This is a genomic window from Thermosporothrix sp. COM3, from assembly GCF_059696735.1.
Genome location: NZ_AP019376.1, coordinates 4844043 through 4901713, shown reverse-complemented (window position 1 = coordinate 4901713; position 57671 = coordinate 4844043). Strand labels below are relative to the sequence as shown.

Sequence of the window (57671 nt, the reverse complement as noted above, 5' to 3'; positions counted from 1 at the left end):
TGTCTGGTTGTGTTCCGGTTAAGATTCTCCTCTCTCCGGTTAAGAAGCCTGAAAGCAGGGGGATAAGAAGATCCCCCGGTTTCACGGCTCGATGGTGATGGGAGCCGTAAAGGTGTAACCAACGCCCGGAACCGTCATAATAAACTGGGGGCTGTTGGGTGCGGGTTCAACCTTCTGGCGTAAATGTCGGATATGGGTTTTCACCAGGCCGGAATCTCCGGCATCGTCATAGCCCCAGATCCGCTCGATAATCATATCGGTGGTGAGTACCTGCCCTGTATGACTGATTAACAGGTGAAGTAAGCGGCTTTCGGTCGGTGTCAGGCGGATTTTCACCCCATCTCGTGTGACCTCATGCCGCATCGCGTCCAGGGTAAAAGGGCCGACCGTGATGGTGGATGATCCCGTTACCCCACGTACCGTATTGGCCCGCCGCATCAGCGCCTTGATCCTGGCAAGCAACTGGCGGGGGCTGAACGGCTTTCGTAAATAGTCATCGGCCCCGAGTTCCAGACCGCGAACTTCATCGTCTTCTCTATCATGAGCTGTCAGGATGAGGACCATGGAGTTTGTTTCCATCCTCATCTGACGGCAAACTTCAAAACCATCGAGTTTGGGCATCTGGATATCCAGGATTACGAGGTCAGGGAGCGTTTCACGCCAGCGCTTGATGGCCTGTTCTCCGTCGAACGCCCGCACCACGTCGTATCCATGCCCCTTGAGCCAGTAACTCAACATATCTACCATGTCGCGGTCATCATCCGCTACCATGATTTTCACGTATGAGCTCCTCCTACATTACAGTCCTACATTACAAAGCAAGGATGTACTGATGTAGTCCTTACAAAAAATGCGGATAATTCCTGATATTCTCTGCTAACCCTAACGGGATAAAGGGATACCGGTAACATAATGATACAATTTGGTCCAGAAATATTCACGATAAATAGGCTATATTTCCCGTTTTTGTTCTTGCAGGAGAGGGGGAGATTGCAATGCAGGTTGAGTGGCGGAGCGAGATGGACCCCGCCACTTCCAAACTACTCTATGACCGGGCGAGCGCGTACCAGCAGGAAGAGCAGTGAGAGGAACACGCAGGCAACGCCAGCGACGCTGAGGGTGAGCGGTGCGCCAAAGAGCTGCGCCATCCAGCCTGCGCAGAGATTGCCGAATGGCGCCAGGCCCGAGGTAATCAGGATCCACAGGCTGAGCACACGCGCTCGCATTTCCTGCGGCACCATTGTCTGAATGGTGGTGTTGGTCATGGTCGATGATATGACGGTGCAGGTGCCAAGCAGCACAAGCAGTGCCAGCGATAGTGACAGGTTTTGTGAGAGCGCAAACACCAGGCTGGTGACGCCTCCGATGCTGGACACGATGATCAGCACCCGCAGCCCGTTACGCATGCGCGAGGTCAGCGAAACAAGCGTGATTGAACCAAGCAATGCACCAATACCGGTTGCTGAATTGAGGAGGCCCAGACCGTTCGCTCCACTGTGAAAGATTGAGTCCGCGAATACCGGAAGTAGTGTGCTGAACGGGTAAACAAGGAATGCCACTACGAATTGCACGCCAAGCAGGGCCATCAGGGATGGGCGGGAGCGCACATACTGCAATCCCTCGCCCAGGCTCTGGAACAGGCTTTGTCCTTTGGGGCGCTGGATGTTCTGCTCACTTCTGGGACGAATCAGGAGTAAAGGAATGATAATAGCCAGGTAACTGAGACTGTTTAAAAAGTAAGAGCCAGCCACACCGACAGCGCCGACCAGAATGCCACCGATGGCGGGACCGATCACACGGGAAAGATTGAACTGCATCGATTGAAGCGCGATACCCTGGCGCAGCATGCTTGGCGGCGTAATATCCGAGGTGAAAGCCTGCCATGCAGGAAAGCTGACCGTGCTGACCAATCCAATCAGAAAGGCAACTGTGATAATATGCCAGACCGTAATCAAATGTAAGAATGAGACAATACTGAGAAAAAGAGTAAGCAGCATATAGGTTGCTTGCGTGCAGATCAGGATATGCCGGCGTTTGAAGCGATCCGCGATCACCCCGCCAATCGGAGAAAGAACCAGGTTGGGTACGGTGGAGGCGAAGGCGACCAAACCGAGGAGAAATGGGGAGTTTGTCAATCGCAACACCTGCCAGCCTTCACCGATGCTTTGAACCCAGAAACCAATGCTGGAAATGAACGCGCCCCCCCAGAAAGTGGCAAAATGGGCGTCGGTCAAGGGACGTAATGAGGACGGAAGTACCGGTCCTTTTGAGCGCTTTGTAATACTGTTGAGTCCATTTGGCGCTTGTATACGTGTTGGAGGAGAAGCCATGAGAACCTCACTAAGAACTAAAACAGGGAACCTACGAAGACAGCATGAAGGAATAAAGTCAGTTATTACTCTAGTTGGTTCTCGGGCATATGACAATGTACAAATCCTCCTGTAAAAAAGGAAGTGTAATGTGTACAATTACCAGCCAGGCGAGAGAAGGCTGTAAAGAATCACCCACTTTTCCTACCTTTTTGTCTTGAATGAAACAAGATGATATGATGCCTGCAAAGTTGTCTTCTGTCAGAACCGCAAGTGCATTCTGACAATGGCAAGGCATGACCAGCGTTTTGCTGCTGCTTCTTGCGCCGTGAAAAGAAGGTTGCTGTCATCTGAGCGCTTGAGCATCAGGAAAGGCTTTGGTGATGTAATGGGAGAACGGGTTCGAGCATGAATCCTGTGATAAAGAGATGCAAATACCGTCTGCTCTAGATTGTCATATACGACAGACATCCTCAAATAATCCCGCAAAAAGAAGCCGCAGACAGGCGGTGGGAATAGAGACTGCACAAAATCCCGGTGGCTGGTTCGTTCTACATACATTGTCTTCTTGTGGACGATGTAGGTTCTATGTGTAAGGCAGGAATAGGGTGTGAGGGAGGATGGAGACAAGTATTGTAGGATTCCCCATCTGGTTTTATGGCGGTTTTTTTGGTGGTTTTGCCTGCTGTACACTGGCTATTCTGGGAACCTCGTTACATACTGTCTTGCGGAAACGAGGAACTCTCAGGCAGTTGGTCGGTGTTATCGGCGTATGCCTTGTTGTCGGTGGCCTGCTTGTACCGGCAAAGGTCTGGTTTGATATGTGCTTTGAAGATGGTGGTGTGGTTTCTCAGACCGAAAAAGGGGTCGTGCTAGTCTACATGCTTGTGATGGGCTGGTTGGTGCCGCTTGGTGGCGCGCTGGCCTATTGTCTCTGGACTGCCCCTCGCGCACCGCGCAAAGAAGAGCGTTTATCACAGCCATCTGAGGCAACTGGCAAGTATTTTCCCCCACGGAAACAGCCTGGTGTCCCTGTCCCTTTTGTGTATGGCGAGGAGATTCCCTGGGGTTGGCTGGAGTACCGTAGCGGTAACTTTCAGGGACAGCGCCTTGCACTGAAACGGGCAATTATGACTATCGGGCGTGATGAGGATAATGATATCTGGCTGGATGATGAGCTTGCCTCACGCCATCATGCCGAAATTGCCTGGGTTCAGGGAACCGTCTATCTCACCGATTGCGAAAGCCTCAATGGGGTGCTGCTGAATGGACGACGGGTGCGCGGCTATGCTCAACTAGAATCAAATGATGTGCTGGAAGTTGGTGAGCATCGTTTCACTTTCTCGCTTGCTGAACAGAAGGACATGCCGTTGCTGGACGTTGATCCATTGGCCCATCATCGCTGGCTCTCCTCTGATGATCTGGCAATGGATGATGATAGAACCAGCGAGAAAAGCCGAGTGCTTCCGCCTACAAGGCCGCTCGGACAGAATGAGAAGCTGGCAAGCGGTGTCACTGAGGAATGGAAAGAGACGGCTGAGCTACAGCAGGCCGCGCCTTTGCCGCTGACTGAGACCGCTTGCGCGGTGATGGTGATTCAAGAGGGCAGTATGGCGGGCAGCAGCTTTCTGATTGATCGCTCGTTGATTACACTCGGGCGAGGCATTGAGAGCGATATTGTGATTAATGATAGCTCTATTTCGAGACGGCATCTTCAGTTCTTGCGACAGGCCGACGGAGACTATGTACAGGATATTGGCAGTCGCAATGGCACAAAGGTGAACGATGAGCCGTTGATGATGCCGCGCCGTTTGCAGGAAGGCGATATTGTCATTATTGGTAACCTGAAGATGGCCTATCTTTCCGCTTCTGCTGCTCGAACGTCATCGCTACGCCAGATCATTACGCCGCGCCCGTTTGCGGCACCCATCAGCGGCATTGGTCCTTCTCCTATCAAGTTGCCTAGCAGACAGAAATAGGGCAAGTCTACCATTGGATCTCGGTGTGCTGAAGGGGATGCATGGCCAGAATGGGCCGTCCGTGTCCGGGATAGAGATAGCGCACCGGGAGCTCACGAAGCACCTGAAACGTTTCGTAGAGGCGCTGGCGATTGGCCCCGACATGCAACAGCGGACCATGACCTTCAACAGTTGAGATGGTATCACCGCAGAGCAGCTCAAGCGTGAAGGGATTGTACAGGCAGATGCTTTCGGGGGTATGCCCCGGGCTGGCAATAACGCGCCAGTCCGGATGCTCGGGAAGCCCACTCACATCGTCAAGCCAGAGCTCAACCCAGTGCAGATGGGCGCTATAGCTTGGAGGAAGTAGATCAACGTGGGGTGCGGCATGACTGAGCAGCTTTTCTGCCATATGGCTGAAGTACGGGAAAATGCTTCCTCGCTCTTCTTGTGCCAGCGTGCGGATGATGGCTGAGGCTGCTACCGGAGCCTGGCAATAACGCCGTAACAGAGACAGTCCGGCAAGGTGAGGCTCGTGCAGATGCGTGAGCACGATCAGGTCAATATCGGAGACCGACCGCTTGAGAAAACGCTGTATATAGGTCAATAGCAGGCGTACAGAGGTATCTGAGCCAGGATCAACAACGATCAATTTTCCATCATCAAGCAGGAATGTATTGGCAACAGAATAACGGTCGGTGATCGTGTGAACCTGACGGGGGCGACGTTCCGTTTCTTCAGTTTCTACTGGATGAACCGTTGCGGTAGCCATTATGCTCTTCTTCTCCGGCTGAATCTGATGTAGGCACCTCTCATGTATCGATCGTGCATCTATATAGTAGCATTTTCGGTCAAGAAGGGGAAAGCAAGGGGTCCGGATGCGAAAACGCGGTTCAGCAGTATAGCGCGAATGGGGGAGATGCAGGAGGGAAACAGAAAGAGCGAGTGCGGATCAGTAAGTAGCCATTCTTGCGTTTTTTGGGATGCTCAGAGACAAATGAGATGTGCTATACTTAGCGTACAGTATGTTCTATTCCATCCTCATTATGGAGGTTTTTTTTAAGAATGACTTCTACCCCTTCAGGTCAATGGCCTGCGTATACGTATATCGTGCCACAGATCTACACTCGGGCGAAAGTGCGCCTCATCGGGTTGGGGAGTTACGCGCCTAAAGGCATTATCACAAATGATTTTTTTGCTTACATTTCAACCCAGTTAGGTGATCCCCGCAAAGCGGCAGACCTGGAGCGAGTGACCGGGCTCAAGACCCGACATGTACGTGTCAGCACGCTGGATCTGTGTAAAAGGATGGCTGGCGAAGATGCACCCGGTTTGATCTATCCGTCAGATGGTTCCCAGGACGAGACTCTGACCGATATGGCTGTGATCGCGGCTCAACGTGCTCTGGCAAGCGCGGGCTTGCAGGCAAGCGATATCGATACGGTTATTGGTGCTTCCTCCTCGGATAATGATGCCTTCCCCACCATTGCTGGTCTGGTACAGCACCGCCTGGGCATTCCCACGATCAGAGCTACAATGCTGCGAGGCGCCTGTGCCTGTCAGACAGAAGCATTTCAGATGTGCTGTGAAGTGCTGAAGGCCGGTTCTGCAAAGCGCGTCCTGCTCATTACCTCAGAAGGACTGCTGCCGAATATCATGCATGTCCTGGATTGGAAGACAAGCTCCCTCTTTGGTGAAGGCGCGGCTGCTTATATTTTGGAAGCGGTGGAAGCGGGCGAGACGGAAAATTATGAGACGTTTGCTATCAATGGCTCCGATGCCGGACAAGCGAGCTCCCTTTACTACCAGACACCGTTGCGTAAAGATAGTATTGAGATGGCCGAAGTTGACCTGAAGATTCAGCAACTCTTTAAGGAAGGGCGCGGAAAAGAACTCAGCGTTCTACTCTCTCAGTATCATGTCGGCTATACCAAGATGAACGGTAAAGAGGTGTTCCGCGAGGCCCCACGCGCGATGGCCGAAAGCACCGATGCGCTGTTGCGTCATTCCGGTCTGTCCTATGATGACATCAGCCATATTGTGCCGCATCAGGCCAACTCACGCATGACGCGCCGCCTGGGTGAGCTGTTGATCAATGACTATGGCTGGCCGCAAAATACTATGGAGAAGCTGGCCCATAACTTCAGCTACTACGGCAACCTGTCCAATGCCAGCATTGGCACTGCCCTTGTCGAGCTCTTAAAGGCTGAGAAACTGAAGCCCGGACAGTGGCTCGCGCTACCGGCGGTTGGTGGCGGGATGAACTATGGCTGCTGGCTTTTACAGTATCACGGGTTGAAGAATGTGGATGCGGCGATAGAGACCGAGTAGGGAAAACGTCAAGAAAAAAGGGTGGTTTGTTTTGTAGAACCACCCGTTGTTTTTTTGGAGCGTCCAGAAAGGCTTAGAAAAGACCTTTCTCATAGACAAAGAAGAGGTTATCGTTTTCCTCGAAGCTGGCTCCAGTGTAGCCCACGCCAGAGAATGCGTCGCGCATAAAGACCTGATCGGGCAGGTAGACACGCACGCGATCCATCTCCTGTGTAATGGCATGATGAAGCAGCTCATAAGCCAGTAAGCTGACCGGCTCAATTGAGGTGCCATCGATGTAGCCAAGCGAGATATGTGTACCATAGTAGTTGTTGGGAGGACAAACGTCAAAAATGGCAAGGCCGTCCAGCTTCTCCCAGCGCCTGGTGAGATAGATCTGTTGCTCTTTGATTTTCTCTTCAAGGAATACAGCTGTGATCGGGATAGCGCGGAACCGGTGGAAATAGAGTCCGGCCATGATTGGAAAGACATTGGAGGCATTGAGGAACGAGATAATGTCATCCAGATCCTCTATCGTTGCCGGGCGGGGCCGGTCTTTGGCCGAGATCTTCTGTAGCTTGTCCAGTGCCGGAACGGTGCTGAAAGGCAGGAAGCCTGCTACCTTGCGAAAACCACCGGCTTCGGCCAGCTCCAGAGAGCGCTGATTCTCATGCGAGATTGCCATGCGAATATATTGAGCTCCTCGGCGCATGGCCTCCAGCAGCGCGGCCTCATTCATGCGTCGGGCCAGGCCCTGACGTCTATAGGTTGGATCAACGCGCAGGCCCTCAAGCCAGGCATCGGTAGGGGTGAGCATCTCCATATGGAGAATACCTGCCGGGCGGTCGTCAACTGTGACGACGACAAGCTGTCCCGCCGGATTGTTCAACCATTCATCCCAGACTTCTTCAATATAGTCACCGTCTTCCCATGTATGGGCACAGAAGGCCAGGACGATATCTCGGTCCTCGGGCCGTGCGGGTCGAGTCTCGATTTGAGGCATGCAAGAATACTCCTTCATAAAAGTATAAAATAGAAAATTTCTGATTTTGCCATATGGCAGATTGGCACCCGTGAGATGGGGAACTGCCCTTTCTCTTCCATCACATGCTGGCAGGGCAGGAGGAATAGAGGCTACCACAGCAAATTGTACAATGCTTGCTTGCTGAAGCGCTACTGTAAGAATATCTTCTTATTTGTCCTTGTTATACAACAAATGGGAGGATGCTATTTATGCCTCCGTTGACGGAGCCTGTAAGAGGAAGCCGGCCTGTCTCTCTTTCAAATGGAGCACGGAACAAAGAAAAGATCTCCCCCAAATTGGGGGGAAGAAGGGTTGACAGGAGCCTGACCTGATAGTAATATAATGACTGGTAAGTCACAGAATAGAACTGGTAGTCATATAGTGAGCATAAGGTCAGAAAACTACCCGGGAGGGCAGCCAGCCTCGGCTGAAGAAGAAAATATGCAGACGATGCAGTCGCATTGTTCATTACGAGAGAAACAGAGACAGGAGAGAGAGCAGCTTATTCTGAAAGCGGCAGAAGAGATACTGCTTGAGAAGGGGTACTATGAGACCTCAATGGATGAGATTGCCGCACGGGTGGGAATAGCGAAGGGGACTATTTACCACCATTTCCCGAGCAAAGAAGAACTGGTTGCGGCTCTGATTACCTGGAATATCGAGGCTGCTTTGCGTGAGGTAGAGGCTGTTGTTGCTGCCGACCTGACCCCAAGCGAGAAGCTTGATCGGCTTATCGAGCATGTGTTTACTGGCATCTATAGTAAGCGAGCTCGGCTTTTGTCATCGATTTACAATGGAATCGATATCAAGCGAGTTTTCCAGGAAAAAGAGCACGGTATAAAAGAGAAAATGGATACATTATGCCGATATACCGTTGAGATTCTGGAAGAGGGGAAACGGGTTGGTGAGTTCGAGACATCGATCTCTACGCAGGCGATGATGTATGCATTTTTCTCGCTCTTTTCTATACGCCGCTATGACGCTATTTTGCTTGGCGGAAAGGAAGTGCCGCATCGCGAGCTCTTTCGCCAGCTTCGACACATCTTTTTACAGGGCATTACAAGAAAACAAGAATCAAGTGACAAAGAATAAGTAGGAATGTGGTTGTTTTGTTTGAAACAGTAGAGAAGGTGGAACAAATTCTATGAAAGAGGTTACGGGGCAGACAGTGGATATGGACAGCGGCCGCCCCGAATTTACCAATCGGGAGAAGCTGCTGACCATGTTTGGTGTTCTCCTGGTAATGTTGCTGGCATCGCTGGACCAGACCATTGTTTCAACCGCGATGCCGCGTATTATCGGTGAACTGAATGGTATTGATCGCTATACCTGGGTTTCAACTGCGTATTTGCTGGCTTCGACCGTCATGATTCCGATCTACGGTAAGTTATCGGACATGTTCGGTCGTAAATTGATCTTCTTGATTGGAGTCATCTTATTCCTGGCCGGTTCGGCAATGTGTGGCGCTGCGCAGGATATGAACCAGCTTATCGCTTTCCGCGCGTTCCAGGGCCTGGGCGCAGCCGCGTTGATGCCTATCGCGATGGCTGTGGTTGGAGACCTGTTTACTCCGCGTGAGCGCGGTAAGTGGCAGGGCGTGACCGGCTCAATCTTTGGTCTCTCATCAGTGCTCGGTCCTACCGTGGGGGGATGGATTACCGAGAACGTTTCCTGGCGCTGGGTCTTCTATGTGAACCTGCCGGTTGGCGTGATCGCGTTGTTAGTGCTGATCTTCCTGATGCCTGCGCTGCACACGCGCGGTAAAGACGCACGCGTTGACTACATCGGTTGTTTGTTCCTGGTCGCCGCGACTGTCCCTATGATGCTTGGTCTGAGCTGGGGTGGCTCTGAGTATCCCTGGCTTTCCTGGCAGGTGCTTGGCCTGATCATCTTTGGCCTGGTCTTCTTTGTCGTGTTCTTCTCCTATGAAGCGTTCCTGGCACGACGTGAGAAGCAGCCGATTATCGATCCTGGTCTATTCAAGAACAACATCTTCAGCATCTCCGTTGTGATCACGATGCTGATGAACATGGGTCTGTTTGGTTGTATCTTCTTCCTGCCGCTGTATGCTCAGGGCGTGCTCGGCATCTCTGCAACCAACAGTGGCCTGATCCTGTCGCCGATGATGATTTCGATGATTATCACCAGCGTCTTTTCGGGCTTCCTGGTCTCGAAGATCGGTAAATATAAGATCATCGCTATCAGTGGTATGATTGTGGCCCTGGGTGGCGCGTTGCTTCTGTTGCGGTTGGATATCAATTCGGTCTGGAACGATCTGCTCATTGCCATGATCGTGATGGGCCTGGGTCTGGGCTTCGGTATGTCGCTCTACACGCTGATCGTACAGAACTCGGTTCCGTACAAGAAGATGGGTCAGGCGACATCGGCGTTGACCTTCTTCCGTCAGATCGGTAGCACGATTGCCCTTTCAGCAATGGGTTCGATCATGAACACCGGCTATGTCGATGATTTTCACAATGCGCTGCCAGCCAAGTTACGCCAGTTGCTTGAGTCCATTCCTTTGCCAACCGATCACTCGAAGACGCTGTTGAGCGCATTTGATAATCCAAATGTATTGACGTCGCCTGATATGCAGGAAAAGATGAAGACCGGCTTTATCGCTGTTGGTAAGGCAATGCATGTCGATGGCTTGCAGATGTACAATCAGGTGATGGAGGCGGTCAAAGTCGGCCTGACACAGGGTATTCACAACGTCTTTATCCTGGGTACGATGCTGATGGCGCTGGCGCTCGTGGTGGTCTTCTTCCTGAAGGAAATCCCGTTGCGCGGTAAAAGCAAGCCCGCCGAGGCAGCGGAGGACGCCGCCAATGCGGTGAGCCCGGTCGCAATTCACTAACGCAGATAGTTCTCTTTTTACGTTACGTACTGCTTCTGGCTATTGAGGGATGCCGCCCATACACTGTATGGGCGGCTTCTTTTTGTCAGGGATGGGACTTGACGGGCACTTCCAGGGGCCTGGCCTGAAGCTGTTCAAGCTGCTGCTTGAGGTTGTTGAATTCCTGGAGTGCTTTTTCGTACTTTTCAGCGGCTCGGGCCAGTTGTGCCTGACGATGTTCCAGCTTCTGCCGGCTTTTGTTGACTTCCTGGCGGAGCTCTTCAAGCTGTAGCATCATTCTGGCTTCTTGCCGGGCCTGCTCTTTGTTCTGATTCAGGGTCGTGTTCTGCTCGGTATGTGTCATGGTTGTCTTTCATCCTGTCTGCTAAGTTGATGGATTCTGAATGAACATGCTCCTGCTAACAAAGCATACTCTGTTTGCTCGCACGTGAGCAAGCTGAAGCAGTACATTGTTTGCTTCCTTGAGATGTGGTAGACTCGACCGCAGAGGCGTACAAAGACCACTCGCTCAGTATTTTGTGCTCTTTTCTAAAGCATATATGGGGAAATAAAGAGATGATTACAGATTTAAATGATCGTTCGGATTATCAACTCTGTTTCGCCTGTGGGAAGCGCAATCCCTATGGATTACAGATGGAATTTCGGCGCGAGGGCGACACCGTGGTTTCCGATTTCCGCCCGCAGGCCGAGCATCAGGGCTTTCCGGGTGTGATTCATGGTGGCATTATTGCAACCGTGCTCGATGAAGCACTGAACCGTACCTCTATGTTAACGGATAGTCCCGCCTGGTCAATGACAGGCAGGTTGGAGATCCGCTACCGCAAATATGTGCCATATGGGCCCTTACTACGGGTGCGTGCGGAACTGGGGAAACAGAAGGGACGCCTGATGCAAGCATCGGGAAAAATCACTCTGGCCGAAGATGAGAGTGTGGTGCTTGCGGAAGCACAGGGAACCTTTATGGCGCTGTCCTCCGAGATGCTCGATTCCGTAATGAAGGAGTACCCTTTGATGCGGAGCTGGCTGGAAAGGGATGAAGAGGCGGAATAAGCAGGTCTGCAAAAAAGAACGGGACAGAGGATTGCTCTGCCCCGTTTCTTACTTTATTCGGTCTGCTGGTGTTCCATTTCTGGCGGCTGTGGACGCTCCGGCGGCGGAGGTGGTGCAACCGTCGTCGCGATCTGTGGCACCCTGGGTCGTTTCTGTGTCGACGCGAGTGGTGCACCGGTCTCCTCACAGATGGCATGCAGAACTTTTGCATCGATCGTCTCTTGCTTTCGCAGCTCTTCCGCGATGCGGTCAAGCGTTGGGCGATATTGCTGCATGATCTGGTAGGTGCGCTCATAGCATTCACTCACGATCCGTGAGATCTCTTCATCAATGATTTGAGCCGTTTCCTCACTGTAGTCGGTCGGGTTGCCAACATCGCCACCCATGAACGGGCTTTGACGCTCGCTGAAGGAAACGGTTCCCAGGCGCTCGCTCATACCCCAGCGTGTGACCATCTGGCGTGCAATCATAGTAACGCGTTGCAGGTCGTTCTCGGCTCCGGTCGTGATACGATGAAAGACGGCCTGTTCAGCGGCGCGGCCACCCAGAGCGTACACGATTTGCGCAAGCAGGTACTCTTTTGGATAGTTATAGCGATCATCAAACGGCGTTGCCATCGTGACACCAAGCGCCTGACCACGCGGGACAATCGTCACTTTGGTGATCGGGTCTGCACCTTCGGTAACCAATGCAGCAAGCGCGTGACCGCCTTCATGATAGGCGGTGACTTGCAGGTCTTCATCGCTCAGGACAAGCGGGCGTTCGGCTCCGAGCAGAATTTTATCCAGCGCGTCTTCAAAACAGCGCTGCGTCACAAGATCCTGGTTACGGCGTGCGGCCAGCAAAGCAGCCTCGTTGACCAGATTGGCCAGATCAGCGCCAACCATGCCGGTCGTGCTGCGCGCAATTGCCTGCAAATCAACATCAGAGGCCAGTGGCACATTGCGTGTATGGATCTTCAGAATAGACATGCGACCGTTCCAGTCAGGACGATCAACAGTGACGCGGCGGTCAAAGCGGCCCGGGCGCAGGAGTGCCTGATCCAGTCCCTCGGGGCGGTTGGTCGCGGCGAGTACAACCACTGCCTGACGGGAATCGAAACCGTCCATCTCTACCAGCAACTGGTTCAAGGTCTGCTCACGCTCATCGTTGGTATTGATGCTGGAACCACGCTGGCGACCAACGGCGTCAATTTCGTCGATGAAGATGATGCTCGGTGAAGCTTTCTTGGCCTGATCGAACAGGTCACGCACGCGACTGGCACCAACACCGACCAGCACTTCAACAAACTCAGAGCCGCTCATGGAGAAGAAGGGCACGCCTGCTTCACCAGCAACAGCACGAGCCAGCAGCGTTTTACCAGTTCCCGGAGGGCCTACCAGCAACACACCACGAGGAATCTTGCCGCCCAGACGCTGGAACTTCTGCGGCGTCTTGAGGAACTCAACGACTTCTTGTAGCTCGTATTTGGCCTCGTCAACGCCTGCGATATCCGCAAAGGTGGTGCTTGGCCGATCCTCAAGAATCAGCTTGGCACGACTTTTGCCGAAATTAAAGATCCCCTGTTGACCCTGAGAGACACGGCGGCTCAGGTAGATAGAGACACCAATCAGGAAAATGAGCGGCACAACGGTAATCAGCAGGTTAATCAAGAGCGAGTTATCTGGTGGAGGCTCATACGTGAATGTTGTAACGTTATTCTTGCGGAGCAAATCCGGCAACTGTGGATCCCGTATCGGGAGCTGATACGTTTTAAACTCTTTATGATTCTTGTATGAGTTCCTGAAGGTACCGGTGATCTCACTGTCCCCCTGAAAGGTGACAGACTCAACGTTCTTCTGCTCCACCTGTTGGAGAAACTCGCTGTAATCCATTTCAAAGCGAGGCGAATTCGCGTTTCTCCCGAGGGTGTTAAAGTAGTTAAAGAGAAAAAGCGCCAGCATAGCCAGAACTAACACCAGTAACCACGTGTTAAAGCGGTTGCTCGGGGGTGGATTGGAGTTCTGCCCGTTCGGGCGGCCTGAGGGGCCGGGGCGCATTGGTTGTCTATCGTTACTATTTTGTAGCCAGAGATTGTTGTCCGGCTTGTTGTCCATGAGAATTACCTGCTTTCTGGGCCTCCAACGATTACCCTTTGATAATCTACTGAAAAAGGATAAACGGGCCATCTTATGGCATTGTTTATTATATCGTACTGCGATTGGAAATGCACGTACAAATAGATCAGCGTATACATATTGTGGTCTCTCTTTTCTAAAACGGATATTTTGTCTCCGGCTTGAGTTCTGATAGGGTCAGGAGGCACGGAGAGAGAGACCGGAGGGATAAATCTACCTTCTTCTATACGTTATACGTTGGTGATATGCTTCAGGTATTACATTTTGTCGGGCGACGAGAAATTTGCTGAAGCGGCGCGAGAGGCAGGAAAGGCCGAGCCCGGATGTGCGGAACGGTGCAGCGCTCGCTTCTGCTCGACCTTTTCCCTGTTGCCCTACTCAAACGGACGGGCGTGAAGCTGAAGAATCAATTGATGCGAGGAGCCGGGCTGAATGTTCAGACGTTCTTGCTTCAAATTCAGACTGTTCTCTCCAGCAACAACCGGCTCAAAACAGATAAACTCGTGATCGGGCGCTGTGACCGGTTCGGACCAGATCTGGAGATGTGCCAGTGAGTAGGAGCCATTGACCGGAAGCTCGCGGATGCTGAGGAAGCCCCCTTTTGGGATTTGAACGTTGAGCTCATGGTTGGTAAAAGGATAGAGCCTGTCGGGTGGGTTCGTATCCCACTGGAACTGATCGATTGCGAAGCCTTCGGGGCCATCAGTAATCACCTGGGCTTTTTCTGCCTGCCCGACGGCAAAGTAGGGATGGAAGCCGGGCGCAATCGGCATGACCTCGCTCGAATGATTCTCCATTGTCAGCGTATAGGTCAGTGTGTTCTCGCTGACCTCAATATGAGTGAGAAACCTGAAGTCGTAGGGATATTGTGCGTGGGTGGTCTCGTTGCTATCCAATTGCAGCGTGATGCTGCGGGGAGTCTGGGCTGTAACGCTCCAGGGAAGCAAGCGACCAAAGCCGTGCATGGGGAGCGAAGTTCCCTTATCCTCAAAGAGCCCATCTTTCAACCGAGAGAAATTGGGAATCATCAGCGGCATGCCCCAACGGCGCACGTTGCCGGTCCCTATCGCCCGATAGAGGACCGGCCAGTTACCCACTTGAAAGTGAGAGACGAGATTAATTTCCGGGAGAATCCCGATTGTGGTATCGCCGCATGTCAGGACGCGCTCCTGTTGCATCGGGAAATCCGTTGGCTTTTCCATTGTTGTGTCTATCTAGCCTCCTTTAGTGATGATTTCTTGCAATGGAGTTTCTCTCGTCTGCATTGTCTTTCATGGAGTGAGAAGATTGCAAGCCCTCCTCGCCTCTGGCCTTACTCGCCTGCACACAGAGGAGGCCGAGTAGATAAGCGCCGCATGCTAACCAGAGTGCCGTATGCATTCCTGCCAGAAATGCCCCTTTTTCTGCGACCCCGACCAGCATGCCTAGCAGGGCGACGCCAAGCACGGAGCCGACCTGCCGGCTGGCGTTTAAGACCGCAGCCGCGATGCCAGAACGCTCTTCAGGAGCAGCCGCGATACAGGCCGTGGTCATGGCAGGCATGGTAAAGGATGTGCCGAAGCCGATCGCCAGCATCGGCAGACAAAGCAACCAGTAAGGTGTATGTGCCTGAGCAATACTCAGCGCCAAAAAGCCCAGAGCTGCACAGAGGAGCCCGAGGAACATGGGGAGGTGTGGCCCGTATCTCCCGGTTACACGTCCCGCCAGAGACGAGCCGATCAGCGCCATACCTACCTGTGGCAGAACTGCCAGCCCTGTGTGAAAAGCGTCCAGTTGCTGGACCTGCGCAAAGTAAAGATTGAGGACAAAGAGCTCTCCATAAAAGGAGAAGTTGAGCAGAAGGCCCAGGAGCGTGGTGAACGAAAAGGCCGGACGCTGAAAGAGGGCAAGCGGAAGCATGGGCCGACTGACGCGCTTCTCGATCAGGAGAAAGAGCAGCGTCGCCAGAACCGCCGCAGCCAATGAGCCAACGATGAGCGGATTGAGCCAGCCAAGATGACGCCCCTCGATCAATAGAAACGTCAACAGACCAAGTGCCAGGCAGCCAGTTACCTGCGCCCCGGGATCGAAGCTCTGCTGCCTGTTCGCTCGGCCTGGTGGAAGAACACGAAGCGTTAGCAAGAGCCCGAGGAGCCCAATCGGTACGTTGACCAGAAAGATACCGCGCCAGCTCAACATCTGTACAAGGAAGCCTCCGAGAACTGGACCCGTTGCCGCTGCAATCCCGGCGATAGCTCCCCAGGCTCCAATAGCGCGAGCACGGCTTTCGGGCGTTGTGAAGATCTGGTTCAGCAGCGCCAGCGAGGAGGGGAGCAGCAAGGCCGCCCCGACCCCCTGAAGCACCCGGGCTGCTTGAAGCATCCAGAGCGACGGTGCAAGGCCGCAGAGCGTTGAGGCCAGCGTGAAGAGCAGCAAGCCCGCACTGAATATACGTCTGTTTCCGAAGCGGTCTCCGAGCAGTCCGGCGCTCAGCAGCAGGCTTGCCAGGATCAGACTATAGCCGTCAACCAGCCAGGTGCGGGCCAGCGGGTCCGCATGCAGTTGCAGGCGCATATTTTCCAGCGCGACATTGACAATTGTCGTATCGAGGATCACCATAAAGTAGCCGGTGCAGACCGCGATCAGAGGCGCGATTCCGGCCACGCGCGTTTTTTGCAAGCCAGTCATCTTGTTCTTTTCCTCCTTTTCACACTATCACAGTATAAAGACAAAATAGTTCGGTGAGACGTGAACTATTTCGCGGGTATAATGTGGGGAAATAGAAAAGACGTTCTCAAAAGGAGAGGGAGACCATGCAAGGTGATATCAATATTGCATCATTTGCTGAATTGCTGGCTGATCCAACGCGTGTGTCCATCCTGTTGCTGCTTTCGGATGGAAGAGCTTTTACCGCCGGGGAACTGGCTCGCAAGTCCAAAGTTGCGCCTTCAACCATCAGTGGGCATCTTAGGCGGTTGGTTGATGAGGGGGTATTACGTATGGAAAAGCAGGGGCGAAATCGTTTCTTTACCCTGCGTGACCCATCCATTACACATGTGCTGGAAACGCTGGCGCTTTACGCTCCAACACAAGCGATTCGGACCTTGAGCGAGTCGGAGCAGGCCAGTGCGGTACGTCAGGCGCGTATGTGTTACAACCATCTGGCCGGGGAACTGGGAGTGCGGATTACGGAGGCAATGGAGCGGCGTGGGCTTGTGGAAGCACTGGAAGAAGGCTATATTGTCACGGCAGCGGGAGAAGAGTGGCTTGACTCCCTGCGCGTTGATCGAAGCAAGCTGAAAAAGCGGGAGCCTATCTTTGTTCCCTGGCATATCGATTGGAGTGAGCGCAGACACCATCTGGCTGGAGCGCTGGCGGCCGCCCTTGCCCGGCGTCTTTTTGAGCTGAAGTGGATGTTCCGCCTGCCAGATAGCCGAGCGGTGCGCCTGACCGACGCAGGGAAGCAGGGACTCGGCGAAATGCTGGGCCTGGAAGTGCACTGAGGCGGGAAGCGTTCGGGGCAGTGTGAAGGAGCAGAGGGAAGCGGCGATATCACGGAGTTCTTCTATGTCGGCAGGAGAAAAGGCGCGTTCTTTGACATTTTGTTTGGTTTAAGCTAGAATTCAAGAAACTCCTGGACTTTGGGGCTACACAATCCAGGCTGGTATCAACGAGGAGGCGTAGCCGCCACAGCAAGTGTTTACCTGTACCGATGTCCACGGAACATGCATATTGAGCATATTCATAAAAATGTATGTGGTGGCATGAGGTGTCAGTACACACCTGCTCCACAACAACAACGGGGCTCAATGACTATGGAGGAGAGAAAGGAAAGAGAAGCGTCGGAGGCATTGAAAGGAAGAGATCGCTCGAATGGGCTGAGAAGAGAGGAAAGGAAGACTGTGCCAGCACATATCGCGATTAAGGGGACGCGTAGTGGCTTGCTCCTGACGCTGGAACCGGAAATGCCGTTTAGTGACTTATTGAATGCACTGGCTGAACGGCTTGCTGAGGCTCCTGCCTTTTTTCGGGGAGCCTCTTTAACGGTTGATACCAGTCGTCGTGCGCTTCGCGTGAGTGAGCGAATCCAGTTGGAGAGGCTGCTTGCGCACTATCAGATGTCGGTAGCCGCAATCGACAGGGTGGATGTGCAGAGAGAGGCCAAAACGGTTCAATTGCCGCCCGAACACTTTGCACCGATGAGTCCCCCGCCAGCTCCTCCCCCGACACCACGGGTGACGGTGACACGGGAGCTGCAACCGGCAGCTATGCCAGCTTCGGTTACAAAAGACCCGCGCACTTCAGCAGATACGCTCTTTATCAGAAGGACGGTTCGTTCGGGCCAGGCAATCAAACATGCGAGTAATATCGTTATCCTCGGTGATGTGAATCCAGGTGCAGAGATCGTGGCGGGAGGCGATATCATTGTCTGGGGGATGCTGCGCGGCATGGTTCACGCGGGTTATCCCAACAACGAGAGCGCCGTTGTGTGTTCGCTGTACCTATCACCGGTGCAATTACGTATAGCTCATTTGCTCTCGCGTCCACCCGAGGGCTTTGAGGCCCAGACCAGTCCCGAAGTGGCGATGATCCGTGAGGGCCAGATTGTGGTTGAGACCTGGGTGAGTGGTCGTCCTCCACGCAAGTAGCGTGAATATACCACTCCGCCTTGAAAAACAGAAGGGCAGAGCTGCGCCGCATCTTTCCGCGTGAATGCGCAACAAACGGCGTTGTTTTGGTCTGTGTCGTTTTCTATTTCAGGACGGTTCGTGGTATACTATGTAGCGATTGAGCGAGATCACAACGCTCGTCAGCAGAGAACAGAACTGAAGACAGGGGAGTAAGGTCATGGACAGCAGGATTATCACGATCACATCAGGCAAAGGTGGCGTCGGCAAGACAACCACAACGGCGAATCTGGGAACGGCATTGGCATTGCAAGGAAAGAAGGTTGCGGTTGTTGATGCTGATATTGGACTTCGCAACCTCGATGCCGTGTTAGGGCTGGAAAACCGCATTGTCTATGACCTTGTAGATGTAGTAGAGGGGCAATGTCGGTTGAGACAAGCTTTGATTAAGGATAAACGTCTCCCGGACCTCTATCTTCTCCCTGCTGCTCAAACACGTGATAAAAATGCCGTCAACAGCGTTCAGATGGAACAGCTCTGCCAGCAGTTGCGTCAGGAGTTCGATTTTGTGGTGATCGATTCTCCAGCAGGCATTGAGCAGGGGTTCCGCAATGCCATTGTCGGGGCGGATGAGATTATTATTGTGGCAAATCCCGAAATGGCTTCTGTCCGTGATGCAGATAGAATCATTGGTTTGGTTGAGGCTGCGGGCAAGCCAGAACCTCGACTGGTGCTCAATCGGTTGCGCCCCGAGATGGTCAAACGGGGCGATATGATGGATGTGGCAGACGTACTGGAAGTATTGGGCATTGATCTGTTAGGAATTATTCCTGAGGATGAGGCTATCATTGTTGCTACCAATAAGGGTGAGCCAGCAGTCTATGATAAGCGCTCGCGGGCTGGACGGTCCTTTGTGAATGCTGCCTTACGCCTGCTAGGTGAAGAAATTCCTCTTGAGGATGTCGTCTCAGAAGCTCCGTCACTTCTGGAAAAACTACGACGCTTGGTAGGGTTTGGGCCTGCGCCTGCGGATAGGCGGTTGCGCTCTCAATCATCCTAAAGGGGGCAAGTTATGGGTGTTTTTGAATTTATGGTCGGGAAAAAAAAACCGACACCGGGTGAGGTGGCGAAGGAGCGCTTAAAAGTCGTACTGGTTCATGATCGGCTCAAGGTCAGCCCCGAAACACTCAATTTGATTAAAAAAGAGCTGATCGGCGTGCTTTCTCGTCGCCTGGAGGTTGATGAGAAACTGGTCCAGATCAATCTGACGCGCGAAGCGGGCTATGATAAGCTACAGGCAGATATTCCGATTAAGCGCCAGCGCGTGACGTTTGATTGGGACCCGCCCGCTTATACTCCCTCTGAAGAGGTCTTGCGGGGCCGCATTAATATCGAGGACGATGAGGGAACCCACGATTAAGCAGGAAGACAGCACCCTTCTGGTCTGCTGTCATTTTGTTTTCTGATTCCAGCGAAATCCATCCTTTGCAGGCGCGACGGATGGATTTTTTGTTGTCCACGAAAAGCGTGCACAGCATTCATTCTGTAATATCAGAAAATACTGGTGCACATTAAAGAGATTGACTTCTATCTTTTCTATCGTGTTTTAAATAGAGATATTATCTCATAATGATATCGTTATAGCTAAATAATCTACAGAAAAGGTTAAGAAGTCTGCTCGTACGTATATCTATTCTTAACTGATTCTTCATGTATTCATAACCTGAAAGAGAAAAGACGATGTTACAATACTATTGACGGAGCTTCCAGACGATATGGAGGCGAGTTTGACAAATCACGATATCTGGACATTCAAGCATCAGGCTCTTTTGTCGGTGCTGTGTGAAGGTGGAAAGGAGGGAGAGACGACAACAAGAGAGATGGCCCGGTGTTAATGAAGTGCCGGTGTGGAGATATGGTGGTGTGGTTGTGGTGGTTATTGTATCCTCGTGGTGGTTGTGGTGAAAAGATCATTCCACTGAAAAAGGCTTTGGCTTTCTGGCGTTCGGTTTGTGTGGGGTGGAGTATGCAGGTGTTGAGACGCTGGAAAGGGGAAAAGCAGTGCGATCCCTCAAGGGTGGTTGTGTGGGAGTAGTGAGGAAAAAGTATGAGGGGGGAATGATTGAGTGTAGAGGCGAGAAAAAGGATACAATACATGTGAGGAAGAGATGTTCCCTGGGGATACATTGTTATCCGACAGCGTGAAACATGCTCGACTACACCGGCGTCTGAAATTGCCGGATGCACTCCGGCACTTCATTGACATGGCCGGGTAATCTGCCTGAAAAGATATGTGGTGAGTAGTGTGAGTAGGGTAGAACGGAGACATAAAGAGAGAAGATGGCATCAGCATTCGTCTCTATTCATACCGCAATCCGCCTGTGGTATCAGTAGAGCCGTCTGGCCACCTGAAGTACGGCGCAGTGTTCCGATCAGTCGGAGCGCCATTAAACGCCGAAAAAAAGGACAGAGCCATGAAGCGGGCGCGACGGGGCATGGGGTGCGCTTGCGCCGCTCACGGTTCTGGCGCTCTTTCTTACTCCTTTTTTATTGCTTGGTTATTGTGGCTGTGATTGTGACCGGTGTGTTGCTGACAATATTTGTGCTCAGTCCCTGGGTGATGTTGTTACTGCTTGCTATCGCGTGGGCTATGACAGCGGCGGTAACGGTCTGGCTTTTGTTTTTGGAGATTCGTGCCTCGCTTCGCTATAAAAAGCTGAAAAAGGCAAAGCTGCGCGAGCAAGAGCAACCGCATGACCAACAGCAGACACAAACACAGGATCGTTCCGCGCCCGAAACCCCGGTTCCTGCCATTCCCTCAACCCCTCTGGTACGTGTGCTGGAAACAATCGATCTCTCCTCGACCAATGTAGAGCATTTCCTTGAGCATGACCCCTCACAGGAAGCCGAGAACTCTTTACCTGTTACTCAGACTGATGATACGGAAGAGAACGATGATTCAGGTGAAGTAGTCGAAGAGAAAAAGAACGGGGAGGAAAAGGGAGAGAATCGTGAGAAGAAGATATGACCTTCGGGTAAATTCATTGACCCTCTTTCTTCTGGCTAGGTATGATACCTGTTGGTATAGTGGGAGTATTCTGTCAGTTTCTGGAACATGCTGAACGCATTGGTGCATCACAAGCGGGATGTTCCGGGCTGCGAGATACAGAATGCAGGCGGTTCGGTTGTGAGCCGCTGAAAACCAGGGAGACAGGTGTTGTTACTTAGCCAGCGAGAGATGTGGCCTGCCGGGAGAATATGACCGCGCCCGCGAACAAGCAGATGTGCAAGGAAACAGGTAGGGAGCACCTGCCCCATCTCTGGCTGAAGGAGGGGTGCTGTGAGTGATCAGCAAATACAGAAGGTGAAAGTCAAGCGTCTGGTTCATGTTGGACTCTGGGTTGCGGACGTTCCCGCACAGGCGCGTTTCTATCACCAGATACTTGGCCTGAATTTGCGCCTTGATACCGCCGATACGAATGATGGGCTGGATGATAACGAGAGCAGCCTTTTTCTTACGTTAGATGAGACCACGCATTGTCTGGGCCTCTTTGAGGATACTCGCCCGGTGATCCAGAAGGGACGTAAGCCTGTACAGTATAGTCCACTGCATCACCTGGCCTTTGGTGTTGATACTGATGCCGAACTGGCCGCTCTGGCCGCTCGGCTGCAAATGGCCGGAGTAGAGCTTTCTTTTGAACCTCGCGATGGTGATCCCGATCAGGGAGATACGCTCTGGTTCCATGATCCTGATGGAAACCGGGTCGAGATTCTGGTGACCGCGAACGAGCTGTTGACACCTCCACATGCGACCCGCAAGGCGCACCTGTTGCGGCGTCCTCTGGCGTTACAGCATGTGGCTTTGCAGACGGAGCGCCTTGAAGAGATGGTTGAGTTCTATACAGAAGCGCTCGGCTTCGATATCTCGGATTGGCTGCTGCGTGAGTGTGCGTGGTTGCGCTGTGACAGTAATCACCACTCGCTGGTACTGCTTCAGGGCAAGACTGGCATCGATCACGTCGGATATGCTATTGCGAATGGGACGGAGCTTTTGCACTGGGCTGATCATCTCAGTCAGCAGCAGGTGCCCATTCTCTGGGGGCCGGGTCGACATGGTGCCGGAGAAGACCTCTTCGTGCGTTTTGCTGATGTTGAGGGTATTCAGGTGGAGCTCTCGGCCGAATTGCAGCAATATCATGACCGTGATGTGACAATTCCGCCGCGCCTGTGGCATACGCGTTCAGCAGCCTGGAATCTCTGGGGCATATTACCGCCCTGGATGCGCGAAGAAACACCAGTATAAAGCAGGAAAGCAGAAAGGGAAACAGCGCCTTTCTGCTCTCTTTTTTTGCGGGTGTTATTTCCCGGCTTCGACAATGCGATTGCGCAGGGTACCAATTTGCTCAACTTCGGATTCAACAACATCGCCGGGCTTCAGGAATTCAGGAGGCTTGCGCGAGAAGCCAACGCCGCTCGGGGTGCCGGTCGCAATGATGTCTCCGGGCTCAAGCGTCATACCCTTTGAGAGGATTGCGATTGATCGGGCAATTGAGAAGATCATCATGCCTGTATTGCCGTCTTGCTTGGTCACACCGTTGACGCGCAAACGAATGCCAAGGTTCTGAGGATCGGGAATTTCGTCGGCGGTTACAATACAGGGACCCATCGGGCAGGTTCCGTCCAGACTCTTGCCTTTGAAGAACTGCTTGTGGTTTGATTGAAGATCGCGAGCTGTCATGTCGTTCAAAACGGTGTAGCCGAAGACATAGGAAAGCGCCTCTTCTTCTGAAATATTCTTGCCACGTTTGCCTATAATGACGCCTAGCTCAACCTCCCAATCCAGTTCGGTGGAGACGCTCGGGTCAATCTCGACGGTGCCAAACGGGCTGTTGACGCTGGTTGTTGCCTTAGTAAAGAATACCGGGATCTGAGGGATCTCCCCTTTATGCTCGCGGACGCCCGCCGTCTCCTTTGCGTGCTCGCTATAGTTGACGGCAAGGCATATCACGTTTTTACGTGGGCGGGGAATCGGGGCTGCCAGCTCGACTTCTGAGAGAGCGTGAACTGCGCCAATATCGGTGTATGTCTTGACCTCAGAGAAGCGGCGCTTTCCGGCCTTCTCTAGAAGGGCATCCAGTGCGGGGCGATAGTGCTCATAGTTGTCAATGAGATCGAGCATCTGGTCAGGGACGTCCTGCTTGAGAGCGCGACCCGCCAGGTCAACGTCAAGTACCTCATCATCACGGAGCAACCCCAGGTGAGGAGTTGGTAACTGCGAGGTGGAGAATGTGACGAAACGCATGGGTTCACTCCTTAACATTCAAGATAGAAGTACCTCATTGTACAACAAAGCAGGCAGTGTATGGCGCGAGCCAGCGTTAGATTTGCAGTGCCGTGCGCATGACATCCAGCGGGGCAGGCCGGTTGAACCAGAGCTCGAACGAGAGCGCTCCCTGATGGAGCAGCATCGGCAGACCATTTGCCGCGCGAAGCCCCATAGTACGCGCCTGAAGCAGCAGGTGGGTTTGAATCGGGTTATAGATCATATCGAAGACAAAGGTATCTGCTTCAAAGCGAGAAAGTACCTCTATTGGTAATGGGCTGACATCTCCATGCATGCCAACGGATGTCGCGTTGATGATGATTGATGACGAGTGAGAGATCAGGAACGCTGGATCATTCAGGCTAAACACCGGCCCATCATACACCTTCTGGATGTCCGCAGCGAGGTGCTGAGCGCGTTCCAGGCTGCGATTGAGGATAATAAGGCGCTGGACGCCGGCTCCTGCCAGCGCGAAGGCTGCCGCCCGGGCCGCTCCCCCTGCTCCAAGCAAAACCGCAGTATAGCCTGTCAATGCAATGGAGCCATCGGTGCTCTGCTCACCGATTCCATTTTCATAGAGGGCCATGAGCAGGCCATAGGCATCAGTATTGTAGCCATGCAGATAGTCGTCACGATGCACAATGGTGTTCACTGCGCCGATACGTTCCGCCAGTGGGTCTACCTTGTCAAGCAACGGAAGCACGGCTTCCTTATGCGGGATGGTAACGTTCGCTCCAATACAGTGCTTTTGACAGAGCGAGCGAATGCGATCAATCAATTGCTCGGCTGGAGTGCGCCAGAGGTCATAGCGGGCGGGGATTCCCAGAGCATCCAGTGCGGCTTGCTGGAAGCGAGGCGAGTAGGAATGTGCGACGGGGTCGCCAATTAAGCCCACGCGTAGATATGGTGTCACGCGGGATGGTACGTTGTTATTATACGTAGATAGCTGACTGGTTGGCATAGACATGCTCTCAAATAGCCATAGTAATAGGCCCTGGAGTAATTCTCCTGGTTGCAAGCCGTTTGTTTGACGTTTTGCCCACCTCTGAACCGAAGCGAGCGCCTCTCTTCAGTATAACAGAGAGAAAGGGAGAAAAGAACCATTCTCTTATCATGATACCATAAAGCCTCGGCTTTTTTGGTGACAAGGTGTGGTGCGTGCATATGGTACTATATAGAGTGAAACGCATCTGGATGACCTTGCGTTGTCAGGTGCTCTTGCTGTATTGCTCTGAAAAAAAGACGGGAGAAGGAATGGTATGGCGATACAACCGCGGCTGGCTGCAACGGTGATGTTGTTGCGCGATGGAGCGCCCGGGCGTGAGGGAATAGAGGTCTATATGGTGCGGCGAGTGGTGCAGAGCGAGTTTATGCCCGATATCTATGTGTTCCCTGGTGGGTCTGCCTCCGCAGACGATCGAGCGCTTGAGCAACAGGCGCCGCTCACGGTAGAGCTAGAGGGCGCTGACCCGGAGGGACGCACTGCCCTGGGAAGTGGGGTCAGGGCCGCGGCTATCCGTGAGCTTTTTGAGGAAGGAAACGTCCTTCTGGCATATCGTGGCACCGATGTGCTGGCGATTCCACAGGAAGATGTTGAGCGCTTTGCGAGCTATCGGCAGCAATTAAACGAGCGTGCCGTCAGCTTGCGTACTATTCTTGAGCAGGAAGGGTTGCAGCCCGCCTTCGATCAGCTTGCCTATTTCGCGCACTGGATTACCCCGGAACAGCTTCCACGGCGCTTCGACACTCATTTCTTTCTTGCAGCAGCTCCGGCACAGCAGGAAGCGCTCTATGATCGTCTGGAAACCAGCGAGGGTCTCTGGATTGAACCGGTGGTCGCGTTGGAACGCTTTGAGGCGGGAACCTTCCCGATTGCCTTCCCGACCTTCCATCAGCTTCGGGATCTCTCGGCATTTCGCACTGTGCGGGAGGCCGTGGAGGCGACCAGGACGCGCTATGTGCCAACACATCAACCATGCTGGCTGGAACAAGAAGGCGGGCCGTTTGTCTATTTACCAGAAACGCCGGATTTCCTCTGGAAGCTCTAAGAGAGGACAAACAACCTATGGAACTGTATACAGTGCTGCTTGCACCGAATGCTTCGATGATGACAGGACCGGGAACTAATACGCTTGTTCTGGGAGAGCCTGCAAGTGGCGCCCTGGTGATTGATCCTGCCGACGCCAACCCTCAGCACCTCGATGCGATTCAGCAAGCGGCTGAGGAGCGTGGCGGCGTCGCTCGGATTCTGTTGACGCATAGTCATCCCGACCATATCGGGGGGGCGGTTGAGCTGCGCGAGCGAACCGGAGCCGCTCTTTATGGCTTTCGTCGTGAGACGATGCCCTTTCTCGACCATGAAATTGCTGACGGGACGACCTTCTCCACTGGAAGCGATACGCTCCGGGCGCTCTATACACCGGGTCATTGTGCCGATCATCTCTGTTTCTATCTCGAAAAGGGGCGCGTGCTCTTTGCTGGAGACGTAGTGGCGGGTGTTGGCACCGTCGTGATTGAAGATCTTTTTGAATATATGGAGACGTTGCATCGCCTGCAAGCGCTGGATATGAACGAGATGGTGCCGTCTCATGGGCCGGTGATTCAGAACGCACAGGCAAAGCTTGCGGAATATATTGCCCATCGTATGGAACGTGAACAGCAGATTATCGCCGCGCTTGATCAGGGGGAGGCGACGGTAATGGAACTGGTTCGGCGAGTCTATACGGACGTTCGCGAGAGCCTGTACCCGGTCGCGGCGTTCTCTGTCTCGGCCCACCTGAAAAAGCTTGAGCGGGAGCAGCGTGCGATCTGCCAGGACGATCGCTGGCGGTTAAAGGGGAGGGAATAGCAGTGCCTCCCCTTTGTTATAGGTGTTACCGCCTGAGCAACAGGCCAAGCACACTGAGCGTTGCCAGCCCGAAGCAGAACCAGCCCGCAAGGCCCTGGTGTAAGGAATGCAGATAGATCCCTGAGCCAAGCGAAGAGCCAAAGACAAGGAGCCAGGTGAGAGCGCTCGAAGCGCTGCCTTCGCTGATTGTTATCTGCCCGTTACGTCGCTTGCGCTTACCGTTACCGGTAAAGTTGTTGACCTTTACTTCGACCTGCCCGGACTCGATCTGGCTGATAAGACGTTCCAGTGAGCCCGGAAGTGTGAGCAGGAGCTTTCCCGTGTTGAGCACTTCACGGAAGAGATCCTGTGATGCTTGCGCGATGCCTTTGCTATCCCATTGCAGGAACTTGCGCGCATAGGGAAGAGCGACATCAAAGAAGTTGAATTCTGGAGCCAGCCCGGTTGCAACACCAACCAGTGTCCCGACTGCCCGGCCGCTGAACGCGAACTGGGCCGGGATCTGAAATGGTTGCCCGTAGAGCAGGCTTTCAAGATCGCTGGCAAGTTGGCTGAAATCGATATTGCTGACCTCACCGAGCGTCATACCGTAATACTGATCGAGCAGAATGGTGATGCCGCGCTCAAGCGTTGTCAGATTGGCTCCCTTGCCGATAAAGCCCAGTTTGAAGAGCGCCTCAACGATATCGTGAGCGTTGCGCATGACCAGAGCAATGAAGAGATCCCGCAAAGTCTTCTTCATATAGCTGGTCAGAGTGCCAACCATGCCAAAGTCAACGAGGGCGATGACCGGATCATCGACCGGTGAGCCTTTTTTGACAAAGATATTGCCGGGATGCGGATCAGCATGAAAGAAGCCGACTTCAAAGAATTGATAGAAATAGGCTCGTACTGTCCGGTTCGCGACCTCCAGCCGATCGAAGCCCGCTGCTTCTAGCGCGGCGTAATCGTTTAATTTGATGCCATCGATCCACTCGATCACAAGCACATGATGGGACACATACTCGTCGTACACGCGCGGAATAGAGATGGTGGGATCGTCTTTGAACATCTCCTGAAAGCGCTTGATATTGGCGGCTTCCGTCACATAGTCGATCTCCTCAAAGACGGTCCGACGGAACTCGCGAAAGAGTCCAACCAGATCGACAAAATCTGGATTCACAAAGCGGTTGACCACCCAGATCACAAAGCGTATCGTGCTGAGATCCATGCTGACAAGCTGATGTATATGAGGGCGCTGGATCTTCACGGCTACCGTTTCCCCGGTTGAGGCGAGCACGGCTTTATGGACTTGTCCGAGCGAGGCGGCCGCGGTACATTTTCGTTCCAGCACACTGAAAATCTCTTCGACAGGCTTGCCAAGCTCTGTTTCAAGGACGGCAACCACATGCTCGAACGGGGCCGGGGGCACCTCGTCCTGAAGGTCGGCAAGCACTTTCAGGGCATCCTCGGGGAGCATATCGGCGCGTGAACTGAGGAACTGCCCGAGCTTAATCATCAGAACCCCCAGTTGGATAGCCGTATCGCGGAAGGCCTCCAGCACCTTGATGAGTACTTCGCTATTTGGTTTCGCATCATAATCGCCACGCTCTCTTGCTCGAATCACGCGCTGGCGCTCCCGATAAATGACCCATATCGTCCAGAGGAGCAGACGCGAAACCCGATAGAAACGCACGATCTGAGCAAACCTGTTGATGTGCGGTGTTTTTGCCCGCATACAGACGCCTTTCGTTCCCTGTTACAATGACTCCGTTTCTCTAATAGTAGTACGGCCACGCAAGGGATCGGTTCAAGGACCCGCTTCTCTGGCTATGTCCCTTGCCGGAAGGGGAGGTGCTGGCGCGGAGCCAGTCAGCGACGCTCGTTTACACATGCTATAATAAAGCACATAGAGAGAATGGAGGGACTTGATAGAAGGGCTCACGGGGAGAACGCTCAGAAGGGGGCTTGTGCTTCATGTTCTATGCCTGGTAGCGAGAAGGGGTGAGGGAGAGGGTATTCCCCGGTCTACAGCGTCAATGTGGAAAACTAGAAACAGAGGTGATTTATTTTGGCTCATTGTTGTAATCGTGTGCATTCTCTTGGGGATGGGTACAGCCTGTTTGCCTGGCAGGAGCCTGTTGGAACAGGACCCGCCCCGACTGCCCGTTCGTTTGCTCTGCCTGGTGCCGAGGTGCAATTCCCGCCTGATCGTCCAGCCGACGTGAAGCACGTCAAACTTGATATCAGTCTGGATTTCGATCAGGAGACGGTCAGTGGTACCGCCTATACCACCTTTTCCGCTCTCTTTGAAGAGGTAACCAGCGTCACGTTTGATGCGATTGAGCTTCATATTGATGAAGTCACACTTGTTGGTGGCGGAAAACTGGCGTACAGCGTCGGAGAAAAGCAACTTGTTGTCACGCTGGATCGCGTCTATCAGCATGGTGAAGAGTTTACTGTTGCGATTTCCTACCATGCCCGCCCCCGTATCGGATTGAATTTTGTCAAACCTGCTCCCGAAGAACCCGGGCGCTTTACCCATTGTTATAGTTTCCATCAGCCCCAGTACGCCGCTTACTGGTTCCCCTGTCATAACTGCCCCAACGATCGTGCGACCACCGAGATTCTGGTCACGGCTCCGGCCCAGTATATTGCCATCGCGAACGGCAACCTGCTGGAAGTCAAAGACAATGGCGCAACAAAGACACATCATTGGCTGCATTCCGTGCCTCATGCGTCCTACCTGCTCTCGCTGGTTGTTGGTGACTTCGCTGTCGTCGAAGATACCTTCCAGGGCATGCCTGTGACCTATTATGTGCGTAAAGATCGCGTTGAGGATGCCCGCCTGCTGATGGGCAAGACGCCAGAGATGATCCGCTTTTTCTCCGAGTTTATCGGCGTCGATTACCCCTATGATAACTACAAGCAGACAGTCGTGGAGTTGTATACCGGCGCAATGGAGCATACAACCACTACTACGCATTCTTTCTCGTTGCTGCTGGATCAGCGTGCCGCGCTTGATATGCAGCCGGGCTATGAGGCGGTGGTTGCTCATGAGCTGGCGCACCAGTGGTTTGGTGATCTGGTCACCTGCCGTGACTGGTCGAATACCTGGCTGAATGAGGGCTTTGCCAGCTATTTTGATCAGCTCTGGGGTGAGCATGATCTTGGCAAGGATTATTTCAAATACTCCATGCACCAGGAAATGAAGTCCTACCAGAACGAGGACAAGCACTATCGCCGCCCGATTGTCTACAATGTCTGGAGCAATGAAGGATGGGAGATGTTCGATGCCCACACCTATAAAAAGGGTGAGTGGGTCCTGCACATGCTCCGGCATCAGCTTGGCGAAAAGGCGTTCCGTCGTGCGATTAACTACTATCTTCAGCGCAACCGCACCCGCGAGGTCGTGACGGCCGATCTTCAGCGTGCGCTTGAGGAATCGACCGGGCGCAGTCTGGAGCAGTTCTTCCAGCAGTGGGTGTATCATGGTGGCTACCCTGAGTTCGAGGTACAGTATAACTGGGATCGGGCGCAGAAACTGGCGAAGGTTGTGGTCAAGCAGACACAGAAGATCGACGATCTGACCCCCTGCTTCGCGGTGCCGGTTGAGCTGGCCTTTACTATCCCTGCCTCTGATGAGGCGGCAAAAGACCCCAACACCACCGATACAAGGACGCTCACGTTGCGCGTTGTCGTAGGCGAAGGTGGTCAGACCGAGCAGGCCTTCTTCTTCCCGCTTGAGCGTGAGCCGCTGATGGTGCGCTTCGATCCTGATGGCTGGGTTCTTAAGACTTTGCAGTTCCGCCTCCCAACGAACATGCTGTGCTATCAGCTTGCGCATGATCCTGATGTGCTTGGTCGCATTGAGGCTATCGAGGCGCTGGCAGAGCGCAGCGAGCCCGAGGCGTTGAAGGCGCTGGAAACCGCTCTATTGCAAGACTCGTTCTATGGCGTGCGAGCGGAGGCGGCCGCCGCTATTGGCAAGCAAGGCACCGATCAGGCACAGGATATTCTGATTCGCGCCTTGCAGGAGCTTGACCCGCATCAGCAGCCACAGGCCCGCGCCGCCATTGCGACGGCTCTGGGCGAATTTCAGGCTCCGGTGCGCAAAGAGCAGGCAGAGCGCTCTGCACAGGTCTTGAAGGCGCTGCTGGAGAAGGGCGATCCTAGCTATCGAGTTGAGTCCAGTGTGGCGGCGGCGCTCGGTAAGACACGCGTTGAGGGCAGCGTTGACGCGCTCTACTCGGTGCTTGATCGCTCTTCCTGGCTCTATATCGTGCATAGCGGCATCTTTACCGGTATGGGTGCCTCCGGTGATGAACGTGTTGTCGACACCCTGTGCCAGTACCTCGGCGACAAAACAAACTATGTCACGCTGCGTCGCTATGCTGCGGCAGGACTGGGCACTGTGGGTAGCAATAAGCTCCTCTACAGCGAGGAGGTGCGACAACGGGCGGTCACGGCACTCTGTCAGGCTGTTGAGCATGATAGTTGGGCTCCGACCCGGACAACGGCTGCCAGGGCCCTGCTTGCTTTCGGCGAGAAGCGGGCTATTCCTGTGCTTGAGCGGGCCGCTGAAAAAGATCTGGACGAGAGCGTCAAACGGGTTTCGCTTTCTGTGGCCGTTGCGCTCAAGTCGGCTGATGGAAGCGAAGAGCAACTTAAGCAGCTGCGCAAAGACCTTGAGGAGATCCGCGAGGAGAATCGTAAGTTGCGTGAGCGGCTTTCGGCTCTGGATGCCCGTCTCTCCTAGTTTTCGAGATAAAACAAAAGCTGTCCCTGCTGCGACTGGCGGGGACAGCTTCTTTTTTGGGGGTTATGCCACTGTACTGATCTTGAGACGACGAATATAGTTGTACAGCGCTACCCCATAGTAGAGAGCGAAACAGGCCGCATAGATCAGGCTGGCAATCAGTAGCGTTGTCCAGGTGATCCGGGCTGCAAAATCGGTTGCCAGGAAGAGGTGTAGCATATCCAGTGTCGCTACACTGCTATGCACAATGGCGATCAGAACCGGGATAAAGAAGAGGACCAGGAACTCAATGCCGATAATCCGTATACCCTCTCGTTTCTGCATACCGATTCGTGAGAGCGCATGGAACTGCCGTCGATCCTCCTCCTGCTGCGTGAACAGCTTAAAGTAGAGCGAACTTCCCGCAGCGATCAGGAAGAGACCGCTGACAATACAACCCGCAACAAGAATGATGTTGATTAATCCGTTCATTAGCGGCAGAGATTCATCGCTGTCAAGCCAGTACGTGCTTTCTTTCTCTGCTGCTTTTTTCGCAATGAGCCCATACAGATCAAGAGTATCTGGTACCTGCTGTAAATGGTAGCTCTGAATGCGGTACTGCTGTTGGATGGTACTGATCTTTTGAAGCTTCTGAAAGAGGTCGGTATTGACCACGAGAATGCTTGTAGGTATCGTTTCCCCATTGAAACCCGGGTTATTGAGCACGCGGTGCTCTCCCCGCTCAAAATGAAGTATGTGCTTCTGTGACCCGAATTGAAGCGTGAGAGTCTCCCCCTCTGTGGTGATGCCTCTGTTCCCTGTTGTGATCGCAAAAGGTACTGCATCCAGCAAATAGGCCTGATCCGGGGTGAGGGACGCAGGGATCTGCCCGGTGTTGTCCAGTCCCGAGGTATAACGGAACGCCATGTCACGGAGCTGCTGATAGGCGTCCTGGGAGACGATCTGTGCCTCTTCCCCGTTCACAGTGCCGGTCAGAAATAGTGTGACCTTCTGGTCCGTCACGGTGAGCCCTTCTTTTTTGAGGGTCTCCACAATCTGGTCAGGCGTGAGACGGAGCGGGTGTTCCATACTCTCCTTGATTTGCAAGCTGAAAGGATACGACTGTTCCAGGCTGATCCGTACAGACTGAAGGAAACCATAGACAGCGCCCATCGCAGACAGAACGGATGCATTCAAAATGGTGACAATTGCCAGGATACGGGCATAGTCGCGCAGGCGATGCGAGAGCCGCGAGACTATCAGCAGCTTGACGCCGCTTAGCGCCCGACGACGCAGGATGCCCAGCAGCCCGACCAGCAGTTCACTGTACAGAAAGAAGGTTCCTACAATTGCCAGGATGACAATCGGGAAGGCATTGTACAGAAACTGTACGCTAAAGGCGATGGCCATAATATAGGCACCTGCCAGACAGGCAAGGCCCAGAAGTACCTTGACCAGCGAGATTTTCGGCGGTATCTGGCGAACTCGCGCTCCCAGAAGCAAAATCCGTGGCGTGCGCCGCTGAACCCGCCAGGATGTGATTGCCGCTTCCAGCAGGAAGACAATGCCAAAAAAGATCACGGTGATTGTGAGCGGGATTGGCGAGAAAGCGAACGAAAGCGTGTTTGGTAAGCCCACTACCAGACCGATAAGCGCGAAAAAGAGTGGCGAAAGGATCAGCCCCGCAAGCGAGCCGAGCAGAATCGCGGCAATACCGATACAGATACTCTCAAGAAACACCATACGCCCGATTTGACCCGGTGTCATACCAAGCGTCATAAGCAGGCCAAATTCTTTGTTTCGTTCACGAATCAGCGTCGCGTGAAAGTAGAAAATGAAGAAGGCCGCAAACCAGGCGACGATAAAGACGCAGAGCCCGAGAACAACCGCGACCAGTTGAAGCTGTGCCAGGCGAGTTGCGTTCGGGTGGAAGAGAAAGCTAAAGAACAGGACAAAGACCATCACGGCCAGGGTGCTTGCTGTCAGGTAGCCCAGATAGCGGCGCATGGTCCTCCTGATGTTTTTCAGGATAATGCTACGCCACTCCATGTGAGCCCTCCAATTGGGCCAGCAGGTTCAAAATCTGCTGGAAGAATGCCTGTTGATCAGCACTGCGTTGCAGCTCGCTATGCACCTGGCCATCTTTGATGCTGACAACGCGGCGACTATAGCTTGCTGACAGGGGATCATGCGTCACCATCAGAATGGTTGTGCCGATCGTCTGATTTAAGCGCTGAAACAGTTCGAGCAGGGCCCGGGAAGATGCTGAGTCCAGGTTTCCGGTTGGCTCGTCTGCAAGGAGCAAGCTCGGATTATGGACGACGGCACGTGCGACGGCGGCCCGTTGTTGCTGGCCCCCTGAGACCTCGTAGGGATAGCGATTGAGATATTCGTTGATACCCAGAAAGCTCATGACCTTCAGAACGGCGGGGCGGATCTCTTGATTCTTTTTACCGTCGAGGCTGAGCGGCAGGGCTATATTTTCACCAAGTGTCAGCGTATCCAGCAGATTAAAATCCTGAAAGACAAAACCGAGATTGCGACGCCGAAACAGGGCCAGATCATTTTGACGCATGGACGCCATATTCTGTCCTTGAACCCAGATCTCTCCAGAGGAGGCTGTGTCCAGGCCTGCAAGTAGATTGAGCAGGGTGCTTTTTCCGCTGCCGGAAGGCCCCATGATGCTGACAAAATCGCCGCGTTCGACCGTCAGATTCAGACCCTTCAATGCGGTTGCCTGAACGCCTGTGCGCGCGTTGCCGTAGACTTTTGTGAGGTTGCGTACCTGTAAGACTGCATTCTGAGGCGCTGCGTGCATCTGTCCATGTGGTGCGGCCTGTGTCAGGTGGAATGGCTGCATACGTTGTTTCTCCCTCCATTGAGAAAAAGACTGGCTTTACTGGAGGTATTGTAGGGAGAAAATGTCGTAAGCGTATCGTGTATTTGTCTCAGAACTGTCGCATCCTCGGGGGATGCGCTATCTCCGATAGAGATGGCGCACAAAGTCAGACCATGCGTGTTGAAATCCCTTCCCCCAGACGAGGAGCAGGAGGGGGAACACAAACACGACTCGCTTATTGTAATGCCATGCCTTGCGAAACTCGCCATGTATGGTGCACGAGACCGCCCGTGTCATACCACAGCCGGGACAGGTGCGGTGCAGCAGGAGACGTGAGAGGCAGGGGATCGGGTGCGCTTCGAGCCATGACGAGGGAATCAGCCAGAAGAGCAGTGGCAGGAGAAGGTAGCCGACTACCTTCCCCGTGGCTCTTGAAGGGATTGTGTGCTTCATGATCTTCTCAGCGGCATGCCGTTCACATCGTTAAAGCTGCCTGTGATAATCATGATGAGATCGACCAGTGCCCAGATGCCACAACCGCCCGCGGTAAAGAGCATCAATAGACCGGTTCCGATTTTTCCGACATAGAAACGGTGCACGCCGAACGGTCCCAGGAAGATACAGAGAAGCAGAGTTACCAGCCAATCTTTTTGTTCATAACCGGGGATCCCGATTGGTTGTCCGTAAATGGGTTGCTGCTGATACCCTGGCTGTTGATAGCCAGGCTGTTGATAGCCAGGTTGCTGGTAACCGGGTTGTTGATAGCCAGGTTGCTGGTAGCCCTGTTGATAACCGCCCTGTTGCTGATATTCGGGGTTGGAATATGGTGGTTGATTCATGCCCATTGTTGAATTTGCCCTTCCTTCTCAAAAGTGAGAAAAACATGGTTGCGTAGCGTATACAGGCATTTCTTTTCCTCATTATAAGGGAGAGCCTGTGCATTGTCTGTGATTCCCCTCACAGGGTAAAGGACCGACTACGCTATCGTCAAACAGAATAGACAGTACTAGCCAGAATGTAATAATATTCTCGGCACGAATACTTGTCATACTTCTCTATACGTATTCGTATCGAGGGAGTGATATCGGTCAAAGAAGGTGGTCAGTATGGCCTTTTTTCCTGTTGAGAAAAAGCTTGCCTCATTCTTTATGAACGTAGTGATTGCGCGGCAGTAAAAGCAGAACTGAGCCTGTGCTGTCTTTCCCGGCCCTGGAAGGCTGGAATAGTGTGCTCAAGAGAACCTATCGGACAAAAGCAGCACTGCGCGTATCAAGATATGGCAGGGCAATACTATTCTCCTCGCGAACGCGCTTCAAGGCGTGCAATAGCGCGTTCTGTGACCTCTAAGCCCGCCTTCAGGACAGCCTCTTTATACTCGCGTACCAGCATCTGATATTCAAGGAGGCGAGGGCGACGGCTTGGACGATCCGCATAGTGCTGGCGGACCTGTTCCATATGCACAAGCTGTTGACGTAGACTATCCCGATGCTGTTGTAAGTGAAACAGGGCGGTTTCGTCATCGGTCTCCCCACAGAAGAAGAGCTTGGTGAGAAACTCATCCTTTGTATAGCGCTCCGGGACCGCTTCTTGCAGCCAGTGTGCAAGTTCTTGTTGTCCAGCCTCTGTCAGTCGATAGACCTTGCGGTTCGGACGCGACGTCTGGACGATCACTTCGGCCTCAACAAGCCCGTCATCGCTCAGGCTCTTGAGTGTCGTATAGATCTGGCTGTTGCCCGCGTTCCAGTAACTGGCAATGGCACGGTCAAATGCCTGCTTGATATCATAGCCGCTCATGGGATGGGCCCAGAGCAGGCCGAGAATAATATGGCGGAGCCGATTGCGTGATGAGGGCGCGTGGCTGTTCTGACTTTCCTGCATATCAATCTCTGCTTCTGATGGGTTAAGATGCTCGCGCATAGGCTCTTCCCTGTTCTCTATTGGGTTGTAGCGCGCTTCTTGCGTTCATATATTATAGCATGCTGGTGTATTGCCTGTGTGAATCGAGATGAAGCAGGTATGGTATACTGTCAAAAGATAAAGACTCCTTTTGTGACAGTCAAAACCCCTGTGAGAAATCGGATATCATTTGACACAACTCTTATGAGAGAAAAGCGTAGATATTAAAAGGCAAGCAATGCTTATCTAAGATAGCCTGGGGAAAGAGAGAAACGAAGGGCGATACGGCTCTATCATAGGAATACCGAAAGCATGGGCCGAATCAGTAGCAGCTCCACGAATGGTACCGCAAGCAGGAATAGATGTCAGCAATCCATCCGTGCCTTATATCTCTTGTACCCGGTAATCCTATGAGCGAAGAATGTATGATAACAGGTAGTATTATTGGGAAAAGCTGTAGAGCTACGTTGGAGGTCTAGTGAATGGACGCCCGTTTTTATCAGTCCGAAGAGATAGACATTGAGCGACTGGCGAATGATCTTGTGAGTGCCTATAGAGCTCAAGGGTATCAGGCCCAGCAGATCGGGAACAATGATCAGATGCTGGTGCAGTTGAAGAGGGGAGGCGACTTTGAAGCCCTTGTTGGTATGCAGGCCGCACTTTCTTTGACTCTACAGCGTACATCCGGTGGCGTCCTGGCAATGATCGGACAGCAGCGCTGGGTGGATAAAGCTGCCGTCGGTGCTGTGGGTATTCTGGCCATGCCTGTGCTCTGGCCGTTGGCGCTAACCGCTGGCGTGGGTGCTTTGCGCCAGGCAAGTCTGGGTAATCAGGTATTGAATATGGTCGATGGGCTGGTACGCCAGCAGCGCCCGGGTATTATACCGGGTCCCGTTCCTCAGTTCTTGCTGCCGCAGGTACAACAACAATGGACCTCGCCGCAGCAGCAACAGCAGACACCATATTATATCCCTGCGCCGCGTATTGATGTGCCGCCAGAGCAGCAGCCTCAATCCTGGCCCGCTCCGATGCCTGTGGCTGGTGGTCCGCTGCGGTGTCAGCATTGTAATACACCGTATGAGAAGGGGGACACGTTCTGTTCCGGTTGTGGTCGCTCATTGACACCGCCGAAGCTGTATTGTCCGCGCTGTAACACAGAATTGAAGCAGGGAGCGGCTTTCTGTCCCAAATGTGGTGCATCGACGTTTGATACTGTTGCCAAACAGGCTGCTTCTCAGACGCCATTGCCTCCCCCGTCGGCGCCCTCTCCCCGCGTGACCTACACGCCGCCCGAGGAGCCAGCCTATACGCCGCCAACGTATCGGCCACCTGAGACACCGGTGTATACGCCGCCGCCTGCGCCTTCGCAGCCTCCGGTTTACCGGCCTATTGTGGAATCAACTATCGTGCCGCCCACTCCGCCAGAGCGGCCACCTGAGCCACAGTATGTCCCGCCGAAGACGCAGAACCCGGCAGTACAGCCACAACCAAAAATCACCTATGTTCCGGGTGGTGAGAAGAAAGAGCCTCAGCAGGCTCCTCAACAGCCAGAAGTGCCGTATTATGTGCCCAAAAATCAGCAAGCACCGGCTGCCGCTTCTCAGCCGACGGTCTCCTATGTGCCGGGTAGTGGACAGAAAGACACGGCGTCTGCCCCTGAACAGAAGAAAGAGGAAGTGTATTATACACCTCCTCCACATCTGCAACAGCAGATAGAGCAGGCCCGGCAGGATCAGAAGAATAAGCCCAGAATTGTTGAACCGGCGCAGAAACCGGCTCCGCCCAAACAGTCGCTGAAAGCGCGCCCTGCCGCATCTGAAGGGTCTTCCGCCAACACTGTCTGGGGAAAGCTGACCTTTAGCGATGGGTCTGAGGTTCAGTTACAGGGTGAGCGTGCTGTTGTCGGACGCTATGATCATGATCTCGGTGGTATCCGGCCAGAAGTTGATCTTGGCTTAAAGGATGGCGCTGATACGGTGTCACGCATTCATGCTGCAATCGAGCATATCGGTAGCACCTACACGGTAACCGATCTGAACAGCACCAACTCGACCAAGCTCAATGGTACAAAGCTGGAACCGGATAAAGCGACGCCTATCAAGGATGGTGATACCCTCTCCTTTGGGAAGGTCACATGTACCTTTAAACGCGCATAAACAGAGCAGACAGGTGAGGGCGATCCAGTCGATCGCCCTTCCTTTTTGTCCGGCGTGAGGTCATTTGCTTTCTTGAACTGATGTATGGTATACTGACAAGCACTTGAACGAATACTATTCCAGAAGGAGTATGTTTACGCATGGGTATCGTGCTGTACAGGCTGCGGGTAAGATAATCCGCTGTGACTGGGCCTGTACGAATTGTCTTCCAAACCTTCTCTTTTTGAGAAGCACGTTCTTGTATCTCCTTTTTCTTTTCCACCTGTGAGAAAGGTAGAGCTGCCCGACAGCGGATGTCTGCTGTTTGGAGGGAGCTCCTGGCCTTTTTTCTTACTCTCAGCCTCTTCTTCAAATAGCACCTGTCTGGCTTGTAGGCGCGTTTGCCTCTCATGCTCCTGAATGAAGGAGAGACCAATGACAGAGAGACAATCACCTTCGAGACGCTCTACAGTTCGCACTAGTTGGGACCCTCTGGCCGAGTGGTATGATGGCTGGTCTGGCAAGGATGGTAGTCTGCATCATCGCAAGCTGGCGATTCCCACAACACTGGAACTGCTTGATCCACAGATGAACGAGCGTATCCTTGATATTGGCGCTGGCCTGGGTGCGCTGGCCCCTCATGTGGCCGCTCGCCTTGCGCAGTATGTCGGCGTGGATGTTAGCGTCCGTATGGTACAGAAAGCGCGGAAGTATCACGGTCATGTCGGGACGTTTCTTCAGGGAGATGCTCGCCACTTGCATCGTGTGCCAGGAATACAGTCTGCCTCATTTGAGGGAGCGGTTTTCCTCCTGAGCATTCAAGATATGAATCCGCTTGCCGATGTGTTGCGTTCGGCTGCCTGGGCTTTACGTGGCGGGGGAAGGCTGATCATTTTGATGATCCATCCCTGCTTTCGAGTTCCTCGTCAGAGTGGTTGGGGCTGGCAGGAAGAGCGAGCCCTGCAATATCGGCGGGTAGATCGCTATCTGACGCCGCTTGCCGTGCCTCTCAAGGAGTATCCGGGCAAGGCGCAGGGAAGCAGCCGCAGTTTCCATCGTCCCCTGCATGAGTATGTGAATGGCCTGGCTGATAGTGGCTTTGTGCTTGACCGCATGGAAGAAATCATTTCCTCTCTGGCGGCGAGCGGCGCGAAATCAAAGGCTGAAGCGCGTGCTCATCAGGAAATACCGCTTTTTCTGGCCTTGCGAGCGCGTAAACTCTAGTCTTGGGGTGCCCTTGTTTCTTTCTGGAAACAGGGGCACAGCATTTACATACTTTTCTATGGATTTCTACAGGTTGGAGTATATTTCTGGTATCAGGAAATAAAGAAAAAGAGGAAAACCATTTTTCCCTCTTTAGTGTGATATAATAAGGAAACCTGTTCAGCTTTTGCATGTGAGTTGGAAGAAAAGAGGGAAAGCCTTATGCGTTTTACAATGCCCGGAACAAGGGTCATTACTCGTATCGGGGCGCTATTATGTATTGCGAGTGTCTTTGTGACGCTACCTGACGTATCCGGAGTGCATGGAGCCTCCGCGGCACAGCAGCCTGTTTTCCCAAAACGTCAGCTTCGCGCCGCCTGGATAGCGACCGTTACGAATATTGATTGGCCCTCAAAGACCGGTCTGTCCATTGCTGCACAGAAACAGGAGTTTATCGGGCTGCTGGAAACCTTGCAGAAGATGAATTTTAATGCTGTTGTGGTCCAGATTAAGCCAACCGCCGATGCTTTCTATCCATCTCAGTACGGCCCCTGGTCTGAATATCTGACCGGCGTACAGGGAAAGGACCCCGGCTATAACCCGCTGGCTTTTATGCTTGAAGAAGCCCACAAACGGAATTTTGAATTCCATGCCTGGTTTAACCCCTATCGCATCAGCATGCAGGATGATATGAACAGGCTTGCGCCCGATCATCCGGCGCGAAAACATAAAGACTGGGTGATTGCGTATGGTGGGAAGCTCTATTATAATCCGGGAGAGCCAGCAGCGCGAGACTTTATCGAGCAAAGTGTGCTCGAAGTTGTGAAGAACTATGACATTGATGCTGTCCACATGGACGACTACTTCTACCCCTACCCTGTTGATGGGCAGGATTTTCCCGATGATGCCACCTACAAGAAATATGGCGCGGGCAAATTTGCCAATAAAGCCGACTGGCGACGCGATAATGTCAACCGCCTGGTTCAGGAACTCTCACAGAAGATCAAACACGAGAAGCAGTACGTAAAATTCGGGATCAGTCCCTTTGGGGTCTGGCGCAATAAGTCGGATGATCCAACCGGTTCGGATACCAGAGCCGGAACGACCAATTATGATACTCTCTATGCGGATACGCGCCTCTGGATCAAGCAAGGGTGGCTTGATTATATTACGCCTCAGATCTACTGGAATATCGGCTTTGAGGTCGCTGATTATGCGAAACTGGTCGATTGGTGGAACAAGGAGGTACAGGGAAGCCGTACGCAGCTCTATACCGGGCAGGCCGCGTATAAAATTGGAACCGATTCACCGCCTGACTGGAAAGATCCGGAAGAGATTCCTGATCAGCTTCGTCTGAACCTGCGCTATAAAAATGTCCAGGGAAGCATGTTCTTCAGTATGAAAGATCTTCAGGAGAATCGCCTGAAAATCCGAGACAAACTGGCACAGGAGCTCTACAAGTACCCTGCGCTCATTCCTACCATGCCCTGGATTGATAAACTCCCCCCGACACCGGTTGAACTGGTGAGTGCTCGCGCGACCGAACAGGGCGTAGAACTCCACTGGATGGATCTCTCTTGTAATGATGCGACCTCCTTTGCGATCTATCGCTTTGAGGGAAACGAGAAACCAGGAGCTGCCGATTTCGCCAATGCCAGTAACCTCCTGACGCTCGTGCGCAATCAACAGGGAGATATTTCGCGCACCTTTGTTGACAAGACAGCCCAGCATGGCAAGACCTATACCTACTTTGTGACGGCGCTTGATCGCCTGCACAATGAAAGTGATCCCGGCAAAGGTCGCACCGTGAAGCTGCCATAAACGAAGCAACCTCCATGTCTGCTTGAGCTTCCTGCTTGAGCAGGCTTTTTCCTTTTTATTGATGTTCGCTGTGATCTATTTTAAATCATGCTTAAAAATATATAGGTGTATTTACAGATATTCATATATGTGATACTATACAGGTCGCTATCAATTTTAGGGGGGTTAAGGAAAAATAGAGGGATAGCAAAAATACGTACCTTTACAACCTGAGATTCTCTTTATTGAGTTGCTTGAATAAAAGCGACTGGAGTGTTTATGAAGGTCTGGATCGTAAGCACCAAAAACTTCAAGGGTAAAACCTGCATCCACGGGATTACAGAGGAAGGCAAAAATGTTCGTCTTTTGGATGAAAATGGTATGTACCCCCTACCCGATAGGCATAGTTATGTCCCCGGGGAGATCTATGAAATGCTTTTGCGTGATCCTGTGGACGGAGGAGATCCATTTTGGGAAAATAAATGTGTGGTTTCCCAGAAATGGAGTGGATATGAGTGCAACCTTCGTCAATTCTTATTGAATAGGGTAAAGATTGAGCGAGGAGGTCTCGATACACTGTTTGGAGGGTGTTTGCGTCGTAGTGAGGCTGTAAATACTCCATATATCCCTCATGGAGAAGGCAGGAGATACAAAAGTATGCTGTATTGGATGGTAGATATACCATTATACAAAAAGGAGAATCCTGATAAAAAGGAGTTTTATCCAGGTTTGACTAGCTATGTTTATAAAGAACCCTGGGGCGAAGATGTGTGGTTCTTGGATGCTCCTTCCTATACATCTGGTACATCTGGATTTTCGGCCCCCCTGAGGAGCTTCCCAAAGGGACCTTACTGCATTTGAGCTTTTGTCCGCTATGGAAAGCCCCTTCTCATTCTACATATAGAAATTATATATACTCCTGGGAGAGACCTGCCGATTTTGAGAGATGGTATGTTTGTATAACCAACTGGTTCCTTGAACAGCCTTCGGTGTCCCGGGATGATTTTGTATCAGTGATGGTGTTCTAGTATAAAGAAGTATAGTATAGAGAAGCACGAATGAGCTGATAGAGCGGGTGGAAGGAGACGTAATTGCTGCATAAGTTGAAGTAGCTTGACATTCTTCTTTCCACTCGCTAGACTAAAGAAACAACTGAAGAAAACACTTTCTGGCGTCGATCAGGAGGAGTAGGGATAACGCCTGTTCAGAGAGGGAAAATCAAGGGCTGTGAGTTTTCCCCGGTTTTACTGTTATGCCGAAGGTCGCCTGTGAGCCTGGGAAGCACCTGTAGAGGGAATTCCCGCGGTGTGCTCGTTATCGCACAAATGAGGGTCAGCCTTCTCAAGAGAAGTGTTTGACCGAAGTAAGGTGGTACCACGAGCGTCCTTTCTCGTCCTTGACGAAGAAGGACTTTTTTTATTGGTCAAAGATATTCCAAAGAACTTCTTTTTCTTTTTATCCATTATTCTGGAGGGTTCATGGCTGAGCAGGAGAATACAGCAATTATACAGGCCTCGTCGGCTGCTGAGTTGCCAAAGGCCTATGAGCCGCAAGCGGTCGAGGGCAAATGGTATCGTTTCTGGGAAGAGGGTGGGTATTTTAAGCCTCGTCCCAGGCCGTCTGGAAAGCCGTTTGTCATCAGCATGCCGCCACCCAATGTGACCGGCGCCTTGCATTTGGGCCATGCGATTACGGCTACAATAGAAGATATTCTGATTCGCTATCACCGCATGCGGGGAGATGACACGCTCTGGGTTCCCGGTGAGGATCATGCGGGCATTGCCACTCAGACCGTGGTGGAGCGCCAGCTTGCGAAAGAGGGCACAGACCGCCATCAGCTTGGACGCGAAGCGTTTATTGAGCGTGTCTGGCAGTGGGTGCATCAGTACAAACATCGCATTCAGGACCAGCATCGTCGCCTGGGGGCTTCCTGTGATTGGTCGCGCGAGCGCTTCACATTGGACGAAGGGCTTTCTAAAGCGGTGCGCGAGGTCTTTGTGACGCTCTATAACGAAGGCTTGATCTATCGTGGTGAGCGTATCATTAACTGGTGTCCTCGCTGTATGAGTGCCCTATCTGATCTGGAAGTGAACCATGTTGATACACCGGGCAAGCTGACCTATGTGCGCTATCCTCTCAAGCCGATTGAGGGCGAGATCGAGACGCGCTATATCAGCGTGGCAACAACGCGTCCTGAAACAATCCTCGGTGATACCGGTATTGCGGTCAATCCGAAGGACGAGCGCTATAAGGATCTGGTGGGTCGGGTCGCCATTCTGCCGATTATTGGTCGTGAGATCCTGATTGTGGCCGATGAGGCGGTTGATCCGAGCTTTGGTACCGGTGCGGTAAAAGTGACGCCCGCGCATGACCCGACTGACTTTGAGATCGGAATGCGGCATAATTTACCCGCGATTCAGGTGATTGGCTTTGACGCAATGATGACTGAGGAGGCCGGGCCATACGCGGGACAGGATCGCTATGAGGCGCGTAAGCATCTGGTGGCCGACCTTGAACAGCAAGGCTATGTCGTCAAGATCGAAGATTATACTATTCCTATCGGTCACTGTCAGCGCTGTGATACGGTGGTTGAGCCGTTGATCTCGAAACAGTGGTTCGTGAAGATGAAACCGCTGGCAACGCCTGCTATTGGTGCGGTGAAGGCGGGCCTGCTGCGCATTGTGCCTGAGCGCTTCAACAAGACCTACATGGACTGGCTGGAAAATATCCACGACTGGTGTATCTCGCGTCAGTTGTGGTGGGGGCATCGTATCCCGGTCTGGTATTGTGATACCTGCGGTCAGATGACTGTCAGCCGGGAGGACCCAACTGAGTGCGCTCACTGCGGAAGTGACCAGATTCATCAGGATGAAGATGTGCTCGATACGTGGTTCAGCTCATGGCTCTGGCCGTTCAGCACGCTTGGCTGGCCTGATATCACGCCCGACTTGCAGCGCTTCTACCCGACGTCGGTGCTGGAGACGGGATACGACATTCTCTTCTTCTGGGTAGCGCGTATGGTCATGGCCGGTATTCACTTCCTGGGCGTGATCCCCTTCAACACCATCTACCTGCATGGGTTGGTGCGTGACGCGAAGGGTGAGAAGATGAGCAAATCAAAGAATAATGTTGTTGACCCGCTGGAAGTCATGGATAAGTTCGGCACGGATGCGCTGCGCTTCACTCTGGCAACCAGTAGCACCCCGGGCAATGACATGAAGCTCATCGAGGAACGCATTATCGGGAATCGCAACTTTGCGAACAAGATCTGGAACGCATCGCGCTTTGTGTTGATGACCACTGCCGAGATCGGCGGCGGCATTCCCGATATTGCCGATTTGCAGCCTCAAACGCTGGCTGATCGCTGGATTCTGAGCCGCTTTACCGAGTTGACGCGCTCTGTGAGCCGCCTGATAAATGACTTTCAGCTTGGTGAGGCTGGCCGCCAGATCAACGATTTCTTCTGGTCCGACTATTGTGACTGGTATGTAGAGATTGCAAAAGTGCAGATGCAGGGTGATGAGGCAGCACGGAAGAATACCGCTGCCATTTTGCGCGCGGTGCTGGATCAGAGCCTGCGCCTGCTTCATCCCTATATGCCATTTGTGACTGAAGAAGTCTGGCAGCATCTCTATCGTCTGACTGAGCCTGATCAGTCGCTCTGGCCTTCGTCTGCGTTGATCGTGGCTCCCTGGCCACAGGTGCATCAGCGGTTTGTGGATGAGGCTGCTGAGCAGGATTTCAGCCTGCTTCAGGAAGTGATCACGCGCATTCGTGATGCACGAAACCAGATGAATGTGGAGCCTGCACGCCGTATTCCGGTGATTATGGCGGTGGGCGATAAGCTCACGATGTTTGAGGAGCAGGTTCCATTGATCGAGTTCCTGGCCCGCACGCAGAAGCCAGAACTGCATTTTGCGCTTTCGCAGAAGATTGAGCAGGCTATGGGGCTGCTGGCTGGGAACGTCGAGATCTATCTGCCGCTTGCCGGTATGGTGGATATCGCGAAAGAGCTTGAGCGTCTTGAGAAGGAGATTGCTCAGGCCAAACAGGAGGTTTCGCGTGTTCAGGGCAAGCTGTCCAATCAGAACTTTGTGACGAAAGCCAAGCCCGAAGTTGTAGCGAAGGAGCGCGAGAAGCTGGCCGCCGCCGAAGAGCGTGTGAGCAAGCTGCTTGAGCGCCATGCACAGCTTGCAGGCTAAGACGAACGAAGAGGAAGGCTCTCTCTTGCCTCATGCGGGTGAGGGAGGGCTTTTTTACAGGCTTGACTTTTTGAATGGCAGCAACTATACTCAAAACAGTTTACATTACCTCTCACTAGAAAGGACTGGCCTTTTTGATGCAAGTCCGCTTTTTCAGGAGCACTGAGAGCCGTTAAGGCGCAGGCAAAGACAATCAAGAACATACAATCGAGAAGCTGGGGCACAACTCGAATTAGTGCCTGACCCCGCTCTATGTGCGGATCTCGTTGTATACTCATAAAAAGACAAACGGAATAGTTTGCTTTTTGTGGCGCTTCTTCCTATGAGAAGGCGTCTCTTTTCCTGTACGCCTCTTTTTTTACTCCTCAGTGCTTTCCCCGCATAAACTTTCACTCGTTTTTCTATCCTGTTTTGACTGATGTTTCCGGGCCTTTTTCTGCCTTTTTTCAACAGGTTTTAAGGACAAGGCAGGATATAGTAGTTTTTCATGTTTAAAATACAGAAAGGGTGTTGTATGTTTAACGCAAAAATGCAGTTTGCGGTAGCGCTTGTTCTTCGTTCGTCGCTGTTGAGCGACTTCATTGATCGTCAGTTGTCAGGCACAAAAAGAAGAAGGATTTCCATTGAAGCAATACCGCAAGCAAGGCAAGAAATTTCTGCATCTGGAAGATGCGATTGCGTTAGACATTTATGATGGTGAAGACGCCGAAGACTTCAAGGGCTCGACTCGTGTTGATGCAAAGAGGAAGCAGAAGCCCCGTCATTCGGTGAAAGAAGAGGTGTTTAAGTGCAGGCATTGTAAACGCTTTGTCTGCCCGTTGCCCAGTGGTGGCAAGCACCGTAATCATTGTCCATTCTGTCTCTACTCCCGACATGTGGATGCAAAGAAACCGGGAGATCGTCTGAGTGAGTGTGGCTCGGTGATGCAGCCAGTTGCCCGTTTCGTCAGGAATGCGGGTGAAGATGTGCTGGTTCATCGCTGCCTGGGCTGTGGTGTGGAGCGCTTTAATCGTATCGCAGCGGATGATGATTATGAGCTGATGCTTTCGTTGCCTCAGGTGCCTCCCCGGACGGCGCGAGAGGTCAAGATGCAGCAGCTTGAGGAGTGGCTGGATGAGCAGTATGTGCAGAGCCTGCCCGATTGGGCAGACGTTGGTTAGTGTGGCTGCTTCCCACCTGATCGTTTGATCCAGCCCTGTTTGATTATGTGCCCTCTCTTGTACCATGCTCAGACAAGAGAGGACACATTATACTTGTTTGTGGTCACGTAAGGGGTTGTTGCAGGATAGGGATCACCAATTGCCAGGAGTTTCCCCCATCAAAGCTCTGATACAGGACAGTCTCCGACTGGGCGTAGGCGAGGAGCCAGCCTTTTTGTGGCGTGGCGAATTGAAGTTGCGCAATGGAGGTGAGCGGTCGTTGGGGGGTAAAGGAGGTTCGTTTCCAGGAGAGAGCGCTGTCTTGTGTCACATAGAGCTCTACCCCCTGATTGGTCAGGCCTGCTGCCCAGATGGAGCGGGGACCGAGCGTGGCCAGCGCGGTCGCGATTCCCGGAATAGGAGTTGTGCGCTGCCAGGTATTGCCTCCATCATGCGTGAGGTACAGGTTGAGAATAGCTGTCCCCGGGATTACAAAACTGACGGGAAGAATACCATCCTGCTTATTCAGAAAAATGGGAGAGTGAATGGTGATATGTTCATGCCTCTTGAGTGGAAAGGGCAGCGTTTGTTTTTGCCAGGTCTGACCGCCATCTTGCGTCTTGCAGTACAAGGCAGAGCCGATAAGCCAGCCTGTGGAGGGAGAGATAAACGAGAAGCTGGATTTCAGGCCGTTCGGGATGTTCTGCTTGTTGGCTCTGGTATCTGGCCGTGAGGCGGGCGTCCAGGTTGCACCACCATCTCTGGTTTGCAGGAGTTCGAGTTCGGAAGCATGCTGATGGGGATTATTTCTCTCAAGGAGTAGCCAGCCAATTTGTGGCGTCAGGAAAGAAATCTGTCGCACAATGGCATTCTGTATAGAGAGAGTAATGTGTTGCCAGGTATCCCCACCGTCGAGAGTACGCGTGATGAGAATGCCGCCACGCATGGTTGTGATAGGCCAGACGACCCAGGCATGCTGCATATCAAGGAAGGTTGCGGTATGAATATACGATGAGTCAGATGAAGAGGAGGCTGTGTGTGGTGGCGTGACTTCCTGCCAGGAGGTAGGGCCGTGTGTGGTGCGTAAAACGCGAACGCCATCAGCGCTGGTGCTCCAACCGTGGAACTCGTCAAACATATGGAGATTGAGCAATGAGAGACGTTCATTTGCGGGAGTATTAAGCGGTCGGGGGGAAGAAGGGGAAGAGGAGGGTGTGCGAGACGGTTGCTGGCAGGCCGGAAGAAAAAGAAGGCTACCAAGCAAGAGAAACGAGAGCCAGGTTGTACGCGAAAACGATTGAGAGCAGCAGCGTTGCAGCCTCCCTGTGCGGAATGGTGGAATATGCATCGTTGCATCCTTTGCCCCAGACATTGCCGCAGCATATATGCTGTTCTTATTACAATGGCTGGAAACTTCATAGAACTGTTATGAAAGGAAACGATCAAAGGTACTGTACGTATTATGCCATATTGGGTGCTTAATTTGAATTGTTGTGGTAATTTTGGTGCATGTTTTTCCCTGGAAGAGGAAGGAATGCAGGGAAAACCTGCCAGGCTCTCCCTGCTTCTGGAGTGATACTATGCCATTTATCCCCTGCCTGAAGACAGAGACTTTCTGGTGCTATGCAGTAATGCCGTGTGTATGAACGAACTGTTCGTTATAGAGGTGAGCGTACAGGCCACCTTTTGCCAGTAATTCCTGATGAGTTCCCTGTTCAACGATTCTGCCTTTGTCCATAACCAGGATGAGATCTGCGGCCAGAATGGTTGAGAGACGATGGGCAATCGCGATCGTTGTGCGCCCTTTCATCAGAGGATCGAGCGCTGCTTGAATCAGACGTTCGGAATGTGTATCAAGCGCGCTTGTAGCCTCATCGAGTATCAGGATACGTGGATTTTTCAGGATCACACGGGCAATCGCAATACGTTGCTTTTCGCCGCCAGAGAGCTTATAGCCCCTCTCTCCAACAACCGTATCGTAACCGTTTTCAAGCTCCATAATACGATCATGAATTGCGGCGGCTTTGGTGGCTGCAATAATTTCCTCTTCGGTTGCGTCCTGCTTTGCATAGAGCAGATTTTCACGAATAGACGCATGGAAGAGATAAGTTTCCTGTGTGACCATGCCAATAAGCTCGCTTAATGAGTTCAGCGAGATATCTCGGACATCATGTCCATCGATCTGCACGGAACCACTATCAACATCATAGAGGCGTGGCAGCAGGTATGTTGTTGTTGTTTTGCCTGCTCCACTCGGGCCAACTAGCGCGGCCAGTTGGCCGGGTTTAATTGTAAAAGAGACGGAGTGCAGAGCTGTATGATGAAGCTCGCGAGGAGCATTTCCATTCAGCCCGGGATCGGATGTCTCTGCATTTGACTGTCCCTTATAGGTAAAGGTGACATTTTGAAAGCGAACGTCACCTTTCACCTCTTCTGGTTTGAGTTCCAGGGCTTCGGGCTTGTCCTTGATCTCAATTGGCAGATCCAGATACTCGAATATGCGCTCGAAAAGAGCAAGAGCACCCTGGATCTCAACCTGAATGTTCAGGAGCTGTCCGATCGGGAAGAAAAGGCGGCTTTGGAGCGTGGTAAAGGTGACGATAGCGCCGAGGCTGAGCGGCTGCCCGAGGAAATTCACATGCTGGATAATCTGCCAGCCCGCTATCAGATAGACAATTGCTGGAGTGATAGAAAAGAATATACCGATAAACATAAAAAACCAGCGTCCGATCATTTGCTGTCTGATTTCCAGTTTTGCCAGATGCTGGTTTTCGTTTTCAAAGCGCTCTCGTGCATATTCCTGACGCCCGAAGGTTTTCATCAAGAGGATACCACTGACGGAAAGCGTTTCCTGCATCATTGCCGTCAGCTCGGCCATGCTCTTCTGGGTTTCTTTGCTGGTTTCACGTCGAATATTCCCTACTTTATAGGTAATCCAGAGAAAGAGGGGCAAGAGACCAAGTGAAACAAAGGTCAGCAACGGGCTAACAATAAACATCGCGATAACTGTGCTGATAGTTGTGGAGAGGTTTGAAATGATGCTTGGAGCGGTGTTTGTGACAACATTCTGCACACCCCCGACATCGTTTGAAAGTCGGGACTGGATTTCGCCTGTTCGCGTACTGGTGAAGAAGCGCAGGGACATCCGCTGCAAATGGCTGTACAGCCTGTTGCGGAAGTCTCGCATTACGTTCTGCCCGATTGTATTATTCAGATAAGATTGGCCAACGCCAACGATCCCCGAGACGATAGGAGTGACAACCATAATGGCTACATAGATGAAGAGCAAATGCATATCGCGGCGTGCAAAGATTGCATCATCGAGAATGCGCTGAATCATTAAAGGATTGATAAGCCCGAGTAGGGTGGTTGTCAGGATTGCCCCAAGCACCAGAAGGACCTGCATTTTGTACGGGCGGAATGATGCGATGACACGTCGTACAGTATGGGCATCTGTTTTGTGGCCCCGGGCTTTCTGTTCCTCATAATACGCTCTCATCCTCCCACCATGCATACCATGAATAGACATAGAATAAGGTCCTCCTCACCTGCTTCTAAAAAGATTGCCCTTTTTTGAAAACAAGAAAAATTCATATGAGGCAGGCGCTTTCGGCGCGGCCCCATATGAGGATTCTACTCTGATGGAACGGAAAAGCCACTGACCTGCCGAACGGTTCTCACCCTGTCAATTTTGACAGGCAGAGCTGATGAATCAGTCCGGCTACCAGTGCCCCACGTATTGGAATAGTCTCTATAATGAGGTGTTCCTGTTCCAGATTGTGCATGCCACTTCCTACCGGGCCGAGGCTATCAAGCGTGGGAACACCTGTAGCCGCCAGAATATTAGCATCGGATACACCACCATCAACTTCACCCGAGAGCGAGATATCCAGTGCCCGGGCTTCGGCCTGCAAGCGCTCAAGAAGTTCCTGAATTCCCGCATTTACTTGATAGGGCCGCCGTCCAGGTGTCCGCGTGAGGGTAGTAATGGTGTCAGGAATGCTCTGGCCGATCGCAATACTTTCCAGCGCTCTCGCTGCCTGATCCAGTGCCTCCTGGCTACCGGCTCGAACGGAGACGTAGCAGCGGGCCATATCTGGAATGATATTGAGGGTTTCTGTGCTGCTGAGACAGGTACAGTTAAAGGTCACCTCGGGAAACATACTGTTCAAATGTTGAATAGCAAGGATTTTATGGGCCAGCTCAACAACGGCAGAACGCCCTTTCTGTGGTTCGGCCCCTGAATGAGCTGAGACGCCTTGAACCTCAAGCAGATATCTATCTGTCCCTTTGCGTGCGCTGGTGATGCTATGAAACGCGAGCGAGGGTTCCAGAACGAGTCCGACATCAATCTTGTGCGCTATGCTGGTGAGTAGTTCATGGCTGCCGGGTGAGCCAACTTCCTCATCGTTGTTGATGACAAGATAGAGTTCGCGATAGTCATGAAACTGCTTTTCCTGAAACGCTCGCATGATATAGAGCGCAAGCAGCACTCCGGATTTCATATCGAGAACGCCGGGTCCATAGGCCGCACTACCTTTGACAGAGAAGGGCTGAAGCTGCGTGGCTCCGGGCTGATAGACAGTATCAATGTGACCGACCAGAGCGATACGTTGTGTGCCCGTTCCTTCAAGCTGTGCTACAAGGTTATTGCCAAATTCCTCAACAGGATGGAGGGTGATCTTGCAGCCCAGTTCATGCAGCCAGATTTGAAGCTGCTCGATGATGCGATTAACTCCTGCAATCTGACCTGTTCCTGAGTCGATGTTTACCAGGGTTTCCAGACGTTTCAGAAATTCAGGCAGATACGAACGAAAAAGAGGAAGATAAGATGAAGCATACGTAGTATTGCGGATTTCTTGTTGCATGATGTCAAAAATCCTTCCGGGATACTACGGGACACGACAGGCATCTGTTAAGGCCTTGCTGTTCATTCTACCACATTGAGGAAAAGGAATAGAAAAGAACGATGCTGTTGATCGACTGTGATTTAGCGATGGTGGCAACGAGAATACGGGATCTGCGTGCGGGCGCTGAGGGTGCCTTGAGATCATTATCTCGTGCCTTCCATTTTTAGTTTTTGCCCTTTTCTAGTAGCAGCGTGACAATGTCAAGTTTGTGCGAAAACAATAAGAGAGGCTCTCTCCCGAGATAAAGGATGTGGTTGTCTGCTGGAAGGGCTTGAGGAGCTCATTCAAGCGGCAGCGACTTTTATGGAGGAGATTTTGAAGAGGGAGTTGATAAGTGCGCCAGCATATAAAGTCGGTGGTTTCAGGGTATGCCGTATCCTCAGGCTGCCCTTTTCTCCTGAGCGACAGCAAGAAGCAGCAATCTCTTTGGGCGCTTGCTCATTTTTTCAGCGCAGGCCTGTCCGTGAACGATGGGCTCTGACCGGTGTTGAACCCGGTTACAGGCTTACTTCTTTGCGCAAGCGCTTGTAGGCAATGCTGAGCAGTGCCGCGTGTCGATTTTTGGCACCGGGATCATCAGGAAGTGGCTGGCGATAGTCACGCAAATGAATCCCCTCTTCCGAAAGCACCTGTTCAAGCAGAGTAGGCTGCTCGCCAAAATCAGAGATCAGGGCGAGGTCTGTCAGCAAGGCTGCTCGCTGTCCCGGAGGGAAACGAACGACTAGACGCGCTGCTATCGTGATCACGTTTTTCAACAGCAGATGATCGACCGCGATTTGTGAGGGATCTTCTAACGATTCTAGATGAGGATAACTTTCTTCAGGTCCAGAATTTTCTTGAGAGGGCCGTACAAGATTCCAGTCTTTTTTGCGGCGATCCCGGAAGTAATTCTGTGCAATTGTTTTACACAGGGACTTCAGAGAATCGATTGGCCGTACTTCTCCGTGATCAGCGCGCTGATTGTAGTGGAAGGTACGTAGAACAGCTTCCTGTGTGATATCTTCCGAAACTTCTTTCTGTTGCCCGTACCAGGCCACTACATTAGCGTAGCGCACCCATTTTTCAACAAGAGGCAGCAGCCAGACATATAAGTCGTACCAGATCTGGTCATCAAGTGGCCGGGTTGCGACAGGTGTCGAGGAAGTTGTGCTCGCCTTCACTTGTAAAACCCTCCTGAAAGGAGAATGAATAATGATTGCCTACAGAGTTGATCCCCGATCTTTCTTTGGTACCGCTGTCAGGAGAATGTCAAGAAAGTTCATGTTTGATAAGTAATTTCTGCCTTATATAAAGTAATATTACCCGAAGAGAATACCATTGTCAACGGATGCTACCTGGTATACTCCTTTGACAAGTTGGATAACGCCGCTTCAGTTCAATATTGGGTGGATATTGACGAAATTAGCAATTTTATCCTATATTACAAAGAGGAGTGAGAAGAATTTTACTGAGCGCGTTCTGAACTTTCCTGGTGTTGTATAGAGGGAAGATAGCTATACAAACTCTGACATATATGTTACTATAAAACAGACCTTTTCTTGTTACATCTGTTTTATTCTGCGCGGCAGGAGGCGGTATGGACGAAAGAAGTATGAGGCGTGTAAAAGAACACCTCCAGCAGGAAGACGTTCAAAGAAGGGTTTTACGGTACATTGAAAAAGGGCGTGCTGAGGCGACCGTGACGATCAGTCGGGCTGCTGAACTCTTCAATTTGAGCGAAAACCGCTTGCGTGACTGGGAAGAGTATGGATTGTTGCGTCCCCTGCGCCCGACTGGCCCGAAGGGACGCCGCCTGTATACTCCTCAGGAACTGGATAAGCTGGCAATCATTCGTGAATTAATCGATGCGGGATACGCGCCGAGTGACATTCCGCCCGATATTGATTTGATCTGGCGTACCTTTTATGTTCCTGATGAGCAACACAGACAAAATGGACAGCCCATATCCTATGGGCAAGAGGGTGGCGGTTTTGCGACCCTGCCGATCAATCAACGCGTGGATCTGAGCCGAGAAGATTCGTTCTGGCGTTTCTTTGCCTCTCATGCTCTACGTCTCTCATTGCTCTTACTCTGCGAAGAGCTTCCCCATACGACAGCATGTCTTGTTCTACCTTTAAATCCGCAGATCTCCCTGATGAATATTCAGAACGTTGAGGATCTGGAACAGGTTGGTGAGGCGCTGGTTGGCTGGCTCAATCAGAACCGCTCATCTCAGACCTTGCTGGTGCCCGCTCCCACCTTCGAGTATGCTTCGGATTTTCGGTTGCTGCCTCTTGCTGTCATGACCGAGGATAGTATTGAAGAGGAACCACGTGACCGCACCTATATTTTGCTGGAACGGCGGTCCAGACGTCTGACACTCAAGGCGCCAATCGTCGAAACCGTGCGCCTGTTGTTGCGACCTCTTTATGAGAATGTGGAGCTTTCGCGGCGTTGTTTAGGTCCGGGCATGCGCGATGTCTTTGACTCTTCAACGGATCCGGATTATATGCATCATGAGCAGGACGCCATTCTGCATGGTCTGGCTGAGACCATCATTCGGCTGGGTGGAAAGGGCATTGATAATCACCCGCGCTGGCTCTTTAGCTGCATTCTTTTGCCTGATTATCCCTTATCGATGCTTTCCCTGCAACAGCGTGGCCTGATTGTCAGCGCGCAAAGCGCTCTCTCACCGCATAAGGTAGGCAGTACCGCCGTTGTGCCTCAAGGGGCCTCGATGGATCCCTGTTTGCGAGCGTTCCAGAGCGGTCATATAGTCTATCATCCTGTGGTCTCCGAAGAAGATATCTTGCTGGCGAACCCTAACCGTGAGTATCGGCTCGGCTCGTCCATTGCGGTGCCAGTCTTGGGCCGCGACAATGTTTCGGTTGCGGTCATCTACGTCACCTCACCGTCTCGGCATGCGTTCTCGCTGGCGGATCAGCGTGTCTTACGGATGGTCGGGACAATGGTTGGTATCTTGCTTGAAATCTATCAGGCGCGCATGAGACCGGTCGGCCATTTGCGCGAGATGATTGCGGCTCCCGCGATTGTTGATACGCAGTTTGCCCCGTTCCTGACGGAGAATGAGTTCATCGAGCATGTTGAGACCTTGCTTCAACATATCTATGAGGGAGAGGAGATCAGGGAAAAGGATATCTCATTTATCAGTCTGGACATCGATAATCAGAGCAGCCTTGCGAATAAATATGGTGATCGCATGGCGCGGGATATCAGTAAAGCGGTTGGCTTACGGATCCGGGGCCAGTTGCGTGCGTTAAAGGATGATGCTGTTTGTGAGTTTTATCGTATCAGTGCGGATCGGTACTATATCCTGCTGCAAGGTATGCCGCTTGAGCAGGCTCGGGCCAAAGCAGAGCTCTTGCTGTCGGTGCTAAGTGGTTCCTATCAGATAGACCCTCAGCGTATTCCACCGGGACAGCCAACGCTGCCCGAAAATATGGTGACATTAACCAATATCACGGTACGACTCGGTGTCTCCTCGTACTCATATCGCAAATTGAAAGAGATTCTTGCTCGCTATCCCGGCGAGCGTGCTGTTGTTGAGACTCGACTTTTGCTCACCCGTTTTCTGGATGAGGTGCTTGATATTGGAAAGCGCAAGGGGGGAAATATCGTTGTGAGTTGGGACCCCGATAAGCGAGGATACTTGCACTTTCCCGCAGGGCCGGATGAAGTAAGTAGATAGGCGCGTTGCTATATTGACATGTATTTGCAAGCGACCGGCAATAGCCTTTTTCGGTACGTTGTCTATGGCTTTGAGCGTGCTTTTATTGGCGTCTCCGGTATACTTATCTCTAACAAGGTGCTAACGAAAAAAACTCCAGTAAGCCTGAGAACAGACAAGGTGTGAAGCTTAACAGCGGAATAATGGCCGACAGTGTGTGATCGTTTGGGTACATGCGTATAAAGAGAACTGCAAAAGGACACAACAGCTTGTGTCCTTTCTTCGTAGCAGATCTGTCTCGGCTTATACCATGTTAGGGCGCGGGAAACGCGCCCTTCTCTCATTTTTGTCGCCATTGTTGAGATTGTTTCGCTTCTGACGGGGGAAGGTTCGCAGGTTCCTATTTGGATGAATAACCTCTGTTAGCCGAGAGGAGAGAGCTATGACTACCAAAGTGTTTGTACTGGGACGCCCGGGTAGTGGCAAGTCCACGGCTGCCCGCTATCTGAAGCAAATGGTGCAGGAAACCGGACGACAACATCAGCATTTTAACGATTATGACATTCTGCGTGCCATGTTTCTCGCAGATATTCATCATGAAAAGTTCCAGCCCACTGAACATAATGGCTTCAATGCAACAGACCTCTCGGTACTGGATGATGCGCTGATTGAACTGGAACAACAGGTTCGGCTGACGTCTACAACGGCTGATCTGGTGACAATTGAGTTCGCACGTGACGACTATCGGCAGGCATTGAGTCTCTTCAGCCCCGATTTTCTGAAAGATGCATTTATTCTTTTTATTCATGCGAATCTTGAGACGTGCATCTCTCGTGTTCACGAACGTGTCGAGCGGGCCAGATCACATGACGACCACCCGTCATTTTCAGATGATATCTTTCGGCGCTATTATTCCAAAAGTAACCGTGAGTATATGCTGCATCACTGTCAACTGGAATTTGATCTTGAGCAGCCGGTGACCGTGATAAATAACATGGGGCCGCTGGAATGCTTTATCCATAGCCTGGATCGGTTTTTAGCCATGGTGTTTCAGGCAGAAAAAAAGCTGCTGATCCCTGCCTGAACAAGAACTTCAGGGCTTGCCTTTCCAAAAAGATAGTGTCATTATGTTAAGTGAACCCACACACTGTTCATGCATCCTTACCAATCACCTCTTACTTGTTCTGGTTTGGTCCTGTGTGGGGCAAGCTCACATCCCACTATCAATACAAATGGCAGATGTACCGGCAGAAGGTCCGGGCTTTCAGTCTGGTCTTCTGCCTCTATTGCGCGAAAGAGAAAGGCAGGAGGAAGAGGGCGCGTGGCTTCAACACACATTCCTTTCGAGAAACAGACCCCGGTTCATCCGCATGAACGCATTACGCTGGAGACCGGCGCAACACCTGTTGCAACACGTGTTATTGATTTGCTTATCCCTGTCGGATTTGGACAGCGAGCGCTGGTCGTCGCTCCGCCACAGACAGGAAAAACGACCATTTTACGCCAGATTGCAACGGCGGTCCAACAGAATTATCCCCGAACAAGTCTATATCTTTGTCTGGTTGATGAGCGACCAGAAGAGGTGACGGAATGGCGCTCTGAGATTCGTGGGCCAATGGTGCATGTCTATGCATCCAGTTTCGATCAGCGCTCATCGCGACATGGTTATGTTGTTGAGCAGGCGCTGTTCGATGCCAAGCGCGAGGTAGAGCAGGGCAACAATGTGATTATTCTGCTGGATTCGCTGACCCGGCTGGCTCGGGCGCATAATCTCAATACTGAGATGTGGCGCGGAGGCGGACGCAATGCACGGGGAGGTCGAACGCTCTCCGGTGGGATCGACGCACATGCGCTGGAAATTGGCAGACGGGTATTTGGGGCGGCCCGAGCGCTGGAACAGGGCGGAAGCCTGACCATTATCGCAAGCTGTCTTGTCGAGACTGGAAGCCGTCTGGATGAAGTCGTCTATGAGGAATTCAAAGGGACCGGAAACCTGGAAATCAGGCTCTCGCGTGAGCTGGCTGATCGACGCATCTTTCCCGCTATTGATATCAGTGTTTCCAGTACACGGCAGGAAGAGCGGCTCCTTTCTTCAGATGAGCTGCGAGCTGCCTCCATCATTCGGCGGCGTATGGCGGATCTGCCACGGCGCGATGCAAATGAACAGGCGCTGCGCCTTTTTGAGAAAACCTCAACCAATGCTCAACTTGTGGGAGCAATTGTACGCCAGGGATGATATACTACGCTATATGCTTGATGTCTATAGATGCAATCAGCGAAGATGCAGGAGATGATACATGCGTTGTCCGTTTTGTGGCAATGTGAATCAGGACACCGCTACTGTTTGTCCTCGTTGCGGTCGGCTCCTGATTCAGCCGCATTCTCCCCGACCGCAGATGCCAGTACCACCAATGCCTCAGTCGTTCGCTCCTCCGCCTCCCCGGCAGCAAGCCGTGCCGCCTGAAGCTCCTTCGGTCGCTGCCCGCAGCGCCAAGCGTCGTCTGGGCACTCAACGGGTTGAAGCGCCTGCTCCAGTACGTCTACCGGTACAAACTCCCCCGGTTGCTCCTGATCCGCCCGCACCTTTCCCTCCGAAGACGGTCGGACAGTTGCAAGCGCTGGCACAGGGCGCGCTGGAGTATCGGGTTGTTGACGATACGGTAGCGTATGGACGGAAGAAAGTTGTGCGTATTGCCTATGCGCACTGTGCGCAGTGGCAGCAGGTCGCGACTCTCTACAAGGCGCTGAGAGCGTATCGTT

45 protein-coding genes (1 of these 45 only partly in view) are annotated in these 57671 nt (G+C 52.4%); 24 read left to right on the top strand and 21 right to left on the bottom strand.

The window, feature by feature from the left end:
* Positions 1–81: 81 nt before the first annotated feature.
* Together KTH_RS20725 and KTH_RS20720 are read right to left on the bottom strand one after the other, a co-directional pair.
* The gene (locus KTH_RS20725) at positions 82–771 is read right to left on the bottom strand and encodes a response regulator transcription factor (protein ID WP_246046401.1); all 690 of its coding nucleotides are present in this window, start codon (positions 769–771) and stop codon (positions 82–84) included.
* Between the two features lie 269 nt (positions 772–1040).
* Complete coding sequence (locus tag KTH_RS20720; RefSeq protein ID WP_111324206.1) at positions 1041–2330, bottom strand: MFS transporter; 1290 nt, start codon at positions 2328–2330, stop codon at positions 1041–1043.
* Positions 2331–2929: 599 nt separating this feature from the next.
* Here KTH_RS20720 and KTH_RS20715 point away from each other — a divergent pair.
* Entirely contained in the window at positions 2930–4288 is a 1359-nt protein-coding gene (locus KTH_RS20715) for an FHA domain-containing protein (protein WP_111324207.1), read from the top strand.
* 7 nt (positions 4289–4295) lie between these two features.
* On the opposite strand, the gene KTH_RS20710 is transcribed toward KTH_RS20715, so the two are convergent.
* On the bottom strand, positions 4296–5039 hold the full coding sequence (locus tag KTH_RS20710) for an MBL fold metallo-hydrolase (protein WP_111324208.1): 744 nt from the start codon (positions 5037–5039) through the stop codon (positions 4296–4298).
* Between the two features lie 293 nt (positions 5040–5332).
* On the opposite strand from KTH_RS20710, the gene KTH_RS20705 reads away from it, so the two are divergent.
* Complete coding sequence (locus KTH_RS20705; protein WP_111324209.1) at positions 5333–6598, top strand: 3-oxoacyl-ACP synthase III family protein; 1266 nt, start codon at positions 5333–5335, stop codon at positions 6596–6598.
* Between the two features lie 73 nt (positions 6599–6671).
* On the opposite strand, the gene KTH_RS20700 is transcribed toward KTH_RS20705, so the two are convergent.
* Positions 6672–7580: a GNAT family N-acetyltransferase gene (locus tag KTH_RS20700; protein ID WP_170142749.1), complete on the bottom strand. Its 909-nt coding sequence runs from the start codon at positions 7578–7580 to the stop codon at positions 6672–6674.
* A 462-nt stretch (positions 7581–8042) separates the two neighbouring features.
* On the opposite strand from KTH_RS20700, the gene KTH_RS20695 reads away from it, so the two are divergent.
* A complete protein-coding gene (locus KTH_RS20695; protein WP_497620852.1) occupies positions 8043–8693 on the top strand; it encodes a TetR/AcrR family transcriptional regulator in 651 nt (216 codons plus the stop codon).
* 52 nt (positions 8694–8745) lie between these two features.
* Positions 8746–10458 carry an MDR family MFS transporter gene (locus KTH_RS20690; protein ID WP_497620849.1) on the top strand — a complete coding sequence of 571 codons (1713 nt, stop codon included), beginning with the start codon at positions 8746–8748 and terminating at the stop codon, positions 10456–10458.
* Positions 10459–10543: 85 nt separating this feature from the next.
* Here KTH_RS20690 and KTH_RS20685 read toward each other — a convergent pair whose 3' ends face one another.
* The gene (locus KTH_RS20685) at positions 10544–10801 is read right to left on the bottom strand and encodes a hypothetical protein (protein WP_497620846.1); all 258 of its coding nucleotides are present in this window, start codon (positions 10799–10801) and stop codon (positions 10544–10546) included.
* Between the two features lie 212 nt (positions 10802–11013).
* Here KTH_RS20685 and KTH_RS20680 point away from each other — a divergent pair, with 212 nt between their 5' ends.
* Positions 11014–11508: a PaaI family thioesterase gene (locus KTH_RS20680; RefSeq protein ID WP_111324214.1), complete on the top strand. Its 495-nt coding sequence runs from the start codon at positions 11014–11016 to the stop codon at positions 11506–11508.
* A gap of 53 nt (positions 11509–11561) precedes the next feature.
* Here KTH_RS20680 and ftsH read toward each other — a convergent pair whose 3' ends face one another.
* The 3 genes from ftsH to KTH_RS20665 form a co-directional block, all read right to left on the bottom strand.
* Positions 11562–13604, bottom strand: coding sequence for an ATP-dependent zinc metalloprotease FtsH (gene ftsH / locus KTH_RS20675; protein WP_497620842.1), 2043 nt, complete (start codon positions 13602–13604; stop codon positions 11562–11564).
* Positions 13605–13999: 395 nt separating this feature from the next.
* Positions 14000–14827 (bottom strand): aldose epimerase family protein, encoded by an 828-nt coding sequence (locus KTH_RS20670; RefSeq protein WP_497620840.1) that lies wholly within the window; start codon positions 14825–14827, stop codon positions 14000–14002.
* A 22-nt stretch (positions 14828–14849) separates the two neighbouring features.
* Positions 14850–16292 carry an MFS transporter gene (locus KTH_RS20665; RefSeq protein WP_497620837.1) on the bottom strand — a complete coding sequence of 481 codons (1443 nt, stop codon included), beginning with the start codon at positions 16290–16292 and terminating at the stop codon, positions 14850–14852.
* A 125-nt stretch (positions 16293–16417) separates the two neighbouring features.
* Between KTH_RS20665 and KTH_RS20660 the strand changes: the two genes are divergently transcribed.
* The 5 genes from KTH_RS20660 to KTH_RS20640 all read left to right on the top strand — a co-directional run bounded on the left by KTH_RS20660 (position 16418) and on the right by KTH_RS20640 (position 21260).
* A complete protein-coding gene (locus tag KTH_RS20660) occupies positions 16418–17107 on the top strand; it encodes an ArsR/SmtB family transcription factor (RefSeq protein ID WP_497620834.1) in 690 nt (229 codons plus the stop codon).
* Positions 17108–17506: 399 nt separating this feature from the next.
* Positions 17507–18253 (top strand): septum site-determining protein MinC, encoded by a 747-nt coding sequence (gene minC, locus KTH_RS20655; RefSeq protein WP_170143012.1) that lies wholly within the window; start codon positions 17507–17509, stop codon positions 18251–18253.
* A 199-nt stretch (positions 18254–18452) separates the two neighbouring features.
* Positions 18453–19292 (top strand): septum site-determining protein MinD, encoded by an 840-nt coding sequence (gene minD / locus KTH_RS20650; RefSeq protein WP_111326237.1) that lies wholly within the window; start codon positions 18453–18455, stop codon positions 19290–19292.
* Between the two features lie 12 nt (positions 19293–19304).
* Entirely contained in the window at positions 19305–19652 is a 348-nt protein-coding gene (minE, locus tag KTH_RS20645) for a cell division topological specificity factor MinE (RefSeq protein WP_111326238.1), read from the top strand.
* Between the two features lie 885 nt (positions 19653–20537).
* Positions 20538–21260, top strand: a complete 723-nt coding sequence (locus tag KTH_RS20640) for a DUF805 domain-containing protein (RefSeq protein WP_137686126.1) — start codon at positions 20538–20540, stop codon at positions 21258–21260.
* Between the two features lie 107 nt (positions 21261–21367).
* Here the strand turns inward: KTH_RS20640 and KTH_RS20635 are convergent, their stop codons facing one another.
* Positions 21368–21550 (bottom strand): hypothetical protein, encoded by a 183-nt coding sequence (locus KTH_RS20635; RefSeq protein WP_111326240.1) that lies wholly within the window; start codon positions 21548–21550, stop codon positions 21368–21370.
* 22 nt (positions 21551–21572) lie between these two features.
* Between KTH_RS20635 and KTH_RS20630 the strand changes: the two genes are divergently transcribed.
* Positions 21573–22535 carry a VOC family protein gene (locus KTH_RS20630; protein WP_111326241.1) on the top strand — a complete coding sequence of 321 codons (963 nt, stop codon included), beginning with the start codon at positions 21573–21575 and terminating at the stop codon, positions 22533–22535.
* Between the two features lie 54 nt (positions 22536–22589).
* On the opposite strand, the gene KTH_RS20625 is transcribed toward KTH_RS20630, so the two are convergent.
* Entirely contained in the window at positions 22590–23534 is a 945-nt protein-coding gene (locus KTH_RS20625; RefSeq protein WP_111326242.1) for a fumarylacetoacetate hydrolase family protein, read from the bottom strand.
* 76 nt (positions 23535–23610) lie between these two features.
* Positions 23611–24516 (bottom strand): shikimate dehydrogenase, encoded by a 906-nt coding sequence (aroE, locus tag KTH_RS20620; protein WP_111326243.1) that lies wholly within the window; start codon positions 24514–24516, stop codon positions 23611–23613.
* Between the two features lie 298 nt (positions 24517–24814).
* Here aroE and KTH_RS20615 point away from each other — a divergent pair, with 298 nt between their 5' ends.
* Together KTH_RS20615 and KTH_RS20610 are read left to right on the top strand one after the other, a co-directional pair.
* Positions 24815–25603 carry an NUDIX hydrolase gene (locus tag KTH_RS20615; protein ID WP_497620823.1) on the top strand — a complete coding sequence of 263 codons (789 nt, stop codon included), beginning with the start codon at positions 24815–24817 and terminating at the stop codon, positions 25601–25603.
* Between the two features lie 17 nt (positions 25604–25620).
* A complete protein-coding gene (locus tag KTH_RS20610; protein WP_497620821.1) occupies positions 25621–26403 on the top strand; it encodes an MBL fold metallo-hydrolase in 783 nt (260 codons plus the stop codon).
* Positions 26404–26428: 25 nt separating this feature from the next.
* Here the strand turns inward: KTH_RS20610 and KTH_RS20605 are convergent, their stop codons facing one another.
* Positions 26429–28120 (bottom strand): ABC1 kinase family protein, encoded by a 1692-nt coding sequence (locus KTH_RS20605; RefSeq protein WP_497620818.1) that lies wholly within the window; start codon positions 28118–28120, stop codon positions 26429–26431.
* A 354-nt stretch (positions 28121–28474) separates the two neighbouring features.
* On the opposite strand from KTH_RS20605, the gene KTH_RS20600 reads away from it, so the two are divergent.
* Positions 28475–31141 carry a M1 family aminopeptidase gene (locus KTH_RS20600; RefSeq protein ID WP_497620815.1) on the top strand — a complete coding sequence of 889 codons (2667 nt, stop codon included), beginning with the start codon at positions 28475–28477 and terminating at the stop codon, positions 31139–31141.
* A gap of 63 nt (positions 31142–31204) precedes the next feature.
* Here KTH_RS20600 and KTH_RS20595 read toward each other — a convergent pair whose 3' ends face one another.
* The 5 genes from KTH_RS20595 to KTH_RS20575 all read right to left on the bottom strand — a co-directional run bounded on the left by KTH_RS20595 (position 31205) and on the right by KTH_RS20575 (position 35876).
* Complete coding sequence (locus KTH_RS20595; RefSeq protein WP_111326248.1) at positions 31205–33169, bottom strand: ABC transporter permease; 1965 nt, start codon at positions 33167–33169, stop codon at positions 31205–31207.
* A complete protein-coding gene (locus KTH_RS20590) occupies positions 33156–33980 on the bottom strand; it encodes an ABC transporter ATP-binding protein (protein WP_281278939.1) in 825 nt (274 codons plus the stop codon). Before KTH_RS20590 ends, KTH_RS20595 begins: the two co-directional genes overlap by 14 nt.
* 117 nt (positions 33981–34097) lie before the next feature.
* Entirely contained in the window at positions 34098–34412 is a 315-nt protein-coding gene (locus KTH_RS20585; RefSeq protein ID WP_111326249.1) for a DUF2752 domain-containing protein, read from the bottom strand.
* Entirely contained in the window at positions 34409–34798 is a 390-nt protein-coding gene (locus KTH_RS20580) for a TM2 domain-containing protein (protein ID WP_111326255.1), read from the bottom strand. The genes KTH_RS20585 and KTH_RS20580 overlap by 4 nt, the downstream gene beginning before the upstream one ends.
* Before the next feature lie 451 nt (positions 34799–35249).
* On the bottom strand, positions 35250–35876 hold the full coding sequence (locus tag KTH_RS20575) for a PadR family transcriptional regulator (protein ID WP_111326250.1): 627 nt from the start codon (positions 35874–35876) through the stop codon (positions 35250–35252).
* Between the two features lie 461 nt (positions 35877–36337).
* Here KTH_RS20575 and KTH_RS20570 point away from each other — a divergent pair, with 461 nt between their 5' ends.
* The 6 genes from KTH_RS20570 to KTH_RS20545 all read left to right on the top strand — a co-directional run bounded on the left by KTH_RS20570 (position 36338) and on the right by KTH_RS20545 (position 46355).
* A complete protein-coding gene (locus KTH_RS20570; protein ID WP_497620810.1) occupies positions 36338–38011 on the top strand; it encodes a double zinc ribbon and FHA domain-containing protein in 1674 nt (557 codons plus the stop codon).
* A gap of 414 nt (positions 38012–38425) precedes the next feature.
* Positions 38426–39214, top strand: a complete 789-nt coding sequence (locus KTH_RS20565; protein ID WP_497620808.1) for a class I SAM-dependent methyltransferase — start codon at positions 38426–38428, stop codon at positions 39212–39214.
* A gap of 213 nt (positions 39215–39427) precedes the next feature.
* Positions 39428–41014, top strand: a complete 1587-nt coding sequence (locus KTH_RS20560) for a glycoside hydrolase family 10-like protein (protein WP_497620806.1) — start codon at positions 39428–39430, stop codon at positions 41012–41014.
* A gap of 258 nt (positions 41015–41272) precedes the next feature.
* Entirely contained in the window at positions 41273–41854 is a 582-nt protein-coding gene (locus tag KTH_RS20555; protein ID WP_497620805.1) for a hypothetical protein, read from the top strand.
* A 617-nt stretch (positions 41855–42471) separates the two neighbouring features.
* Positions 42472–45195: a valine--tRNA ligase gene (locus KTH_RS20550; protein ID WP_497620803.1), complete on the top strand. Its 2724-nt coding sequence runs from the start codon at positions 42472–42474 to the stop codon at positions 45193–45195.
* Positions 45196–45818: 623 nt separating this feature from the next.
* Positions 45819–46355: an RNHCP domain-containing protein gene (locus KTH_RS20545; RefSeq protein ID WP_211326386.1), complete on the top strand. Its 537-nt coding sequence runs from the start codon at positions 45819–45821 to the stop codon at positions 46353–46355.
* Between the two features lie 103 nt (positions 46356–46458).
* On the opposite strand, the gene KTH_RS20540 is transcribed toward KTH_RS20545, so the two are convergent.
* The 4 genes from KTH_RS20540 to KTH_RS20525 all read right to left on the bottom strand — a co-directional run bounded on the left by KTH_RS20540 (position 46459) and on the right by KTH_RS20525 (position 52404).
* Positions 46459–47682 (bottom strand): WD40/YVTN/BNR-like repeat-containing protein, encoded by a 1224-nt coding sequence (locus KTH_RS20540; RefSeq protein WP_170142980.1) that lies wholly within the window; start codon positions 47680–47682, stop codon positions 46459–46461.
* A gap of 273 nt (positions 47683–47955) precedes the next feature.
* Positions 47956–49863: an ABC transporter ATP-binding protein gene (locus KTH_RS20535; protein ID WP_111326030.1), complete on the bottom strand. Its 1908-nt coding sequence runs from the start codon at positions 49861–49863 to the stop codon at positions 47956–47958.
* Between the two features lie 148 nt (positions 49864–50011).
* A complete protein-coding gene (locus tag KTH_RS20530) occupies positions 50012–51202 on the bottom strand; it encodes a M20 family metallopeptidase (protein ID WP_111326031.1) in 1191 nt (396 codons plus the stop codon).
* A gap of 539 nt (positions 51203–51741) precedes the next feature.
* Positions 51742–52404, bottom strand: a complete 663-nt coding sequence (locus KTH_RS20525) for an RNA polymerase sigma factor (RefSeq protein ID WP_111326032.1) — start codon at positions 52402–52404, stop codon at positions 51742–51744.
* Positions 52405–52835: 431 nt separating this feature from the next.
* On the opposite strand from KTH_RS20525, the gene KTH_RS20520 reads away from it, so the two are divergent.
* The 4 genes from KTH_RS20520 to KTH_RS20505 form a co-directional block, all read left to right on the top strand.
* Entirely contained in the window at positions 52836–54932 is a 2097-nt protein-coding gene (locus KTH_RS20520; protein ID WP_497620798.1) for a MerR family transcriptional regulator, read from the top strand.
* A 421-nt stretch (positions 54933–55353) separates the two neighbouring features.
* Complete coding sequence (locus KTH_RS20515; RefSeq protein ID WP_111326034.1) at positions 55354–55995, top strand: AAA family ATPase; 642 nt, start codon at positions 55354–55356, stop codon at positions 55993–55995.
* A gap of 237 nt (positions 55996–56232) precedes the next feature.
* Positions 56233–57147, top strand: a complete 915-nt coding sequence (gene rho, locus KTH_RS20510; protein ID WP_170142981.1) for a transcription termination factor Rho — start codon at positions 56233–56235, stop codon at positions 57145–57147.
* Positions 57148–57208: 61 nt separating this feature from the next.
* On the top strand, positions 57209–57671 hold the 5' portion of the coding sequence (locus KTH_RS20505; protein WP_111326036.1) for a zinc ribbon domain-containing protein. Its footprint extends 191 nt past the window's final position; 463 of the gene's 654 nt are visible here — the first part of the coding sequence; its start codon is at positions 57209–57211; the stop codon falls past the right edge of the window.

Excerpts from the sequence above, each read along its gene's own strand:
- KTH_RS20685 (WP_497620846.1), bottom strand. The coding sequence starts at position 10,801 with ATGACACATACCGAGCAGAACACGACCCTGAATCAGAACAAAGAGCAG.
- KTH_RS20550 (WP_497620803.1), top strand. The coding sequence starts at position 42,472 with ATGGCTGAGCAGGAGAATACAGCAATTATACAGGCCTCGTCGGCTGCT.
- KTH_RS20635 (WP_111326240.1), bottom strand. The coding sequence starts at position 21,550 with ATGGGGCAGGTGCTCCCTACCTGTTTCCTTGCACATCTGCTTGTTCGC.
- KTH_RS20535 (WP_111326030.1), bottom strand. The coding sequence starts at position 49,863 with ATGTCTATTCATGGTATGCATGGTGGGAGGATGAGAGCGTATTATGAG.
- KTH_RS20565 (WP_497620808.1), top strand. The coding sequence starts at position 38,426 with ATGACAGAGAGACAATCACCTTCGAGACGCTCTACAGTTCGCACTAGT.
- aroE (WP_111326243.1), bottom strand. The coding sequence starts at position 24,516 with ATGCCAACCAGTCAGCTATCTACGTATAATAACAACGTACCATCCCGC.
- KTH_RS20575 (WP_111326250.1), bottom strand. The coding sequence starts at position 35,876 with ATGCGCGAGCATCTTAACCCATCAGAAGCAGAGATTGATATGCAGGAA.
- KTH_RS20665 (WP_497620837.1), bottom strand. The coding sequence starts at position 16,292 with ATGACTGGCTTGCAAAAAACGCGCGTGGCCGGAATCGCGCCTCTGATC.
- KTH_RS20555 (WP_497620805.1), top strand. The coding sequence starts at position 41,273 with ATGAAGGTCTGGATCGTAAGCACCAAAAACTTCAAGGGTAAAACCTGC.
- KTH_RS20725 (WP_246046401.1), bottom strand. The coding sequence starts at position 771 with ATGGTAGCGGATGATGACCGCGACATGGTAGATATGTTGAGTTACTGG.
- KTH_RS20530 (WP_111326031.1), bottom strand. The coding sequence starts at position 51,202 with ATGCAACAAGAAATCCGCAATACTACGTATGCTTCATCTTATCTTCCT.
- KTH_RS20700 (WP_170142749.1), bottom strand. The coding sequence starts at position 7,580 with ATGCCTCAAATCGAGACTCGACCCGCACGGCCCGAGGACCGAGATATC.
- KTH_RS20695 (WP_497620852.1), top strand. The coding sequence starts at position 8,043 with ATGCAGACGATGCAGTCGCATTGTTCATTACGAGAGAAACAGAGACAG.
- KTH_RS20705 (WP_111324209.1), top strand. The coding sequence starts at position 5,333 with ATGACTTCTACCCCTTCAGGTCAATGGCCTGCGTATACGTATATCGTG.
- KTH_RS20670 (WP_497620840.1), bottom strand. The coding sequence starts at position 14,827 with ATGGAAAAGCCAACGGATTTCCCGATGCAACAGGAGCGCGTCCTGACA.
- KTH_RS20625 (WP_111326242.1), bottom strand. The coding sequence starts at position 23,534 with ATGCGTTTCGTCACATTCTCCACCTCGCAGTTACCAACTCCTCACCTG.
- KTH_RS20560 (WP_497620806.1), top strand. The coding sequence starts at position 39,428 with ATGCCCGGAACAAGGGTCATTACTCGTATCGGGGCGCTATTATGTATT.
- KTH_RS20710 (WP_111324208.1), bottom strand. The coding sequence starts at position 5,039 with ATGGCTACCGCAACGGTTCATCCAGTAGAAACTGAAGAAACGGAACGT.
- KTH_RS20590 (WP_281278939.1), bottom strand. The coding sequence starts at position 33,980 with ATGCAGCCATTCCACCTGACACAGGCCGCACCACATGGACAGATGCAC.
- minE (WP_111326238.1), top strand. The coding sequence starts at position 19,305 with ATGGGTGTTTTTGAATTTATGGTCGGGAAAAAAAAACCGACACCGGGT.
- KTH_RS20605 (WP_497620818.1), bottom strand. The coding sequence starts at position 28,120 with ATGCGGGCAAAAACACCGCACATCAACAGGTTTGCTCAGATCGTGCGT.
- KTH_RS20520 (WP_497620798.1), top strand. The coding sequence starts at position 52,836 with ATGAGGCGTGTAAAAGAACACCTCCAGCAGGAAGACGTTCAAAGAAGG.
- KTH_RS20610 (WP_497620821.1), top strand. The coding sequence starts at position 25,621 with ATGGAACTGTATACAGTGCTGCTTGCACCGAATGCTTCGATGATGACA.
- KTH_RS20580 (WP_111326255.1), bottom strand. The coding sequence starts at position 34,798 with ATGAATCAACCACCATATTCCAACCCCGAATATCAGCAACAGGGCGGT.
- KTH_RS20585 (WP_111326249.1), bottom strand. The coding sequence starts at position 34,412 with ATGAAGCACACAATCCCTTCAAGAGCCACGGGGAAGGTAGTCGGCTAC.
- KTH_RS20680 (WP_111324214.1), top strand. The coding sequence starts at position 11,014 with ATGATTACAGATTTAAATGATCGTTCGGATTATCAACTCTGTTTCGCC.
- KTH_RS20715 (WP_111324207.1), top strand. The coding sequence starts at position 2,930 with ATGGAGACAAGTATTGTAGGATTCCCCATCTGGTTTTATGGCGGTTTT.
- KTH_RS20595 (WP_111326248.1), bottom strand. The coding sequence starts at position 33,169 with ATGGAGTGGCGTAGCATTATCCTGAAAAACATCAGGAGGACCATGCGC.
- KTH_RS20720 (WP_111324206.1), bottom strand. The coding sequence starts at position 2,330 with ATGGCTTCTCCTCCAACACGTATACAAGCGCCAAATGGACTCAACAGT.
- KTH_RS20615 (WP_497620823.1), top strand. The coding sequence starts at position 24,815 with ATGGCGATACAACCGCGGCTGGCTGCAACGGTGATGTTGTTGCGCGAT.
- KTH_RS20690 (WP_497620849.1), top strand. The coding sequence starts at position 8,746 with ATGAAAGAGGTTACGGGGCAGACAGTGGATATGGACAGCGGCCGCCCC.
- KTH_RS20540 (WP_170142980.1), bottom strand. The coding sequence starts at position 47,682 with ATGCATATTCCACCATTCCGCACAGGGAGGCTGCAACGCTGCTGCTCT.
- KTH_RS20515 (WP_111326034.1), top strand. The coding sequence starts at position 55,354 with ATGACTACCAAAGTGTTTGTACTGGGACGCCCGGGTAGTGGCAAGTCC.
- minD (WP_111326237.1), top strand. The coding sequence starts at position 18,453 with ATGGACAGCAGGATTATCACGATCACATCAGGCAAAGGTGGCGTCGGC.
- KTH_RS20570 (WP_497620810.1), top strand. The coding sequence starts at position 36,338 with ATGGACGCCCGTTTTTATCAGTCCGAAGAGATAGACATTGAGCGACTG.
- ftsH (WP_497620842.1), bottom strand. The coding sequence starts at position 13,604 with ATGGACAACAAGCCGGACAACAATCTCTGGCTACAAAATAGTAACGAT.
- KTH_RS20660 (WP_497620834.1), top strand. The coding sequence starts at position 16,418 with ATGCAAGGTGATATCAATATTGCATCATTTGCTGAATTGCTGGCTGAT.